This is a genomic window from Bacillus sp. WMMC1349 (genome assembly GCF_013155385.1).
GTDB lineage: Bacteria > Bacillota > Bacilli > Bacillales > Bacillaceae > Bacillus.
Genome location: NZ_JABJUQ010000004.1, coordinates 1 through 55,996, shown reverse-complemented (window position 1 = coordinate 55,996; position 55,996 = coordinate 1). Strand labels below are relative to the sequence as shown.

At 37.7% G+C, this 55,996-nt stretch carries 70 protein-coding genes and 3 pseudogenes; 34 read left to right on the top strand and 39 right to left on the bottom strand.

Going from position 1 to position 55,996, the window contains the following annotated elements; all coding sequences use genetic code 11:
* Window positions 1-139 precede the first annotated feature (139 nt).
* Complete coding sequence (locus HOO54_RS01295) at window positions 140-1,264, bottom strand: response regulator aspartate phosphatase (protein ID WP_253907584.1); 1,125 nt, start codon at window positions 1,262-1,264, stop codon at window positions 140-142.
* Window positions 1,265-1,602: 338 nt separating this feature from the next.
* Between HOO54_RS01295 and HOO54_RS01290 the strand changes: the two genes are divergently transcribed.
* The 9 genes and pseudogenes from HOO54_RS01290 (at window position 1,603) to HOO54_RS01250 (ending at window position 6,174) form a co-directional block, all read left to right on the top strand.
* Complete coding sequence (locus tag HOO54_RS01290; protein WP_172292078.1) at window positions 1,603-2,223, top strand: hypothetical protein; 621 nt, start codon at window positions 1,603-1,605, stop codon at window positions 2,221-2,223.
* A 655-nt stretch (window positions 2,224-2,878) separates the two neighbouring features.
* Window positions 2,879-3,109 carry a hypothetical protein gene (locus tag HOO54_RS01285; RefSeq protein WP_172292168.1) on the top strand — a complete coding sequence of 77 codons (231 nt, stop codon included), beginning with the start codon at window positions 2,879-2,881 and terminating at the stop codon, window positions 3,107-3,109.
* Complete coding sequence (locus tag HOO54_RS01280; protein WP_172292166.1) at window positions 3,106-3,558, top strand: hypothetical protein; 453 nt, start codon at window positions 3,106-3,108, stop codon at window positions 3,556-3,558. Before HOO54_RS01285 ends, HOO54_RS01280 begins: the two co-directional genes overlap by 4 nt.
* A gap of 53 nt (window positions 3,559-3,611) precedes the next feature.
* Entirely contained in the window at window positions 3,612-3,887 is a 276-nt protein-coding gene (locus HOO54_RS01275) for a hypothetical protein (RefSeq protein WP_172292082.1), read from the top strand.
* Window positions 3,880-4,149 carry a hypothetical protein gene (locus HOO54_RS01270; RefSeq protein ID WP_172292084.1) on the top strand — a complete coding sequence of 90 codons (270 nt, stop codon included), beginning with the start codon at window positions 3,880-3,882 and terminating at the stop codon, window positions 4,147-4,149. The genes HOO54_RS01275 and HOO54_RS01270 overlap by 8 nt, the downstream gene beginning before the upstream one ends.
* Window positions 4,150-4,199: 50 nt before the next feature.
* Window positions 4,200-4,526: pseudogene (locus tag HOO54_RS01265) on the top strand (single-stranded DNA-binding protein); the annotation flags it as partial.
* Between the two features lie 134 nt (window positions 4,527-4,660).
* The gene (locus HOO54_RS01260) at window positions 4,661-4,996 is read left to right on the top strand and encodes a hypothetical protein (protein ID WP_172292088.1); all 336 of its coding nucleotides are present in this window, start codon (window positions 4,661-4,663) and stop codon (window positions 4,994-4,996) included.
* A 120-nt stretch (window positions 4,997-5,116) separates the two neighbouring features.
* Window positions 5,117-5,404, top strand: a complete 288-nt coding sequence (locus HOO54_RS01255; RefSeq protein WP_172292090.1) for a hypothetical protein — start codon at window positions 5,117-5,119, stop codon at window positions 5,402-5,404.
* A gap of 239 nt (window positions 5,405-5,643) precedes the next feature.
* Window positions 5,644-6,174, top strand: coding sequence for a thermonuclease family protein (locus HOO54_RS01250; RefSeq protein ID WP_172292092.1), 531 nt, complete (start codon window positions 5,644-5,646; stop codon window positions 6,172-6,174).
* A 285-nt stretch (window positions 6,175-6,459) separates the two neighbouring features.
* Here HOO54_RS01250 and comI (HOO54_RS23975) read toward each other — a convergent pair whose 3' ends face one another.
* From comI (HOO54_RS23975) to HOO54_RS01220, 7 genes are all read right to left on the bottom strand, one after another.
* Window positions 6,460-6,558: a competence inhibitor ComI gene (gene comI / locus HOO54_RS23975; protein ID WP_241657006.1), complete on the bottom strand. Its 99-nt coding sequence runs from the start codon at window positions 6,556-6,558 to the stop codon at window positions 6,460-6,462.
* 317 nt (window positions 6,559-6,875) lie between these two features.
* A complete protein-coding gene (locus HOO54_RS01245) occupies window positions 6,876-7,529 on the bottom strand; it encodes a SprT-like domain-containing protein (protein WP_172292164.1) in 654 nt (217 codons plus the stop codon).
* Between the two features lie 22 nt (window positions 7,530-7,551).
* Window positions 7,552-7,833, bottom strand: a complete 282-nt coding sequence (locus HOO54_RS01240) for a hypothetical protein (RefSeq protein ID WP_172292162.1) — start codon at window positions 7,831-7,833, stop codon at window positions 7,552-7,554.
* A gap of 106 nt (window positions 7,834-7,939) precedes the next feature.
* Window positions 7,940-8,419 (bottom strand): hypothetical protein, encoded by a 480-nt coding sequence (locus tag HOO54_RS01235; RefSeq protein WP_172292098.1) that lies wholly within the window; start codon window positions 8,417-8,419, stop codon window positions 7,940-7,942.
* Between the two features lie 92 nt (window positions 8,420-8,511).
* Window positions 8,512-8,979 (bottom strand): hypothetical protein, encoded by a 468-nt coding sequence (locus tag HOO54_RS01230; protein WP_172292100.1) that lies wholly within the window; start codon window positions 8,977-8,979, stop codon window positions 8,512-8,514.
* 43 nt (window positions 8,980-9,022) lie between these two features.
* Window positions 9,023-9,466 carry a hypothetical protein gene (locus tag HOO54_RS01225; protein WP_172292102.1) on the bottom strand — a complete coding sequence of 148 codons (444 nt, stop codon included), beginning with the start codon at window positions 9,464-9,466 and terminating at the stop codon, window positions 9,023-9,025.
* A gap of 15 nt (window positions 9,467-9,481) precedes the next feature.
* Entirely contained in the window at window positions 9,482-10,639 is a 1,158-nt protein-coding gene (locus HOO54_RS01220; RefSeq protein ID WP_172292160.1) for a ParM/StbA family protein, read from the bottom strand.
* Between the two features lie 1,839 nt (window positions 10,640-12,478).
* On the opposite strand from HOO54_RS01220, the gene HOO54_RS01215 reads away from it, so the two are divergent.
* Genes HOO54_RS01215 through HOO54_RS01175 form a run of 9 tightly spaced genes read left to right on the top strand, consistent with a single transcriptional unit; the run spans window position 12,479 to window position 23,532 of the window.
* The gene (locus HOO54_RS01215; RefSeq protein WP_172292106.1) at window positions 12,479-13,195 is read left to right on the top strand and encodes a replication-relaxation family protein; all 717 of its coding nucleotides are present in this window, start codon (window positions 12,479-12,481) and stop codon (window positions 13,193-13,195) included.
* Window positions 13,196-16,360 (top strand): helicase HerA-like domain-containing protein, encoded by a 3,165-nt coding sequence (locus HOO54_RS01210; protein WP_172292108.1) that lies wholly within the window; start codon window positions 13,196-13,198, stop codon window positions 16,358-16,360. It begins immediately after the preceding gene.
* Between the two features lie 2 nt (window positions 16,361-16,362).
* A complete protein-coding gene (locus HOO54_RS01205) occupies window positions 16,363-16,617 on the top strand; it encodes a TcpD family membrane protein (protein ID WP_172292110.1) in 255 nt (84 codons plus the stop codon).
* A gap of 3 nt (window positions 16,618-16,620) precedes the next feature.
* Window positions 16,621-17,088 carry a TcpE family conjugal transfer membrane protein gene (locus HOO54_RS01200; RefSeq protein ID WP_172292112.1) on the top strand — a complete coding sequence of 156 codons (468 nt, stop codon included), beginning with the start codon at window positions 16,621-16,623 and terminating at the stop codon, window positions 17,086-17,088.
* A complete protein-coding gene (locus HOO54_RS01195) occupies window positions 17,027-19,522 on the top strand; it encodes an ATP-binding protein (protein WP_172292114.1) in 2,496 nt (831 codons plus the stop codon). Before HOO54_RS01200 ends, HOO54_RS01195 begins: the two co-directional genes overlap by 62 nt.
* Window positions 19,519-19,869: a cystatin-like fold lipoprotein gene (locus HOO54_RS01190; protein ID WP_309244851.1), complete on the top strand. Its 351-nt coding sequence runs from the start codon at window positions 19,519-19,521 to the stop codon at window positions 19,867-19,869. Before HOO54_RS01195 ends, HOO54_RS01190 begins: the two co-directional genes overlap by 4 nt.
* A gap of 35 nt (window positions 19,870-19,904) precedes the next feature.
* The gene (locus HOO54_RS01185) at window positions 19,905-22,019 is read left to right on the top strand and encodes a CD3337/EF1877 family mobilome membrane protein (protein WP_172292116.1); all 2,115 of its coding nucleotides are present in this window, start codon (window positions 19,905-19,907) and stop codon (window positions 22,017-22,019) included.
* 3 nt (window positions 22,020-22,022) lie between these two features.
* A complete protein-coding gene (locus HOO54_RS01180; RefSeq protein ID WP_172292118.1) occupies window positions 22,023-22,976 on the top strand; it encodes a bifunctional lytic transglycosylase/C40 family peptidase in 954 nt (317 codons plus the stop codon).
* Window positions 22,977-22,989: 13 nt separating this feature from the next.
* Entirely contained in the window at window positions 22,990-23,532 is a 543-nt protein-coding gene (locus tag HOO54_RS01175) for a hypothetical protein (RefSeq protein WP_172292120.1), read from the top strand.
* Window positions 23,533-24,294: 762 nt separating this feature from the next.
* On the opposite strand, the gene HOO54_RS01170 is transcribed toward HOO54_RS01175, so the two are convergent.
* Entirely contained in the window at window positions 24,295-25,419 is a 1,125-nt protein-coding gene (locus HOO54_RS01170; RefSeq protein ID WP_253907584.1) for a response regulator aspartate phosphatase, read from the bottom strand.
* A gap of 338 nt (window positions 25,420-25,757) precedes the next feature.
* Between HOO54_RS01170 and HOO54_RS01165 the strand changes: the two genes are divergently transcribed.
* The 8 genes and pseudogenes from HOO54_RS01165 (at window position 25,758) to HOO54_RS01130 (ending at window position 30,328) form a co-directional block, all read left to right on the top strand.
* Complete coding sequence (locus HOO54_RS01165; RefSeq protein ID WP_172292078.1) at window positions 25,758-26,378, top strand: hypothetical protein; 621 nt, start codon at window positions 25,758-25,760, stop codon at window positions 26,376-26,378.
* A gap of 655 nt (window positions 26,379-27,033) precedes the next feature.
* Window positions 27,034-27,711: a hypothetical protein gene (locus HOO54_RS01160; protein WP_172292080.1), complete on the top strand. Its 678-nt coding sequence runs from the start codon at window positions 27,034-27,036 to the stop codon at window positions 27,709-27,711.
* A gap of 53 nt (window positions 27,712-27,764) precedes the next feature.
* Window positions 27,765-28,040, top strand: a complete 276-nt coding sequence (locus HOO54_RS01155; RefSeq protein WP_172292082.1) for a hypothetical protein — start codon at window positions 27,765-27,767, stop codon at window positions 28,038-28,040.
* Entirely contained in the window at window positions 28,033-28,302 is a 270-nt protein-coding gene (locus HOO54_RS01150) for a hypothetical protein (RefSeq protein ID WP_172292084.1), read from the top strand. Before HOO54_RS01155 ends, HOO54_RS01150 begins: the two co-directional genes overlap by 8 nt.
* A gap of 51 nt (window positions 28,303-28,353) precedes the next feature.
* Window positions 28,354-28,680: pseudogene (locus HOO54_RS01145) on the top strand (single-stranded DNA-binding protein); the annotation flags it as partial.
* 134 nt (window positions 28,681-28,814) lie between these two features.
* A complete protein-coding gene (locus tag HOO54_RS01140) occupies window positions 28,815-29,150 on the top strand; it encodes a hypothetical protein (protein ID WP_172292088.1) in 336 nt (111 codons plus the stop codon).
* Window positions 29,151-29,270: 120 nt separating this feature from the next.
* Complete coding sequence (locus HOO54_RS01135) at window positions 29,271-29,558, top strand: hypothetical protein (protein ID WP_172292090.1); 288 nt, start codon at window positions 29,271-29,273, stop codon at window positions 29,556-29,558.
* A gap of 239 nt (window positions 29,559-29,797) precedes the next feature.
* Entirely contained in the window at window positions 29,798-30,328 is a 531-nt protein-coding gene (locus HOO54_RS01130) for a thermonuclease family protein (RefSeq protein WP_172292092.1), read from the top strand.
* Window positions 30,329-30,613: 285 nt separating this feature from the next.
* Here the strand turns inward: HOO54_RS01130 and comI (HOO54_RS23970) are convergent, their stop codons facing one another.
* From comI (HOO54_RS23970) to HOO54_RS01100, 7 genes are all read right to left on the bottom strand, one after another.
* Window positions 30,614-30,712: a competence inhibitor ComI gene (gene comI, locus HOO54_RS23970; RefSeq protein WP_241657006.1), complete on the bottom strand. Its 99-nt coding sequence runs from the start codon at window positions 30,710-30,712 to the stop codon at window positions 30,614-30,616.
* Window positions 30,713-31,029: 317 nt separating this feature from the next.
* Window positions 31,030-31,680 (bottom strand): SprT-like domain-containing protein, encoded by a 651-nt coding sequence (locus tag HOO54_RS01125; protein WP_172292094.1) that lies wholly within the window; start codon window positions 31,678-31,680, stop codon window positions 31,030-31,032.
* A gap of 69 nt (window positions 31,681-31,749) precedes the next feature.
* Entirely contained in the window at window positions 31,750-31,986 is a 237-nt protein-coding gene (locus tag HOO54_RS01120; protein ID WP_172292096.1) for a hypothetical protein, read from the bottom strand.
* 106 nt (window positions 31,987-32,092) lie between these two features.
* Complete coding sequence (locus HOO54_RS01115) at window positions 32,093-32,572, bottom strand: hypothetical protein (RefSeq protein ID WP_172292098.1); 480 nt, start codon at window positions 32,570-32,572, stop codon at window positions 32,093-32,095.
* Window positions 32,573-32,664: 92 nt separating this feature from the next.
* A complete protein-coding gene (locus HOO54_RS01110) occupies window positions 32,665-33,132 on the bottom strand; it encodes a hypothetical protein (RefSeq protein WP_172292100.1) in 468 nt (155 codons plus the stop codon).
* A 43-nt stretch (window positions 33,133-33,175) separates the two neighbouring features.
* The gene (locus HOO54_RS01105; RefSeq protein ID WP_172292102.1) at window positions 33,176-33,619 is read right to left on the bottom strand and encodes a hypothetical protein; all 444 of its coding nucleotides are present in this window, start codon (window positions 33,617-33,619) and stop codon (window positions 33,176-33,178) included.
* A gap of 15 nt (window positions 33,620-33,634) precedes the next feature.
* Window positions 33,635-34,789, bottom strand: a complete 1,155-nt coding sequence (locus HOO54_RS01100; RefSeq protein WP_172292104.1) for a ParM/StbA family protein — start codon at window positions 34,787-34,789, stop codon at window positions 33,635-33,637.
* A gap of 2,598 nt (window positions 34,790-37,387) precedes the next feature.
* Between HOO54_RS01100 and HOO54_RS01095 the strand changes: the two genes are divergently transcribed.
* The 7 genes from HOO54_RS01095 (at window position 37,388) to comI (HOO54_RS23965) (ending at window position 41,563) form a co-directional block, all read left to right on the top strand.
* Window positions 37,388-38,542 carry a ParM/StbA family protein gene (locus HOO54_RS01095; RefSeq protein WP_172292104.1) on the top strand — a complete coding sequence of 385 codons (1,155 nt, stop codon included), beginning with the start codon at window positions 37,388-37,390 and terminating at the stop codon, window positions 38,540-38,542.
* 15 nt (window positions 38,543-38,557) lie between these two features.
* Window positions 38,558-39,001 (top strand): hypothetical protein, encoded by a 444-nt coding sequence (locus HOO54_RS01090; RefSeq protein ID WP_172292102.1) that lies wholly within the window; start codon window positions 38,558-38,560, stop codon window positions 38,999-39,001.
* A 43-nt stretch (window positions 39,002-39,044) separates the two neighbouring features.
* Window positions 39,045-39,512 (top strand): hypothetical protein, encoded by a 468-nt coding sequence (locus tag HOO54_RS01085; protein ID WP_172292100.1) that lies wholly within the window; start codon window positions 39,045-39,047, stop codon window positions 39,510-39,512.
* A 92-nt stretch (window positions 39,513-39,604) separates the two neighbouring features.
* Window positions 39,605-40,084, top strand: coding sequence for a hypothetical protein (locus HOO54_RS01080; RefSeq protein WP_172292098.1), 480 nt, complete (start codon window positions 39,605-39,607; stop codon window positions 40,082-40,084).
* Window positions 40,085-40,190: 106 nt separating this feature from the next.
* Window positions 40,191-40,427, top strand: a complete 237-nt coding sequence (locus HOO54_RS01075; protein ID WP_172292096.1) for a hypothetical protein — start codon at window positions 40,191-40,193, stop codon at window positions 40,425-40,427.
* A 69-nt stretch (window positions 40,428-40,496) separates the two neighbouring features.
* Window positions 40,497-41,147 carry a SprT-like domain-containing protein gene (locus HOO54_RS01070; RefSeq protein WP_172292094.1) on the top strand — a complete coding sequence of 217 codons (651 nt, stop codon included), beginning with the start codon at window positions 40,497-40,499 and terminating at the stop codon, window positions 41,145-41,147.
* A gap of 317 nt (window positions 41,148-41,464) precedes the next feature.
* On the top strand, window positions 41,465-41,563 hold the full coding sequence (comI, locus tag HOO54_RS23965; protein WP_241657006.1) for a competence inhibitor ComI: 99 nt from the start codon (window positions 41,465-41,467) through the stop codon (window positions 41,561-41,563).
* A 285-nt stretch (window positions 41,564-41,848) separates the two neighbouring features.
* On the opposite strand, the gene HOO54_RS01065 is transcribed toward comI (HOO54_RS23965), so the two are convergent.
* The 8 genes and pseudogenes from HOO54_RS01065 to HOO54_RS01030 all read right to left on the bottom strand — a co-directional run bounded on the left by HOO54_RS01065 (window position 41,849) and on the right by HOO54_RS01030 (window position 46,419).
* Window positions 41,849-42,379, bottom strand: coding sequence for a thermonuclease family protein (locus tag HOO54_RS01065; RefSeq protein WP_172292092.1), 531 nt, complete (start codon window positions 42,377-42,379; stop codon window positions 41,849-41,851).
* A 239-nt stretch (window positions 42,380-42,618) separates the two neighbouring features.
* Window positions 42,619-42,906 carry a hypothetical protein gene (locus HOO54_RS01060; protein WP_172292090.1) on the bottom strand — a complete coding sequence of 96 codons (288 nt, stop codon included), beginning with the start codon at window positions 42,904-42,906 and terminating at the stop codon, window positions 42,619-42,621.
* A gap of 120 nt (window positions 42,907-43,026) precedes the next feature.
* Window positions 43,027-43,362 (bottom strand): hypothetical protein, encoded by a 336-nt coding sequence (locus tag HOO54_RS01055; RefSeq protein ID WP_172292088.1) that lies wholly within the window; start codon window positions 43,360-43,362, stop codon window positions 43,027-43,029.
* A 134-nt stretch (window positions 43,363-43,496) separates the two neighbouring features.
* Window positions 43,497-43,823: pseudogene (locus HOO54_RS01050) on the bottom strand (single-stranded DNA-binding protein); the annotation flags it as partial.
* A gap of 51 nt (window positions 43,824-43,874) precedes the next feature.
* The gene (locus HOO54_RS01045; RefSeq protein WP_172292084.1) at window positions 43,875-44,144 is read right to left on the bottom strand and encodes a hypothetical protein; all 270 of its coding nucleotides are present in this window, start codon (window positions 44,142-44,144) and stop codon (window positions 43,875-43,877) included.
* Window positions 44,137-44,412, bottom strand: coding sequence for a hypothetical protein (locus HOO54_RS01040; RefSeq protein ID WP_172292082.1), 276 nt, complete (start codon window positions 44,410-44,412; stop codon window positions 44,137-44,139). The genes HOO54_RS01045 and HOO54_RS01040 overlap by 8 nt, the downstream gene beginning before the upstream one ends.
* Window positions 44,413-44,465: 53 nt before the next feature.
* Window positions 44,466-45,143 (bottom strand): hypothetical protein, encoded by a 678-nt coding sequence (locus HOO54_RS01035; RefSeq protein ID WP_172292080.1) that lies wholly within the window; start codon window positions 45,141-45,143, stop codon window positions 44,466-44,468.
* A 655-nt stretch (window positions 45,144-45,798) separates the two neighbouring features.
* Complete coding sequence (locus tag HOO54_RS01030) at window positions 45,799-46,419, bottom strand: hypothetical protein (protein WP_172292078.1); 621 nt, start codon at window positions 46,417-46,419, stop codon at window positions 45,799-45,801.
* Window positions 46,420-46,757: 338 nt separating this feature from the next.
* Here HOO54_RS01030 and HOO54_RS01025 point away from each other — a divergent pair, with 338 nt between their 5' ends.
* On the top strand, window positions 46,758-47,882 hold the full coding sequence (locus HOO54_RS01025; protein WP_253907584.1) for a response regulator aspartate phosphatase: 1,125 nt from the start codon (window positions 46,758-46,760) through the stop codon (window positions 47,880-47,882).
* A gap of 761 nt (window positions 47,883-48,643) precedes the next feature.
* Here HOO54_RS01025 and HOO54_RS01020 read toward each other — a convergent pair.
* The 15 genes from HOO54_RS01020 to HOO54_RS24630 all read right to left on the bottom strand — a co-directional run bounded on the left by HOO54_RS01020 (window position 48,644) and on the right by HOO54_RS24630 (window position 55,798).
* Window positions 48,644-48,793 carry a hypothetical protein gene (locus HOO54_RS01020; protein WP_172292158.1) on the bottom strand — a complete coding sequence of 50 codons (150 nt, stop codon included), beginning with the start codon at window positions 48,791-48,793 and terminating at the stop codon, window positions 48,644-48,646.
* The gene (locus HOO54_RS01015; RefSeq protein ID WP_172292156.1) at window positions 48,790-49,185 is read right to left on the bottom strand and encodes a hypothetical protein; all 396 of its coding nucleotides are present in this window, start codon (window positions 49,183-49,185) and stop codon (window positions 48,790-48,792) included. Before HOO54_RS01015 ends, HOO54_RS01020 begins: the two co-directional genes overlap by 4 nt.
* Window positions 49,186-49,198: 13 nt before the next feature.
* A complete protein-coding gene (locus HOO54_RS01010) occupies window positions 49,199-50,152 on the bottom strand; it encodes a bifunctional lytic transglycosylase/C40 family peptidase (protein WP_172292118.1) in 954 nt (317 codons plus the stop codon).
* A gap of 3 nt (window positions 50,153-50,155) precedes the next feature.
* Window positions 50,156-51,415, bottom strand: coding sequence for a hypothetical protein (locus tag HOO54_RS01005; RefSeq protein WP_172292154.1), 1,260 nt, complete (start codon window positions 51,413-51,415; stop codon window positions 50,156-50,158).
* The gene (locus HOO54_RS01000) at window positions 51,415-52,041 is read right to left on the bottom strand and encodes a CD3337/EF1877 family mobilome membrane protein (protein WP_172292152.1); all 627 of its coding nucleotides are present in this window, start codon (window positions 52,039-52,041) and stop codon (window positions 51,415-51,417) included. The genes HOO54_RS01005 and HOO54_RS01000 overlap by 1 nt, the downstream gene beginning before the upstream one ends.
* Window positions 52,038-52,268, bottom strand: coding sequence for a hypothetical protein (locus tag HOO54_RS00995; RefSeq protein WP_172292150.1), 231 nt, complete (start codon window positions 52,266-52,268; stop codon window positions 52,038-52,040). The genes HOO54_RS01000 and HOO54_RS00995 overlap by 4 nt, the downstream gene beginning before the upstream one ends.
* A 70-nt stretch (window positions 52,269-52,338) precedes the next feature.
* Window positions 52,339-52,653, bottom strand: coding sequence for a cystatin-like fold lipoprotein (locus HOO54_RS00990; RefSeq protein WP_309244852.1), 315 nt, complete (start codon window positions 52,651-52,653; stop codon window positions 52,339-52,341).
* Window positions 52,650-53,498 (bottom strand): ATP-binding protein, encoded by an 849-nt coding sequence (locus HOO54_RS00985; protein WP_172292148.1) that lies wholly within the window; start codon window positions 53,496-53,498, stop codon window positions 52,650-52,652. The genes HOO54_RS00990 and HOO54_RS00985 overlap by 4 nt, the downstream gene beginning before the upstream one ends.
* Window positions 53,499-53,512: 14 nt before the next feature.
* Window positions 53,513-53,821: an ATP-binding protein gene (locus tag HOO54_RS00980; RefSeq protein ID WP_172292146.1), complete on the bottom strand. Its 309-nt coding sequence runs from the start codon at window positions 53,819-53,821 to the stop codon at window positions 53,513-53,515.
* Between the two features lie 53 nt (window positions 53,822-53,874).
* Window positions 53,875-54,237, bottom strand: coding sequence for a hypothetical protein (locus tag HOO54_RS00975; protein WP_172292144.1), 363 nt, complete (start codon window positions 54,235-54,237; stop codon window positions 53,875-53,877).
* A 171-nt stretch (window positions 54,238-54,408) separates the two neighbouring features.
* Entirely contained in the window at window positions 54,409-54,675 is a 267-nt protein-coding gene (locus HOO54_RS00970; protein WP_172292142.1) for a hypothetical protein, read from the bottom strand.
* Between the two features lie 103 nt (window positions 54,676-54,778).
* Window positions 54,779-55,183 (bottom strand): hypothetical protein, encoded by a 405-nt coding sequence (locus HOO54_RS00965; protein ID WP_172292140.1) that lies wholly within the window; start codon window positions 55,181-55,183, stop codon window positions 54,779-54,781.
* A complete protein-coding gene (locus HOO54_RS25030; protein ID WP_172292138.1) occupies window positions 55,180-55,353 on the bottom strand; it encodes a hypothetical protein in 174 nt (57 codons plus the stop codon). The genes HOO54_RS00965 and HOO54_RS25030 overlap by 4 nt, the downstream gene beginning before the upstream one ends.
* A 183-nt stretch (window positions 55,354-55,536) precedes the next feature.
* Window positions 55,537-55,650, bottom strand: coding sequence for a TcpD family membrane protein (locus HOO54_RS25025; protein WP_375335795.1), 114 nt, complete (start codon window positions 55,648-55,650; stop codon window positions 55,537-55,539).
* A 16-nt stretch (window positions 55,651-55,666) separates the two neighbouring features.
* Entirely contained in the window at window positions 55,667-55,798 is a 132-nt protein-coding gene (locus HOO54_RS24630; protein WP_301539263.1) for a hypothetical protein, read from the bottom strand.
* Window positions 55,799-55,996 lie beyond the last annotated feature (198 nt).

Below are 55,996 nucleotides of genomic sequence, written 5' to 3'. Positions count from 1 at the left end.
AAATGGTTTGACTACACTTTCTTCAATCAAGTTGCGTATCTTTCTGAAACTTGGTAAGGCGTGCTATCTTGGGTATAGGTTGAACTTACCACCCCTGTTACACCTAACAATAAAACAATACATATTAAAGCTTTAGTTTTCATCCTGCCAACACACTCCTTTTGATTAAGCATCTTGCTTCAAATGCAGTACGGTAACATTCAATAGCATCATGCAGTTTCTCTGTTTTCTCTAACACTTTTGCTGCATCTAGTCCGTAATCTTCCATTTCAGCGTACATACCTTTCTCCTTGAAGAACTTAAATGATTCCCTCATCAAATCCATGTCATAGTCTAAGTGAAGCCCTTTAAGTAACTGCAACTTTGCAAGGTCATCTAAAGTCTGGTGTTTTTCAGCCAATTCTTTACCCTCAAAATATAAGTCATTTGCTGTCATTATGTTACCTTTCCTTGCTTCAACATATGCAAGATTAAAAGCAGCCTTAGACGAATAGATGCTGCTATCTTCCCTGTAAATTTCAAGGGATTTCTGTAGATGATTGGACGATCTCTCAAGTTCTTCAAGTTCATTATAGCATAAGCCAATGTTTAAATGAGAAGCCCCGATCAAAAACCCCTCTTCCATTTTCTCAGATTCAGCTAAAGCTTTTTGTAAATTATTCAAAGCCATTTCATGATGCAGTTGATCTGAATAATTACCTGCAATAATGAAATTGGTGCGAATGCATTTATCACCATAAGTGTCATATTGTTTGAAGATGTTGTATGCCTGATTAGCATAATCCATCGAAAACAAAGTTTGTTTCATATTGTAATAAAGTTCTGAAATTTTAAAATAAAACTCAGCTTTCTCTAACTCATCGCAGTTGAAGACTTCAAGTTTAATTTCTGCATTTCTATAATACCTTAAAGCATGTAACAATTCTTTTTGTCTAAAATGATACATCCCCGAAAAGAATTGATAATAGTACTCAAGCATACCTTCTAGTTTATTTCTTTCTCTAATTCTTTTAAACTCTTTAAATCGTTCTTCAAGATCACTACCTGAATCAGCATACAAATAGTCGAGTTGTAACTTGTGCCTAAACTCAAGTAATGAATAATAAACAAGAACGTCCTGGTTTTCTTCCATATTCTCGAGAAGTTCCCTGACTTCTTCTTTTGTTTCCTCAGCTTTATGTATCCAGTTATTCTTAAGTGAGTTGTACCAAAAATTCATCTTCGTAGCAACAAGATCATAAGGAATTGTCTCTTCTTTACTCAAACTTAATGATCCCCTTCCCATTTTTTAAATATTGTACCACAAATAGGTTAATGCAATATTGATTTTTTCCCTATCGTCCTTAGTCTGTTTTAATGATTCGAAATACAATAGCGAGAATTAAAATTCCAATTATCCCTATCACGTTGACAATTGTCTGGGCAGTTTCTTCTAAAAAAAAGTTAGATACAAAAGATCCTATAACAATAACAAAGAGTAAAGTAACCATAAAATTTTTCATGAAATATTCACCTTTCTAGAAAATTAACTATCCACTTAAATACTTATATAGTATATAATTACATGGAATGTTTGTAAATTACTTTAATAGGAGGGTTTTTATGGTTTCTAATTTTAAAACTTTTAAGTACATAATTATTTTTATGTGTACATGCTTATTATTTTCCACGGCGGTCTCTCTTCCAATGGCAAAAGCAGAAAGTCTTTCAAACGAAATTAATGCTGAGGCTGAACAACTCGAAAATGTTTTTGGTCCTTTTGCTAAATTAATTGATGAAATGCCTACGGATGTTGCGGAACGAGGGATTGAAGCAGGGGTTAAATGGCTAAATGAAAATAAAGGGTCTGACTTCAAGGATTTCAATTTTATTGCTACTGAAGAAGGCTTAAAAACTATTGAAATAAATAACAATCATACATTTAAAACACAGAGCTTTTTATCTTGGCCATGTCTTTCAAGTATAGGAAAGGCTCTTATTTCTAATGCTATACCATGGGCTAAGCTTTTAAAAGTGAAAAAAGCCGCAAAATTAATGGGTGGAATAAATACAATGGTTAAGACAGTTGTTAGAGCTTATAAACACCAAAGAAACTTAGGGCGTTCCCGAATGGGAGCACTTAAAAAGGCAATTCGAATCTCCACAAAAGCATTTCCTGGAGAAACACAAAAAGCATTATTGGAATTCTTTAATATAGGAGATGTCTTTTACCGTTGCTTTTAGAAATTTCATATAAATGAAGGCTGCTGTCGAGAAAATCACAGTAGCCTCCTTTTTCATTTAACGGGCTTAAGCCCGTTTTTCTTTGCTTAAGCAAAGAATGTATTAAGAATTGTTCATCTTGGTTTTCATATTTTTTAAGCGTATCCTTCCAATACCTCTTAGTTCCCTGCATAATGCCTCCTTTTTTTTGACGACTTCTAACATACATTTATAAACTTCCGGATTTACTTGCAGCGGATGCAGAAGCTACAGCTGCTATGTTCCTGTCCATTTTTTAACGAGTGAACAAAGATGAAAAAACCAAATACAAAACAACGCCAGGCGGAAAGGAGACATACGTCTCCTTTCGGCTTTTTCCCTTTTTGACCTCCGAAGCGTAAATGTCCCCAAGGCTTGTAGGGCCGGGGTCGGGCGAGCCTCGTTACTCTTCCCGACTCCGGCCCAACAAGCCGAGCTGACTCATCAAGGGGCGAAAAACTTTTTATCGAAACCCCGCTGCAAGCTGCAGCGGTGATAAAAACTTTTCCGGCTGAAACCCTTGACGAGTCAGCTATGGGGCATTTTCGCTCTACGTGTCAAAAAGGGAAAAAATAATCCCCCTTTGGGGAACTAATTCCCTTCGGAGTTCAAAAATGAAAAAAGGAGAGGAAACCAAATGAGCATTGAAATCTTTAAAGACCTAAAAGAATTGGAGAAAGCCTATACAGGATTTAATAAGACAAAAATCTATTTCAACGGGACCGTTTATGTTGAGTCAGAACAGCTTGCAGTCACTCTCTACGAAAATACGCTTATCGTCCGTACCCTTGATAATGCTTTAAAGCGCGGAAAAACAGTCATCAAACATACGGTATATTTTCAGAAAGGCTCTTTTGATGGCCAATGAGAAATCATGAAGAGTATATGTTCTTTCTGAAAATCAATTTTGCTGAATTGATTGAAAGAGCTATCGTAAACGATCTTCCGGACATTGATGACGGGAGCGTGAAAAACTTTCATGATAAGGAAAAGGCGGTGCGCGTCTTCAGCCCATTTGCAAAACCGAAAAGGGTTAATCCTCATTCAAAATGGACGATTGACAAGATCGCTAAAGCGATCTTGTCGGGGCAGGTAATACAAGGCGTTCAAGACATGGCGCTTACTGATGATTACGCTTATGACGCGGCGGTGAATTTCAGAAAAGGCGAGCTGTTGGACCTTTTGGACTTTGCCAAAGAGCTGACAGAGTCGCCTAGCGGATGGTGGCTACGGGTCGATGAGACAGAGGACAACAAAATCAAATTACGCGTTGCTTGCCATCACTTTGATTATCGAACTTTGTATGTCGCTGTTTAGGGGCGGAGACACCGCCCTTCCCCTAAAAAAATTTACTTAATGGAGGGTACAACATGATTGATACGACAACATGGCTAGGCAGGTTTATAGATGAGAAGGGTTTGAAGGATCAAGTTTATCGGGTGGATGTTGGCGGGCTAACGCACTTTATCGAAGCTGAGATTTTATATGAAGTCATTCTGTCAGCATCTAAAAGAGAGCAGGAGGTGGTCAAATACTCCCTCATGTGTATTGATTTCAGCAATGGCGACGTAAATCGTTATTTTTTTCAGCACCTAGCAAAAAAGTATATCGAAACAAATTTTCGAGGAGGTTTTTATGATGAATAATTCAATTTTGTTGTGGACGCACGGGCCTTATGATGATTTCGCGGAGGATGGAGAGCAGGGTATTTGCTTTAAGGTTAGAAAAAGTTGGCTATTTCATCTATTACCGCAGTATGGATATGCTGATTTATTAGACTTCTTGAAAAATTACAGTTGGGATGAGGCTGAGGAAATCATGTTACTGGCCGAAGGAGAAAATGAGATTTTGTATAAGAAGTGTTGGTTTTCGGGTGATGTCATTTCAAATCTGCTCATTGAAGCCTAATTTTTTAAAAAAGTATTGAATAGTACTATTCAAAAAAGGAGAGATCATAAATGAATAATGTTTCACTTATTGGCAGACTTACAAGAGATCCGGAACTTAAATATACACCGAGCGGGAATCCCGTCGTTAACTTTACAGTGGCTGTAAATCGGACTTTTACCAACCAGCAAGGCGAGCGACAAGCCGACTTTATCAACTGTCAGGCATGGAAAAAGCTTGCCGAGAACATCGCAAATTTTCAGCGAAAAGGGTCTTTGATCGGAGTATCCGGACGCTTGCAAACAAGCTCATATGAGAAGGACGGCACTAGAGTTTATAAAATAGAGGTTGTCGTTGAAACAGCTGAGTTTTTAGAACCAAAGAAAAAACAATCAGGCAGCTCACAGTCAGCTGACAGAGACTTCCGGGAACCAATGGGGTTTGTTCCAGGCGCTGATGATGACGAAATTCCGTATTAAGCTAAGGCACGCCCCTTTTGGGGCGTACCAATTCTATATAAGGAGAGAACAAAATGTGTGAATATATCGAATTGCAACGGAATGAAAGAGAGTATATGCTTTTAAAAGAACTGAAAAAGTATTGTCGTGATACATTAGGCATTTCATATGAATGGTTTTTACAGGGCTATACGTTTGACGACGTGGCGTTTATAGAGAATTATTTTTCAGACCTAAACCATTCACAGCCCTGCCCGGATTGCAAGCATGGAAGGCTTTACCGTCAGGCGATCAAAGAAGTCAAAATTTATATTTGTGATACCTGTCCAGCTGTAGAGTTAGGATTTCGGCGGGATTACGACAAGGAAAAGGCAATAAAAAAAGCTTTTGATTTTTTCATGAACTTGTAGCAATCGGGGGCTTTTACCCCTCACCTATAAATTTTTTGAGCCCCGAGAGAAAATCAATGAATGAAACCTTTGTTCTTTTTTTAACGTAAAAATAGAACCTGAAGGACAGGAGGATTAATTGTGGCTATTAAACTTATGAAGTTGATTTCGGTCGTATATTGGCTTGTTACGTCAATTGATTTTTATAGACAATCGACCGCAGATTCCTTCTCAAATCATAATCTTACGTTTGCACATGCTATTTGTTGCGTAATGGGGATACTATCCCTCTTTATAAGTACAGACGGCTATCAGGGGCTAAAACAAATCACTCACTGGATCATTTTTAATTTAATTGGAGTTATTGCAGTGTTTATTGTCTCTCATTATGACATTATCCAAATCATTAATAATTTTTTTGTATTTTGAAATGCTGGCTCCGTTTATTCTTGGCTATGACGTTCCCCTTCCGGTGCCGGGCGACAGCTGAAGGAGGAAAACAAGGTGCGAAAAATTCATTATCACGATTGGGGCCAATGTTATTATTATTTAGTTAACCTTCTAAAAAAGCGTGGCGAAGCCATCCCCGACGACTTAAAGGAATGGCCAACGAGAGAGATAGTTAAGGAGATCGAGAAACGCAGTCTAGTAATGGAGGGGAAAGGCTTATGAAGAAAATAGCAGGATACAGTTTGTCACTTGTGTTGCTTCTGGGCGTCTTGGTGAGCTGCAATAAAGCAGCAGACACACCGCCGACAGACGTGACAACGGTAGCCGAACAGCAGCAGGAACAGCGTTTAATTTCCGCTGAGGTCGTAAATGTTGTAGATGGAGACACCATAGACATAAGGATGAAGAGTGGAAAGAAAGAGCGCGTCCGTTTTATTTTGGTTGATACCCCTGAGACTGTTCATCCTAAAAAGGGAGAAGAGCCATTCGGATGTGAGGTGTCAAACTTCACTAAAAAGACACTCAGCGGCCAGAAAGTTGATCTAAGGCTTGGAGTTCAGGAAAGGGATAGATACGGACGGCTCTTGGCTTATGTCTATCTGAAGGACGGGACAATGATAAATGAATTGTTGCTACAGAAGGGGCTTGCGCGTGTCGCCGTATTCCCTCCAAATACTGAATTTATCGATCAGTTCCGAGACATCGAGAACAAAGCTAAAAAAGAACATAAAGGAATATGGAGTCAGTAAAAATAGACCACGTCTTGTGTGAGGCGGGGTTCTCGTCTGACTTATTACAAATAGAAACTTATAATCTGGACATGCTGTGATTTTGTTGATACAATCGAGGTGTAAATGAATACAATGTATGTAAATGAGTATAATGTATAAAAAAGAGACTATAATAAAGAAAAAGATCGAAGATGCTGGTAACATCTCCGATCGGCGATAGGAGGCTCCTGTAAGGGAGTTCGGCCTTGATCCAAAATTTAATTTTTTAAAGTAAGAACGTCAAGATTGGTAGTCGGGGCGTTCTTACTTTTTTTTGTTCGAGAAACTATGGGCAAGCGTCAATATCCCAACAATCAGGATTCCAAATTGAAACATCAATCCAAGTGCGCTTTCTACAGCCATATTCTCACCTCCCCTCTTTCTGGAGGTGAGCCGAACGCCCCTACAAAGCCGAATCTATCGCTAATTTTTACTTTATAGGAATTTTCTGAAAAACACAAGACTTCCATCCCTTTTTGAGAAAGTTCAAACTTTCTGTTCCCACCGATATATATCAGTAGAGTGTGACATTTTAAAATGAAGACCAGATCCCTTTTTAAGGATCTTTGTATTTGGAATATTGCCTGTGGTATATCATTCACGAAAACATTTAAAACTCTCTCAGAAAACAAAAGAAGGAAAAACAACATGACCCACGGCTTTCACCGTAGGTCTGTCAATTAAGATTCATTGATTAAGATTTCATCGCATTCTACGCATTTTACCGCGATTTCCTTTTTAGAAGATAACACGCGCAGGCTGCACCTAGGGCAGATCCATTTAAACTTTCTAGGCTTTTTTTCTTCCTGCTGTTCTCCGGATTCATTGTCGCCAGCCCCGCCGTGAAATCCTTTTCGTGCAATACTGAAGGATTTAGGGTTAATCTTTAATGATTCAATCTTTTTCTTTGTGACCTCTGTCAGCTTTGGAAAAGCCCATCCATATTTTTTATCTGGTTTGTCGTCAGGGAAGTAAAAGCCGCGCCTCTCGCATTCAGTTTTAAATCTTTTGTTATGATAGGTGCCGTTGCGGGAGCAGTCTTGTATGTTGTGAATTCCATTGTAGAGGTGAACCATTTCGTGAAGCATCATAGTGTCCATAGTTTCCATGAACTCAATATCGAGGTATTCGGCTGCGATGTTCAATTCATACCGTCGGTTTTTCCCTTCCTTGTCGCGCCAGACTTCTTTTGTCGTACACCATCCCATAGATTTACGGTTTCCACTTGTTTGAATGGTGATTGCTGGTTCAGGCAGTTCACCATTGAAAAAGGCATCATTTAACTTCTTGAAAGCGACATGCAGTTCATTGATGGCTGCTTGAATATTAGTCATGAGGAGCGCCTCCAATCTTCATTTACATTAGTAGGGTTGAACCTATCGAAAAACCCCATTTATACATGTTTTCTCTTTCATTGATTGATTTACTTACAGAAATAGAATTTAATAGGTTGATAACCAATCCCCAAACCTCACTAGATGCCTTTATTTCATACTCATTCATCAAAGGAATATAAGCTTCAAGACCTTCTTTTAAACCTTCTTCAGTGGCAAAATAACTCTTCACGGCATGGTCAAACTCATTTACATGCTCGATGACAAATTCCCAATCTTCCTTGTAAATTTCTAATTTTCGCATGTACTGTCCTCCTATTGATCAAAGTGTTTGGATACACTTCTGTTTTCTTGTCATCTAAATCAATCTCGATAAGTGCCAAAAAACTATACCCTCACAAATCTCTTCTTTACGAATGACTTTTCATCAGCATGATCTTACCTTGTTTTTGCTCTATTTTATTGACGTATGCAGATAAAAATTTGTCATTAATTTGTTCCGGTATGTAACCGATCCGGTCAGCAATAATGTTTTCGATCACCCATACCTTGCGAGTGGCTTTTTCGTACTCCTTGTAGCTTTCTTGATGGAACTGATTAAGCTGTTTATCGCTTTGTCCGGCCTGTTCAGCTCGATGAATGTTAAGGCGACTATTATATACATTTGAACGGTACTTACGGGCGTATCTTAATAGATAGATGAGTTCAATTGTTTTGGATTTTAATAATTCAAGAGTCGATTTAAAAATGTCAGCCGGATCAGGTTCATAGGAGAGCGAATGTTTTTTTCGTTGACCGTTTTCCGAGATGTCGTCAAGCTTGAGGGCCATTTCACAGTATGAGCAGTAATTTGAAGCAAGTTCTGTACCACAGTAGGTGCATGTTTTCAATTAAGCTCACTCCTTAATTAAATCTTTTGAATAGCCTTCTAATGTTTTTAGTAATTTCTATTAAAATTCAATTGCTTCCTTTTAACTGGTATTCAAAAAAATAATTCAAAAATCGGTATATTTAAAAATGATATAAAAATTAGACATCCTATGCCAGATATCGCTAATATACTTCCTATACAAGATAATAAGAAGTTTAATCCTATTAATATAATAGAGATATAACGCTTTGTAGATTCATGCCACTGTTTACTGAATTCAGCTATAGGTGAAATAATTATATTTAAAGTAAGAATCCACCCTGATAATTTAGTAAGGTTTAAAAAAACAACAAGGACATCCTTATCTAACCTATTAAAAGGTATAGTGATCCAGTCGTCACTAAACAAAAAACGAAGCCCTCTAAAATTCGTTTCCGGATAAAAGTCTTGAGGTATCTTTATTTCTAATAAAAAAATGATTATAACTATAATCGAAAACCAAGGAAAGATGCTATAAATCAACTTTTTTGTTAACCCCTTTGATCCTTGACTCTCACAGAAATAGTTGTTTTCTTTCATGTTTTCTCCTCTCTAAAAAAACTAAATCCACTCAGCTATTGCTTTAATCATCCTCATCGTCAAAATCCAAGAAGTTATCCTGTGCAAACTGTAAAACTTTCTTATTCTGTATGAACGGTGCTGTCTCTGTCTCCTCGTTGTCGCCGATCTTTTTGGCCTCATCTTCTTGAGAAGATAGGCGAACAGCTTTAGCTGGTTCCCTTAGAAGTTGTATAGCTATTTGTCCGATAAGGTGCCGGACTTCCTCACTCTCAAGTTTCTTTTTTTCTCTATAAGTTAAATCATTAGGAAGAGGAACGACAATACTGTTCCTCTTCTTATTGGTGAGCGCTTCTGTTTCTATGATATTGATTAGCCGATCAGCAATTTCGCTTCCAAACTTTCGGCCATGTTGCTTTTTTAATTTGTTGATCTTTTTGATAACGACCTCTGGCGTATCAACAGGCAATCTGAATTGAATTAAGTCCTTTGGTTTGATTTCTTTCATTGTTTATCATCACCTTTATTGGGCAGTTACGGGATTTTCAGACTTTGGTAACTTTATTTCCTTGCTTTGGCAGTAGATTGTTAGGATTTTGTAGTAGGCCCGTGCAATCATCCAAATGCTGTTATCGACTTTAGGAAATTCAAAAGGGAATTTTGCATCTTCTTTATTAAGTTCTATTAAATAATTTTTTAGAACAACCGAGCCGCCACCAATATTGTATGCTTTACGGATATCGGGAACATTTCTCCAAATGCTTTTAATTAGCTTATATTCTTCGTTGGCAAGTGTAGATAATTCCTCATCTACAATGTCTTTAATGCTTACAGCTTGACCTGCGACATAGATTGTATTTTTTTCCTCAACGTCAGCATTTGTGATTATTTCAACTAGGTCTCTACGGCTTTTAATGTTGTAACGGTGCTGAGTATACACTTTTTTAATAATGTTATCTAAAGCTCCAGAAACGCCTTTTTTGATACCATCACTAAATTCGTTATCAACTTGAGCTTCTTTTGTTATGATCGCACTATCAGTTGAAAGGCCACCAATGTCATTGATTAAAATTGTTTTACCAATGATGCTTTCATCTTTTGTAGATCCATCATTATTAGTTGTAAGATCAATATAAGCTGCAAAGCCTTCAGTGTTAACCAAGACATTTTCAAAAGAAATTTCAACAGTTATTCCTTCATAAATAGGAGTGTTTAAAAACGTCACCTTATGATTTCCAGTTCTTATTTTCTTTCGAAATGCTTTATTTAATCCCCTTTTCGTTTCATCCATTGGAAGACCTGTAGAGAGTAAATACTTAGCTTTTATGACTTTGTCTTCATCAACTTTAAGATTTTTAGCAGCATCGAGGGCCAAATATGTAGTAAGCAACATAATTATTGCTTGATCGTTTTCTGATTTGTCAGTGTCTGGTGTTAATTCTTCATTTACTGTTTGTTTGCTTGCTAGCTTTCCGACTGCTACTTTTTGAACATCCTTTTTTAATGAGGTGCTTTTTATTTCAACATGAATAGCGTCTAAAGGGTTTTTTTCCATTTCTACAATAGAACGGCTTTCTAACTTTGCAACTACATTAGGTATGTAGAGCTGATCTTCGTCTTTAAGGCCTCCTAAATATGCTTTAACTGCATCATTACCAATGTCTACACTTGCTAATCTCATGAATGATTCCTCCTCTTATATTCTTAACTTAATTGTAAACAAAATGTATACATTAGTCAAGTGTTAATGTAAACAAAATGTATACATTTTCAAAACAATAAAAAACCCCTATCAATAGGGGTTTACGAATCTATTAAAAAGGTGTATATTAGTTTTAAAACTTCATACATTACTAGATTTCAAGAAAAATCTTTTACATAAGAAATGATTTTCATAGAAAGAGAATAATAGAAAGAGCTTGGATAGGTCATAGAAGACACACACGATAACAACGCTACCCAAGCACAAACCCTAAAGAAACTGATGTTTTGATAAAGAATATCTGTCCCTATAATAGCAATAAACCCGCTTAAAAACAAGCTTTTTGTACATATTTTGGACAGTTATTTTTCATCAAAACACGACACTTTTTCCAGTTAAGATGGATGTTGGAACCGCTTGGGCTATGCTCAGGCGGTTTTTCTATTTGTCTAGTACGGAGAGCAATGATCTTATCCTCTACGATAAAAAAAAGGTGTCAGGGGGTTAGCTGGAGCCAATTTCAAAAAGTCTAGCGTGTCGGGCGATCTTGCTTCATGGATTGTCAGGCAGGGACGGTATGTTTTGTTCCTTTTCGCCATTGGGGAAAAAAGCGTGTACAAGCCATTGTATGCGTGATAAAAGCTATAAAGTAAAAGGAGGGTTGGACACCATGTCTGTTCGTTCTTTGGACGTACAGAGGGGCTGTGAGATGATCTAGAGATGTTTCTAGTGAAGCTAAGGGAATGGTGCAGTTAATAAGCTCACAGGCGAAAGCAAAACGATGAAGCGCTATACATACGGATACCAAACGGATACCTGAACTCGGTATACCGAGTTTGTCAAAGTGCAGTTTTCTCCCATCGATCAAGGGGGAAAACTGCAACCAGCCGTTTCCAGCCGTTGTCCTAGCCTGGAATCCGAGTTTGCCAAAACCTTAAATCAAAAACAAGGAAAAACCAATTATTTTCGTTGATTTTTTCTTAAATTGACATTGTTTTATAAACTTAAATATTAAAAGGTATGGAGTACTCTTAATTTTATTCGGCCTTAGATCTCCTCAATTTTAAATGATTGGCTTTCAGCTTTTTAGGTAAAAAGGCATAGGATCTCCTTGCAAAATTAGGCCCTGAATAGGTCTTGATTTCATAAGTTGAGGTGATATAATCGTGGTAATAAGGTGGTAATTTAAAGGTATCAAAACCACCAGATCTATGTAGTGTGGAAGGTGGCACATCAATATTTCTCTAAGGACTCGCTCGTGACTTCCCTCTTATACGTGATAAAGAGGGAAGTCACGAGCGAAACAAGAAATATTGATGTGCAGAGAGAGGATAGAATGGTGGTGGTTTTGGTGCAGTTAGTAAGAGGTGGGGTGGTGAATGAGAGATAAGTTCAAGAGATAAAGTTCAAGTACAGGGGATGAAGAGAGGAGGTTGGGAGTTTTGAGGTGGTCGGAGGGGTGTAGTGGATACGGTTCATTTTGTGTAGAGAATACCGTGTATGAGAGGTTGGGGTGGATAAGATAGTTTATTTGTGGTCTTTTCCGGGGTACTGAATTCGTTGTGAAGTACAGTCGTCCTAAGGAAAGGTTTTCCCATATATTTTGGATACGAAGTGAAGAATTACAAATACCACAGCCGTCCATTAGAATAGTTGTTTAAATGTTTTTGGATACGCTAGGATTCTCGATATAGTGAATGGGCCCCTAAAGTGAATAGTACTATTCAAAAACAAAACAATGGATACATTTTATCGTGGTATATTTATGGTATGAAATCGGTATGTATTTTTGAAATTATGCTTGCTAAACTAAGGAGGTTGAATATTTTAGAAGTTCGGGGGTCTGTGGAAATGGATTATATTTTAAGTGAAAAAAGAAGAAGGGTGGTTGAAGCTATTGATTGTTTCGGTGTTATCACTAGTGTTCAACTAGAGCGTTATTTGAAGGATTTAGGAGTTATGACAATTTATCGCGCTCGTGCACAAGCCGAAGAACTGGGTTTTGTGGAAACAAAAGTATTTGGTCGGAGAAAGGTTCTTTGTATTACAAAAAAGGGTTCTGGTTTTATTGGTCGCATTGGTAATGCTGCTAGTAAAGGTTATTCTACATTACAACATGATCTTACAGTGAATGATGTGATTTTTAGCCTTCTGGATCGGTATGCAGCTCAAGGCAAAAATTTTGGATTTAAAACTGAAAGAGAATTAATACAAGAGTTGTTTCTTTCGATGAGTGTTGAGCAAACCCAAAAACCTAATGCTTTACGGCATATAGCTCAGGAGGTACCAGATTTTGTTTTAGTCAATAGTGAACGTCGTTTTGCTTTTGAAGTTGAATTGAGTCGAAAAACAAGTACAAGAATTAAAAAGAAAATGTATCAATATAAAAAATCGCTTGAAAACGGCTTGTATGATCGTATTTTTTATATTTGTAAGGAAGATGCAATTAGAAATCATATTCAGGCTATTGCTTCATCAGTAGGGGTCAAGGTTTCTTTTATAATGCTAGATGATCTTTTAACTGGGGAGGATTAAATGGACTTAAATTTTTCGAGGGACAAAAATGGAAAGCCAAGTAATGATAATAAAGTTGATTTCACTTCTCTACTTGGTTATGGTGCAATTATTATTGCTACGTTATCTGTAGGTTTAGCGTTTCTTCCGTCACTTGTGTTAGGGCTTTTAATATTTGGTGTAGCTTATTCTCTAAAACAGGTGGGTAAATTAAAATTGCTATTTTGGCCGTCTGTTGCGGTTTTAGGTGGAATGCTCTATTTTGCAGGTTGGAAGCATTTATTTCAGTTCATACCGGTTTCATTAAAATTAGCCGGTATGAATAGCCGGTTAGATTATTTTGAACAGCTAATTAATAATGGTCAGACATTTCATCCAAGTTCTCAAACTTATATTTCGACTATTGCTCTTTCGATTATCATTGCACGAATCAGTATTGCTGTGTATGAATTTTTCAAGGGCAAGATTGTTAAACCGAAAGAAGATGTAATCGAGGAATACAGAAAAAGCGGTGATTACGAAAAAATATATCAGAATCGAGTGAAAATTAATGATAAAGTTCAAGAAAAGTGGCGACAAAATGTATCTAGATCAATAGGAAAGTCTTTGCCAGTCGAAAATATTCTACTTGGTATTGATGAAAAGAAAAGGCAAGCTGAAATGGCCCTTGAGGAAACAACTAAACACGTTTTGTTTCAGGGAACAACCGGAAGCGGAAAAACAATGGCTATTTTAACTGTGGCTGAAAGCGCACTTGCTAATTCTCAATCTGTGTTTTTTGTTGATGGGAAAGGTGATCCAAAAACAATTAATCAGTTTAAGAAATTAACAGACATGTATGGCCGCAAGCTTCATGTTTTTTCGGAAAAAACGCCGCTAAAGTACAACCCAATCCGTCATGGTAACAGGACGAGTATTACTGACCGTATTATGGCGATATTCGACTGGGAAAACGCCTTTTATAAAAATGAAGCGGAAAACTTTTTGCAAAAAGTAATTCATATGCTGCACGATTTTGATTTAAAGACTGACTTACCGATGATCGCCAGACATATGTCTCTCCGATCTGTATATCAGACGTTGATGTCTGATGTTATAGAAGAAGAAGAGATTATTCGGGATAAGATCCCTGTTAAGAAGAAAAGTAATCCTTCGGATGACATTCTAGGTCTAGATGAATCGGAGGAAGAGATTGAAGATTATGAGGTTCATGAGCGTACTGTGATACGTAAAGTACTTAGTCCAAGGTCTGCTCTTCACATGGAACGTTTTTTTGGCAAAAGAGAACTCTCTGAGGAAGAAATAGAGGCTTTGACTGACGAAAGCAAGGGTGATCCCGTTCAAGAACTTGTGCGAAGCATGAAAACACAACTTGAAAAATTGATCTATTCTGAACTTGGTGGGCTGTTAGAAGATGATCCAGAGGGTCTTGATCTTCTTGAGATTTTGGAAAGAGGAGAATCGGTCATCTTCTCGTTTAACAGCAACATATATTCCGAGTTTATCAAGCGGTTTGCTAGGTTTGTCATTGCGGATTTAGCCTATAGTGTCACAACTCGATATGCTCAGGATGTCCAGAAAGGCGCTCTTGGTATTTTTGATGAGTTTGGAGCCTATGGGTCTGAAACGATTGTTCACATCCTAGCACGGGCGCGTAGTGCTGAATTTGGGGCAGCTATCGGTATTCAATCATTAGGTGATTTGTTCATTAACGGACAGGACATTTCAAAACAGGTAATTGATAACTGTAACACATTCTTTTTTGGCCGCAGTAATGAAGCTGCTTCTGCGGAAGCCGTCGCTTCCATTATTGGAACTTATAGCGACGTTGACCTGACAACTCAGACTGAAAACGTTGGTGGTCCACTAAAAAGAATCGAATTCAAATCAGAAAAAGGTACAACTCGGAAAGTTAAAAAATTCTATGTTCATCCAGACGAAATTAAAGACTTGGAAACAGGAGTGTTTGTAGTCGTTAGAAAGGCAGCGAAGGGATTGACGTCTGAAGAGAGACGTAAAATCACTTATTTCCGGAATCCGATGAATGGACTGAATCAGAAGAAAGATCCAATTTCGGAGCAAGCCGATCATACTCAAAAGGCAACCCAATTTGAAAGGAGGAGAATAATGGCATTAGGCGCTTTGAAAGAAAGAGTGTCAAGCATTTTTTCAGACAATAAAATTAAGCGTAGCAAAAAAGAAAGCCGGAAATTGCCGAAGATCCGAAATAGCAAAGGAGCTGTTGTTCTTGTATGGGCGTTGATCGTTGTTCTTGGAATGTCTGGAATCCTAGCTTTTGGTCGTGCTCAAAATGCCTTGGAAAAATCGAAGGCAACGGAAAGCGCACTTGCTGCTGTTACTGCAAATCAGGATGAAAACGGGTATGATGCATATCGAAGTCCAAAAATAGAGATTTTTGGAGATCAAGTCGTTGATGAATATATGAATATTCCGCGTGACAGCGAACAAAGGAAAGCACGCGAAAAAGCCTTACAAAGCTTTTATGCAGAAGGTTTAACTGTTGATACGATGGGAGACGTTGGTGGGTATCGACAATTGAATCATAAGACATTGTATGATGTTCATTTTGACAATGACAAAGCTGTTTTGCAGTATCGAGTAGATTATGACAATGTTGCTATCCAGCAAAAAGAGCGGGAGGTTGAGAAGAAGAAAGGAAAGAAAAAGAAAAAAGTCAAAGAAAAATACGAGGAAAAGAAACAGACCAGTCGTACTATGCTGCTTAATGTGCCGATAAGGGCATCAAAAAACGGTTATGCAGTCGTTTCTAACTTATATTTTACTCCGGTTCCGGATGTGAAGACAAAAGGTATTCAAAGTGAAACAAACCCATTGACCGAGCAATCCGAGGCTCCAATGGAGCAAAAACAGGAAATTGAGAACTGGCTTAAAGATTTCTTCAAAAAATACGCAGATGGGACAATAGATGATCTTAATTATATGATGGAAAAGCCACAGGCTCTAAACGGTCAGCGTTCATTTGTTGGATTGGAAAATACTAAAGTATACCCTTCGGGTAAAAATGAATTTGTCATAAAAACAAATGTTAAATTTCAGGAAAAAGATATTTCTATTGAAAATACAGAAAGCTTCACAATTTATTTAGAGAAACGTGATGGGAAGTATTTCGTAAAAAAGATGGAAAACACATTAGGAGGTAAATAATTATGATGAACTTTTATTATGTTTTAGGTGCAAGTCTTCCATCATTAGGAGACCTTAAAACTTGGGTTACAACCGAAGGCGGTAACGCCGTAGCGATTGTTTTAGTATTGTTTGGAGTCTATTACCTATTTAAACAGGACATTGGTAGATTGATTGGCTTTTTCGTTGCAGGAGCTTTTGTCTTTTTTGCAGTAGGAAATCCGGAACGACTTTTAGGTCAGTTGGCTGAAATTGCTTCAAAAGTTTTTGGGGGGTAATAAATGAGAGCGTACAATTACAAAAAAACGATGAACCATCCTATTACTCTATATAAGATTTGGAAATTGAATATACCTGGCGGGTTAAGTTTGGTGCGAGGAACATTGTTTACAGCGATATTCCTCGCGATGATCGCTTTTCGTGACTTCTTTAATAATATCGGATCAATTATCCCGGGTTTAACACTTGTAATGTATATAGGAATCCCTTATTTATTAAGCGGATTCCTGATCAAACAAAAATACAACGGTAAGAAGATCCATCTTTTTCTCTTTGATTTTGCCAATTATTTTTTAAGTATATATATGCCAAAACGAAAGTTTGCTAACGATCAAGAGGTTTTATATACGAATGTGGAACAAGTGACCTTTGAAGAAACAATTATAAAGAGAAAGGACGGGTATGACGATGAAGTTAAAAACACCGATCAAAAGCTTACACAACAATCTTATGCTGACAAAGTCGGGTGAAATTTATGCTTACTATCGCATTAGCCCCGTTGTTGTGCCTCAGAGCAATAAAGAAAAAATAGAGGATCACAAAGCGGAGTTCCGGATTCTGTTTAAGGAGTTAGAAAAATATAAAGATATCCACTTAGAAATGTATCCGCAATATCTTGATTTAGAACAGCGGTTTGGGTCTTTAGAAAAAGACTTTCATCCAAGTACTTTAGAGATTGGCCGTTATTACAATTCCGAAGCGATAAAGCTTTTAAATCAAGAGCTTGGTCGTGTTACTCAACCGGATTTTATTCTTGGGGTTCGCTTAAAAGGAAACTTACTTGAAGGATCAGAAGACATCAAAGGAGTTATAAAAAACGCTTTTACGTCTGTCTCAGACGTTTTAGTAAATCTTTTGGGGATGGAAAGGGAAATGACCGCAGAATTTTTTCAACGGTTTACTGAGCTTGAAAAAGACCTTTTTCAACTGGTAGCAAGTGTTGGTGGAAGGCGGCTTACAGAAGATCAATTGATATATATAAATCGTTACAACTTTTTGAGAGACATAGATCATAGTGTTGTTGAAGAGCAAAAGAAACGTGGCCAAACAAATATTACTGATGCCATTATTGATCCGACAGAGCCAGGATTCTTAAATCTCCAAACGACGGAAGGTAAATGTTATATCAGCTTTATTGTAGTCGATGATTTCCCTGAAAACATGGAATACTCACACATTTTTCAACGGGCACAAAATTTAAATTTCCCTGTAGAGCTGCATATAAAAGCTCAATATCAATCAAAAGAATCAACGCTTCGAAAAGTGGCTATCACGAAACGGCGCTTTAGTGAAACCCAAAAGGATATGAATGAGGTGGATGAAACTGACAACAGACTTTATTCCGGACGTGAGTTGCTTGGCAAGTTGACCAACAAAATAAAGAATGACAATTTTCCATTTATGAAATGGGTAGCAGCATTTGTTGTTAGTGGGAAAAATAAAGAACAATGTAAACGCAGGGCAAGTGAAGTTATCCGGATTATGAAGCATTCGCATATTTATTGTGTTCGGCCAATTGCTGATCAATTGCAGCTCTTCTACAAATTTTTGCATGGTGCCCCGTTACAGTTTGAAAAAAATTGGGTTCAGCAAACCACACATGAAGGTTTTGCAGAGAATCTTTTCAGTCTATCGAACCGGCTCGGTTCGAATGTCGGCTTTTATTTTGGAAGAGTAGACAAATTCACTGATAAAGTCCCTCTTGATCAATCTATAGCCAGTAGTCGGGATGTGGTACTGTTTCACCCATTTATCGCGAATGAAGGAATACCGGGGGCCATCACTGACAGTCCACATGTGAATATCACTGGAGCAACCGGGAAAGGTAAATCATTCTTAGTTAAAATGATCTTGCTATATTTATCGTTCTTGGATTGTCAGGTTTTAATGACTGATCCGAAAGTAGAAATCCGTAAATGGTTTAATAAAGCTATTAGTGACCCTAATATCCGGGCTAAGTATCCGATGTTTATAGAGCTAATTCGATCATTTCATTATGTCACGCTTGATGTTTCTAACAAAAATAATTTCGGAGTTTTAGATCCTATTGTTTTCTTGCAAGGTTATGAAGCGAAAGAAACAGCTCAGGACATCATTGAGCAAATTTATGATCTTCATGGAAAAGATGATGTGAAAACGGAGATATTGAAATCTTTAGATATCGTTATTGAACAGAGGGCGAAAGGTGAGACCGTTGGTCTTATGAATGTTGTTGATCGTTTAATTCATAATGAAGAAAATCCTACAATTCGGAGTGCCGGGGAGCTGTTGGTTCAAATGGTTCAAAATAGCATTCTTCAATTGGTTTTCAGTTATGGGGACGCAGATGCTATTAATTTGAACAGTAAAGTCACTATCTTAGAGATCGCAGGGTTGGATTTACCGAATGAAGATGATGATCCACGATACTACAGTGACAGTGATAGAAAGAGTCTCAGTATTATGATTGGTCTCGCGAAATTCTGTGAGAAATTTGGCCGCCGGAGCCACGAAGATCCAACAGCCATTATTTTTGATGAAGCATGGACGCTGACTAAAGCTCGTGGTGGTAAGAGATTGATTAAGGATATGAAGCGTGTTGGGCGGTCTTTTAAGAATCAATTATATCTTGTTTCACAAAATATGGCTGACTCTGAAACCGATGATGATAAAGGGAATTTTGGGGCACGATTCGCTTTTGATAATGATGTCGATCGTCCTGCAATTTTAAAAACAATGAATCTTCCACAAACGAAAAAGAACGAAGAAATGGTTGCAAATATGGTCAAAGGGCAAGCGCTTTTTATGGATTTTTACGGTCGTGTCGGCAAGCTCTCAATAGATTGTTTATTTGAAGAATGGGTAATTGCATTTAAGACAGTTGAAAAGTCGCATTCTGCAAGGGCAGAGGAGGAACTTGCGTGATAAAAAAACTTATTGGATCTTTCGTTCTCATTGCTGTCATTGCTGGTATTACCGGCTGTGGAGGGGACAAAGAGAAATATGATGAAGAAATTAATCAAGTCATTAGCCTGCAAAATGAAAGATTACAGAAGCCAGGAGTTGTTAAAGATATCGACAGACTGAAGCGTGAAAATACAGAAATTCGTGTGTATCAAGATGGGAAGTATATTTCATTGTATTTTGAAATCAGAAAAGGCGATCCAATTAAAATGACTTATAAAAAACAAAAAAGTGGTGAATATGACCTCTATCCCAATGGGGATGACGATTTAGGAGAGCCGGTGTACACAGAAAATATAGAAGGATAAATGTCTACAACGATGTGTAGACGAGGGAGGGAACCATGAAAAAAACCTCAAAGATAATTCTGTTTACTCTATCCATCATTTTTATCTCCTTTATTGGTTCTGCGGCTTTTGCTGATGATACCGCAAGCAAGGTGCAACCCAAAGATGTAAAACAGGGTGGAATTACCCTTGAAAGTAAGCGATACAGCTATGACCAATATGATGCTGTTACTGATGTAGAATCTAGCTGGAATCCTTTTTCTGAAGAATCATTAAACAAAAATATGAACAGTCTTGCAAGTATCACTTTTGGACTAACTAAGATGGTTTCCGGTTTAGTCGATACTGGTCTTAACTGGTTATATAATATAGAAGTCGTTAATAAATTTGCTGATCGGATCGGGGAAATATCGACTCATATATGGGAGAACCTTTATGGAACGTTCGGTGTTCTGTTGTTTGTGATTGCTGTGTTGTATATTTTCTTTCAATACGTTGGTCAGAAAAACAGTATGAATGCAGGCAAGACAACATTTAGGTTAATTGCAGTCGTTGTTGTTGCTTTTGTTTGGTTTACAAATGTCGGCTGGTTTTTAAAAGTGATGAATAATTGGAGTGCTGAAGCACAAGGACTTGTTATGAAAGCGGGTACTACTATCACCAACGACCAAGAGATTCCTAAAGGCCAAGAATTAGAGGGATCTATTGCTCTTCTCCGTAATCAATACTTTGATATTTCAGTTTACAAACCATATTTAACTATGAACTATGGCACGACAGATGAATCTAAACTTACAAAAGACGATAAAGATAGAATTACAAATTTACTAGAATATAAGCTTAACAAAGAGGGATACGAGGAACGAAAAAAGGTTGCTACAACAGAGGCTAATGAGCTTGGGAATACGATGATGGGGCAAGCAGGAATTCCAAACAAAGTTGGTATTGCCATTTTTTCGTTAGTCTTTGCTCTAATATTAGGAATTCCTTTACTGTTAGTGGCATTTGCTAATTTCGTTGTTCAAATTCTTGTCTTGGCAATAAGTGTAATACTGCCACTCAGTTGTATTATCTCTTTTTTACCGAACTTTGCAAATAGCGCTTGGTATGCGTTTGGCAGATTGGTTGGTACCTTTTTAATGAAAGCCTTTATTGGAATGATTCTCCTATTTACATTTTTGATTATTAGCATTACAGGAGACTTAATTCCAATGGATACACCTGATCAATATATGTTAAATGCTTTTGTAACAGGTCTTGCCATTATTCTAATGATTAAATATAGGGATAAGATCGTTGAATTTATCACAGCCGGCAGGGTAGTTTCAGTGGATGCTGGAATGGCAAAGCGTGCATATGAAAAAGGAATTCGCCAACCAGCAGAAAGAGCTACTAATATTGCTAGAACTGCGGCCTCTGCATATCTTTCTGGTACGGCAGCATCCGAGGCAGCACAGAATGCTCAAGAACGAAATGAAAACCGTGAGACAGGAGAAGATGAGAACAGCAGTGTATCTGCTAATGCAGTTACAAGTAATATGGACGATTCAGCAGATCGTTCAGAACTTCGTTCTTCACAAGAAGATTCTGCTGGTAAAGTCGTTAATATGAGTGACTATAAGGACAGTCGTCAGGATAGAACGGCCCAAAGCAGTTTGGAGAAAGATTCACATGAACAACAGGAGCTGGAAAGAACACAAGAAGGTTCCTCTGGTCATCGTCATGTAGGTAAAGCAGAATTAAATCGTGATGAACAACATCGAGAACCACAGAAAATAGATCAACCCGCACCAAAAGCAGAGACATTGAACCGTGAGCAATATCGTACTTCTCAAGCTCGTACTTCTCAAGATTCACGGGAGAGAAACCCAGAAGATATGTGGAGAGACTCATCTCAGCCTCGAGTTACATCATGGGATGAAAATATTCGACATGAGAGAAGTCCTCAATCCCAATCAGCCAGTCAAAGCAATTCGAATGATAGTGATCTTTCTAGTCTTGCAGCAATGGAGCCGCCAATGGATGAATATGAGACACAAATGTCTCAAAACTCAAAGTCAAATCAAATTCAGCCAACCGGTACAGAGGATAGACGTAGTGAACGGCGACAAGTGCAAGAACGGTCTGAAAATCACCTTCCTGAGAGTCCTAATCGGGCACGGGGTGAGTAAAGTATGAAGAAAATTCTTGTCATTGGCATCATTCTTTTTATAGTAGGATATACAGTTTTAGCGGGATTTATCCTACTGTTTGGAGCCGGAGATGATGAAGAAAAGGTCGGCTTTGACGAAAATATTTCAGGTACAGCGAAAATTAGTAAAGAAGTAGAACGTTATCGCCCTCTTTTTGAAAAGTACGCTGAAAAATATGGTCTTACAAAGCATATTGACATCATTATGGCCCTCGTCATGCAAGAGAGTGGAGGTCGTCATTTAGACGTTATGCAGTCATCAGAATCAATAGGGTTGCCCCCTAATTCTATTACAGATCCGGAATTGAGCATTGATGTTGGGATGAAGCATTTTAAAAGCGTTCTGAAAAAAGCCGGTGGTGATATTAAATTGACCCTTCAAGCCTATAACTATGGTAGCGGGTTCATTGACTATGTTAAAAAATACGGAGGGAAGTATACAAAGAAGCTTGCTTCTAGATTCAGTAAAGAACAGGCCACAAAGCTAGGATGGCCCAGTTATGGCGATCCCCTATATGTTGACCATGTTATGAGGTACTTAGATACAAACGACGGTGGCGGGAAACAAAAATTTGATTATGCCCAAGTTCACAACATTATGAAACAGTTTTTAGGTGATCCTTATGTGTGGGGAGGACGGACACCAGCGGCAGGCGGATTTGATTGTAGTGGTCTTATGGAATATGCTTTTGGTCAAATTGGTGTTGATCTTAATGGAAATGCAGCTACACAATATGAGAAGACCAAGCCAGTTCCCGATGATAAAGTACAACCCGGCGATCTAGTCTTTTTCAGCACATATGCGTCTGGTCCGACTCATGTTGGTATGTATGTTGGAGGGGGAAAATTTATCAATGCAAATGATAACGGAATTGAATATTCGAGCGTAGCTACTTGGAAAAAGCTTTACCCATACTTGGGATTCAGAAGAATATAGAAAGGGTGAGATTGTGGAAGAACAGCGGAAAAAGCATGGAATACGGCTTGTCGTTATCATTGCGGCCATTGCCGTGGCTTTAATGCTAATATACACCCAATCTTTAAAAAAGGATTTAGCAGCTGCAACAGAGCAAAAAAAGAACTATGCTGACCAGATCGACCGACTGAAAAAATTAGATCAATCAAAGGCAGCAGAGCTGAACCATGAGTTTATCAATAGATTTTTCACTTACAAAAACACGAAACAGCGATATGAAGACATCAAGCCACTAATGACAGAAAAAGGTTATCAGTCCACTTATCCGAGTGGCAGTAGTATTCCAAAAAAAGGTTCTGATGTATCCTCTTCCATTTCTGGTTTACGTAGTTATGAATATCAATCGGATAAGCAGGAAGCTTCTTTTATGAACGAGTTTACTGTCCGTACCAGTTACAATGGTACAGCCAGCGAGCAGAAGATCGTCATAAAAACAAATTTGATTACTTTAGAAAATGGAGATTGGAAAGTAGATAATGTTGAATTTATGGCCAATGTAGGAGGACAGCAACCGTAAGACTAAACACGTTCAGGAATTACAGCAAAACGATGTTGTATATGAGCATTCTAACGCAATTAAATTGATTTTAATGAACAATCACCCATTAATTGCGTCAGAATCATCCTGAAAATTTTAGGGTACTGATATATTTATACTTCGTTCGTGAATAAGTGAGGATCTGAAAGTTGGCCATCTTTTTTCATTCGTGTTTTAGCTCCTTTTGGATCTTCCAGGACAGCTGCATTGTTCGGAATTCAAGCTTAAAAAAATTCCATAGCAACACTACAAAGAGTTTTTGCGGACACTATAAAACAATATATGATAGACCAACTAATAACAAATCGCAATAAGCCGATGAATGCGAAAATAAGAGCTATATGGAGGAAAGAAAAGATCGCCCCTTAGAAACAAAAGGGCGATTTTTTGATTATTTCCCAGATGCAAAATTGCTTCTCACGGCTGAAAATGATCGATTTTGAGGATTGGCTAAAAAATCAACTTCTCATAGTGGTTATTATGTAAACTAGAGATTTAAATGTTTAGATTTTGTATACATATTTTCTATGCCAAATAAAAAAATGCACTCTTATTTCGGGTGCATTTTTTGCGATCATATAGTAATAGTTGTCTTGAGACAAAAATGGTTTGACTACACTTTCTTCAATCAAGTTGCGTATCTTTCTGAAACTTGGTAAGGCGTGCTATCTTGGGTATAGGTTGAACTTACCACCCCTGTTACACCTAACAATAAAACAATACATATTAAAGCTTTAGTTTTCATCCTGCCAACACACTCCTTTTGATTAAGCATCTTGCTTCAAATGCAGTACGGTAACATTCAATAGCATCATGCAGTTTCTCTGTTTTCTCTAACACTTTTGCTGCATCTAGTCCGTAATCTTCCATTTCAGCGTACATACCTTTCTCCTTGAAGAACTTAAATGATTCCCTCATCAAATCCATGTCATAGTCTAAGTGAAGCCCTTTAAGTAACTGCAACTTTGCAAGGTCATCTAAAGTCTGGTGTTTTTCAGCCAATTCTTTACCCTCAAAATATAAGTCATTTGCTGTCATTATGTTACCTTTCCTTGCTTCAACATATGCAAGATTAAAAGCAGCCTTAGACGAATAGATGCTGCTATCTTCCCTGTAAATTTCAAGGGATTTCTGTAGATGATTGGACGATCTCTCAAGTTCTTCAAGTTCATTATAGCATAAGCCAATGTTTAAATGAGAAGCCCCGATCAAAAACCCCTCTTCCATTTTCTCAGATTCAGCTAAAGCTTTTTGTAAATTATTCAAAGCCATTTCATGATGCAGTTGATCTGAATAATTACCTGCAATAATGAAATTGGTGCGAATGCATTTATCACCATAAGTGTCATATTGTTTGAAGATGTTGTATGCCTGATTAGCATAATCCATCGAAAACAAAGTTTGTTTCATATTGTAATAAAGTTCTGAAATTTTAAAATAAAACTCAGCTTTCTCTAACTCATCGCAGTTGAAGACTTCAAGTTTAATTTCTGCATTTCTATAATACCTTAAAGCATGTAACAATTCTTTTTGTCTAAAATGATACATCCCCGAAAAGAATTGATAATAGTACTCAAGCATACCTTCTAGTTTATTTCTTTCTCTAATTCTTTTAAACTCTTTAAATCGTTCTTCAAGATCACTACCTGAATCAGCATACAAATAGTCGAGTTGTAACTTGTGCCTAAACTCAAGTAATGAATAATAAACAAGAACGTCCTGGTTTTCTTCCATATTCTCGAGAAGTTCCCTGACTTCTTCTTTTGTTTCCTCAGCTTTATGTATCCAGTTATTCTTAAGTGAGTTGTACCAAAAATTCATCTTCGTAGCAACAAGATCATAAGGAATTGTCTCTTCTTTACTCAAACTTAATGATCCCCTTCCCATTTTTTAAATATTGTACCACAAATAGGTTAATGCAATATTGATTTTTTCCCTATCGTCCTTAGTCTGTTTTAATGATTCGAAATACAATAGCGAGAATTAAAATTCCAATTATCCCTATCACGTTGACAATTGTCTGGGCAGTTTCTTCTAAAAAAAAGTTAGATACAAAAGATCCTATAACAATAACAAAGAGTAAAGTAACCATAAAATTTTTCATGAAATATTCACCTTTCTAGAAAATTAACTATCCACTTAAATACTTATATAGTATATAATTACATGGAATGTTTGTAAATTACTTTAATAGGAGGGTTTTTATGGTTTCTAATTTTAAAACTTTTAAGTACATAATTATTTTTATGTGTACATGCTTATTATTTTCCACGGCGGTCTCTCTTCCAATGGCAAAAGCAGAAAGTCTTTCAAACGAAATTAATGCTGAGGCTGAACAACTCGAAAATGTTTTTGGTCCTTTTGCTAAATTAATTGATGAAATGCCTACGGATGTTGCGGAACGAGGGATTGAAGCAGGGGTTAAATGGCTAAATGAAAATAAAGGGTCTGACTTCAAGGATTTCAATTTTATTGCTACTGAAGAAGGCTTAAAAACTATTGAAATAAATAACAATCATACATTTAAAACACAGAGCTTTTTATCTTGGCCATGTCTTTCAAGTATAGGAAAGGCTCTTATTTCTAATGCTATACCATGGGCTAAGCTTTTAAAAGTGAAAAAAGCCGCAAAATTAATGGGTGGAATAAATACAATGGTTAAGACAGTTGTTAGAGCTTATAAACACCAAAGAAACTTAGGGCGTTCCCGAATGGGAGCACTTAAAAAGGCAATTCGAATCTCCACAAAAGCATTTCCTGGAGAAACACAAAAAGCATTATTGGAATTCTTTAATATAGGAGATGTCTTTTACCGTTGCTTTTAGAAATTTCATATAAATGAAGGCTGCTGTCGAGAAAATCACAGTAGCCTCCTTTTTCATTTAACGGGCTTAAGCCCGTTTTTCTTTGCTTAAGCAAAGAATGTATTAAGAATTGTTCATCTTGGTTTTCATATTTTTTAAGCGTATCCTTCCAATACCTCTTAGTTCCCTGCATAATGCCTCCTTTTTTTTGACGACTTCTAACATACATTTATAAACTTCCGGATTTACTTGCAGCGGATGCAGAAGCTACAGCTGCTATGTTCCTGTCCATTTTTTAACGAGTGAACAAAGATGAAAAAACCAAATACAAAACAACGCCAGGCGGAAAGGAGACATACGTCTCCTTTCGGCTTTTTCCCTTTTTGACCTCCGAAGCGTAAATGTCCCCAAGGCTTGTAGGGCCGGGGTCGGGCGAGCCTCGTTACTCTTCCCGACTCCGGCCCAACAAGCCGAGCTGACTCATCAAGGGGCGAAAAACTTTTTATCGAAACCCCGCTGCAAGCTGCAGCGGTGATAAAAACTTTTCCGGCTGAAACCCTTGACGAGTCAGCTATGGGGCATTTTCGCTCTACGTGTCAAAAAGGGAAAAAATAATCCCCCTTTGGGGAACTAATTCCCTTCGGAGTTCAAAAATGAAAAAAGGAGAGGAAACCAAATGAGCATTGAAATCTTTAAAGACCTAAAAGAATTGGAGAAAGCCTATACAGGATTTAATAAGACAAAAATCTATTTCAACGGGACCGTTTATGTTGAGTCAGAACAGCTTGCAGTCACTCTCTACGAAAATACGCTTATCGTCCGTACCCTTGATAATGCTTTAAAGCGCGGAAAAACAGTCATCAAACATACGGTATATTTTCAGAAAGGCTCTTTTGATGGCCAAGAAATCATGAATGAGTATATGTTCTTTCTGAAAATCAATTTTGCTGAATTGATTGAAAGAGCTATCGTAAACGATCTTCCGGACATTGATGACGGGAGCGTGAAAAACTTTCATGATAAGGAAAAGGCGGTGCGCGTCTTCAGCCCATTTGCAAAACCGAAAAGGGTTAATCCTCATTCAAAATGGACGATTGACAAGATCGCTAAAGCGATCTTGTCGGGGCAGGTAATACAAGGCGTTCAAGACATGGCGCTTACTGATGATTACGCTTATGACGCGGCGGTGAATTTCAGAAAAGGCGAGCTGTTGGACCTTTTGGACTTTGCCAAAGAGCTGACAGAGTCGCCTAGCGGATGGTGGCTACGGGTCGATGAGACAGAGGACAACAAAATCAAATTACGCGTTGCTTGCCATCACTTTGATTATCGAACTTTGTATGTCGCTGTTTAGGGGCGGAGACACCGCCCTTCCCCTAAAAAAATTTACTTAATGGAGGGTACAACATGATTGATACGACAACATGGCTAGGCAGGTTTATAGATGAGAAGGGTTTGAAGGATCAAGTTTATCGGGTGGATGTTGGCGGGCTAACGCACTTTATCGAAGCTGAGATTTTATATGAAGTCATTCTGTCAGCATCTAAAAGAGAGCAGGAGGTGGTCAAATACTCCCTCATGTGTATTGATTTCAGCAATGGCGACGTAAATCGTTATTTTTTTCAGCACCTAGCAAAAAAGTATATCGAAACAAATTTTCGAGGAGGTTTTTATGATGAATAATTCAATTTTGTTGTGGACGCACGGGCCTTATGATGATTTCGCGGAGGATGGAGAGCAGGGTATTTGCTTTAAGGTTAGAAAAAGTTGGCTATTTCATCTATTACCGCAGTATGGATATGCTGATTTATTAGACTTCTTGAAAAATTACAGTTGGGATGAGGCTGAGGAAATCATGTTACTGGCCGAAGGAGAAAATGAGATTTTGTATAAGAAGTGTTGGTTTTCGGGTGATGTCATTTCAAATCTGCTCATTGAAGCCTAATTTTTTTAAAAAAGTATTGAATAGTACTATTCAAAAAAGGAGAGATCATAAATGAATAATGTTTCACTTATTGGCAGACTTACAAGAGATCCGGAACTTAAATATACACCGAGCGGGAATCCCGTCGTTAACTTTACAGTGGCTGTAAATCGGACTTTTACCAACCAGCAAGGCGAGCGACAAGCCGACTTTATCAACTGTCAGGCATGGAAAAAGCTTGCCGAGAACATCGCAAATTTTCAGCGAAAAGGGTCTTTGATCGGAGTATCCGGACGCTTGCAAACAAGCTCATATGAGAAGGACGGCACTAGAGTTTATAAAATAGAGGTTGTCGTTGAAACAGCTGAGTTTTTAGAACCAAAGAAAAAACAATCAGGCAGCTCACAGTCAGCTGACAGAGACTTCCGGGAACCAATGGGGTTTGTTCCAGGCGCTGATGATGACGAAATTCCGTATTAAGCTAAGGCACGCCCCTTTTGGGGCGTACCAATTCTATATAAGGAGAGAACAAAATGTGTGAATATATCGAATTGCAACGGAATGAAAGAGAGTATATGCTTTTAAAAGAACTGAAAAAGTATTGTCGTGATACATTAGGCATTTCATATGAATGGTTTTTACAGGGCTATACGTTTGACGACGTGGCGTTTATAGAGAATTATTTTTCAGACCTAAACCATTCACAGCCCTGCCCGGATTGCAAGCATGGAAGGCTTTACCGTCAGGCGATCAAAGAAGTCAAAATTTATATTTGTGATACCTGTCCAGCTGTAGAGTTAGGATTTCGGCGGGATTACGACAAGGAAAAGGCAATAAAAAAAGCTTTTGATTTTTTCATGAACTTGTAGCAATCGGGGGCTTTTACCCCTCACCTATAAATTTTTTGAGCCCCGAGAGAAAATCAATGAATGAAACCTTTGTTCTTTTTTTAACGTAAAAATAGAACCTGAAGGACAGGAGGATTAATTGTGGCTATTAAACTTATGAAGTTGATTTCGGTCGTATATTGGCTTGTTACGTCAATTGATTTTTATAGACAATCGACCGCAGATTCCTTCTCAAATCATAATCTTACGTTTGCACATGCTATTTGTTGCGTAATGGGGATACTATCCCTCTTTATAAGTACAGACGGCTATCAGGGGCTAAAACAAATCACTCACTGGATCATTTTTAATTTAATTGGAGTTATTGCAGTGTTTATTGTCTCTCATTATGACATTATCCAAATCATTAATAATTTTTTTGTATTTTGAAATGCTGGCTCCGTTTATTCTTGGCTATGACGTTCCCCTTCCGGTGCCGGGCGACAGCTGAAGGAGGAAAACAAGGTGCGAAAAATTCATTATCACGATTGGGGCCAATGTTATTATTATTTAGTTAACCTTCTAAAAAAGCGTGGCGAAGCCATCCCCGACGACTTAAAGGAATGGCCAACGAGAGAGATAGTTAAGGAGATCGAGAAACGCAGTCTAGTAATGGAGGGGAAAGGCTTATGAAGAAAATAGCAGGATACAGTTTGTCACTTGTGTTGCTTCTGGGCGTCTTGGTGAGCTGCAATAAAGCAGCAGACACACCGCCGACAGACGTGACAACGGTAGCCGAACAGCAGCAGGAACAGCGTTTAATTTCCGCTGAGGTCGTAAATGTTGTAGATGGAGACACCATAGACATAAGGATGAAGAGTGGAAAGAAAGAGCGCGTCCGTTTTATTTTGGTTGATACCCCTGAGACTGTTCATCCTAAAAAGGGAGAAGAGCCATTCGGATGTGAGGTGTCAAACTTCACTAAAAAGACACTCAGCGGCCAGAAAGTTGATCTAAGGCTTGGAGTTCAGGAAAGGGATAGATACGGACGGCTCTTGGCTTATGTCTATCTGAAGGACGGGACAATGATAAATGAATTGTTGCTACAGAAGGGGCTTGCGCGTGTCGCCGTATTCCCTCCAAATACTGAATTTATCGATCAGTTCCGAGACATCGAGAACAAAGCTAAAAAAGAACATAAAGGAATATGGAGTCAGTAAAAATAGACCACGTCTTGTGTGAGGCGGGGTTCTCGTCTGACTTATTACAAATAGAAACTTATAATCTGGACATGCTGTGATTTTGTTGATACAATCGAGGTGTAAATGAATACAATGTATGTAAATGAGTATAATGTATAAAAAAGAGACTATAATAAAGAAAAAGATCGAAGATGCTGGTAACATCTCCGATCGGCGATAGGAGGCTCCTGTAAGGGAGTTCGGCCTTGATCCAAAATTTAATTTTTTAAAGTAAGAACGTCAAGATTGGTAGTCGGGGCGTTCTTACTTTTTTTTGTTCGAGAAACTATGGGCAAGCGTCAATATCCCAACAATCAGGATTCCAAATTGAAACATCAATCCAAGTGCGCTTTCTACAGCCATATTCTCACCTCCCCTCTTTCTGGAGGTGAGCCGAACGCCCCTACAAAGCCGAATCTATCGCTAATTTTTACTTTATAGGAATTTTCTGAAAAACACAAGACTTCCATCCCTTTTTGAGAAAGTTCAAACTTTCTGTTCCCACCGATATATATCAGTAGAGTGTGACATTTTAAAATGAAGACCAGATCCCTTTTTAAGGATCTTTGTATTTGGAATATTGCCTGTGGTATATCATTCACGAAAACATTTAAAACTCTCTCAGAAAACAAAAGAAGGAAAAACAACATGACCCACGGCTTTCACCGTAGGTCTGTCAATTAAGATTCATTGATTAAGATTTCATCGCATTCTACGCATTTTACCGCGATTTCCTTTTTAGAAGATAACACGCGCAGGCTGCACCTAGGGCAGATCCATTTAAACTTTCTAGGCTTTTTTTCTTCCTGCTGTTCTCCGGATTCATTGTCGCCAGCCCCGCCGTGAAATCCTTTTCGTGCAATACTGAAGGATTTAGGGTTAATCTTTAATGATTCAATCTTTTTCTTTGTGACCTCTGTCAGCTTTGGAAAAGCCCATCCATATTTTTTATCTGGTTTGTCGTCAGGGAAGTAAAAGCCGCGCCTCTCGCATTCAGTTTTAAATCTTTTGTTATGATAGGTGCCGTTGCGGGAGCAGTCTTGTATGTTGTGAATTCCATTGTAGAGGTGAACCATTTCGTGAAGCATCGTGTCCATAGTTTCCATGAACTCAATATCGAGGTATTCGGCTGCGATGTTCAATTCATACCGTCGGTTTTTCCCTTCCTTGTCGCGCCAGACTTCTTTTGTCGTACACCATCCCATAGATTTACGGTTTCCACTTGTTTGAATGGTGATTGCTGGTTCAGGCAGTTCACCATTGAAAAAGGCATCATTTAACTTCTTGAAAGCGACATGCAGTTCATTGATGGCTGCTTGAATATTAGTCATGAGGAGCGCCTCCAATCTTCATTTACATTAGTAGGGTTGAACCTATCGAAAAACCCCATTTATACATGTTTATTCTCTTTCATTGATTGATTTACTTACAGAAATAGAATTTAATAGGTTGATAACCAATCCCCAAACCTCACTAGATGCCTTTATTTCATACTCATTCATCAAAGGAATATAAGCTTCAAGACCTTCTTTTAAACCTTCTTCAGTGGCAAAATAACTCTTCACGGCATGGTCAAACTCATTTACATGCTCGATGACAAATTCCCAATCTTCCTTGTAAATTTCTAATTTTCGCATGTACTGTCCTCCTATTGATCAAAGTGTTTGGATACACTTCTGTTTTCTTGTCATCTAAATCAATCTCGATAAGTGCCAAAAAACTATACCCTCACAAATCTCTTCTTTACGAATGACTTTTCATCAGCATGATCTTACCTTGTTTTTGCTCTATTTTATTGACGTATGCAGATAAAAATTTGTCATTAATTTGTTCCGGTATGTAACCGATCCGGTCAGCAATAATGTTTTCGATCACCCATACCTTGCGAGTGGCTTTTTCGTACTCCTTGTAGCTTTCTTGATGGAACTGATTAAGCTGTTTATCGCTTTGTCCGGCCTGTTCAGCTCGATGAATGTTAAGGCGACTATTATATACATTTGAACGGTACTTACGGGCGTATCTTAATAGATAGATGAGTTCAATTGTTTTGGATTTTAATAATTCAAGAGTCGATTTAAAAATGTCAGCCGGATCAGGTTCATAGGAGAGCGAATGTTTTTTTCGTTGACCGTTTTCCGAGATGTCGTCAAGCTTGAGGGCCATTTCACAGTATGAGCAGTAATTTGAAGCAAGTTCTGTACCACAGTAGGTGCATGTTTTCAATTAAGCTCACTCCTTAATTAAATCTTTTGAATAGCCTTCTAATGTTTTTAGTAATTTCTATTAAAATTCAATTGCTTCCTTTTAACTGGTATTCAAAAAAATAATTCAAAAATCGGTATATTTAAAAATGATATAAAAATTAGACATCCTATGCCAGATATCGCTAATATACTTCCTATACAAGATAATAAGAAGTTTAATCCTATTAATATAATAGAGATATAACGCTTTGTAGATTCATGCCACTGTTTACTGAATTCAGCTATAGGTGAAATAATTATATTTAAAGTAAGAATCCACCCTGATAATTTAGTAAGGTTTAAAAAAACAACAAGGACATCCTTATCTAACCTATTAAAAGGTATAGTGATCCAGTCGTCACTAAACAAAAAACGAAGCCCTCTAAAATTCGTTTCCGGATAAAAGTCTTGAGGTATCTTTATTTCTAATAAAAAAATGATTATAACTATAATCGAAAACCAAGGAAAGATGCTATAAATCAACTTTTTTGTTAACCCCTTTGATCCTTGACTCTCACAGAAATAGTTGTTTTCTTTCATGTTTTCTCCTCTCTAAAAAAACTAAATCCACTCAGCTATTGCTTTAATCATCCTCATCGTCAAAATCCAAGAAGTTATCCTGTGCAAACTGTAAAACTTTCTTATTCTGTATGAACGGTGCTGTCTCTGTCTCCTCGTTGTCGCCGATCTTTTTGGCCTCATCTTCTTGAGAAGATAGGCGAACAGCTTTAGCTGGTTCCCTTAGAAGTTGTATAGCTATTTGTCCGATAAGGTGCCGGACTTCCTCACTCTCAAGTTTCTTTTTTTCTCTATAAGTTAAATCATTAGGAAGAGGAACGACAATACTGTTCCTCTTCTTATTGGTGAGCGCTTCTGTTTCTATGATATTGATTAGCCGATCAGCAATTTCGCTTCCAAACTTTCGGCCATGTTGCTTTTTTAATTTGTTGATCTTTTTGATAACGACCTCTGGCGTATCAACAGGCAATCTGAATTGAATTAAGTCCTTTGGTTTGATTTCTTTCATTGTTTATCATCACCTTTATTGGGCAGTTACGGGATTTTCAGACTTTGGTAACTTTATTTCCTTGCTTTGGCAGTAGATTGTTAGGATTTTGTAGTAGGCCCGTGCAATCATCCAAATGCTGTTATCGACTTTAGGAAATTCAAAAGGGAATTTTGCATCTTCTTTATTAAGTTCTATTAAATAATTTTTTAGAACAACCGAGCCGCCACCAATATTGTATGCTTTACGGATATCGGGAACATTTCTCCAAATGCTTTTAATTAGCTTATATTCTTCGTTGGCAAGTGTAGATAATTCCTCATCTACAATGTCTTTAATGCTTACAGCTTGACCTGCGACATAGATTGTATTTTTTTCCTCAACGTCAGCATTTGTGATTATTTCAACTAGGTCTCTACGGCTTTTAATGTTGTAACGGTGCTGAGTATACACTTTTTTAATAATGTTATCTAAAGCTCCAGAAACGCCTTTTTTGATACCATCACTAAATTCGTTATCAACTTGAGCTTCTTTTGTTATGATCGCACTATCAGTTGAAAGGCCACCAATGTCATTGATTAAAATTGTTTTACCAATGATGCTTTCATCTTTTGTAGATCCATCATTATTAGTTGTAAGATCAATATAAGCTGCAAAGCCTTCAGTGTTAACCAAGACATTTTCAAAAGAAATTTCAACAGTTATTCCTTCATAAATAGGAGTGTTTAAAAACGTCACCTTATGATTTCCAGTTCTTATTTTCTTTCGAAATGCTTTATTTAATCCCCTTTTCGTTTCATCCATTGGAAGACCTGTAGAGAGTAAATACTTAGCTTTTATGACTTTGTCTTCATCAACTTTAAGATTTTTAGCAGCATCGAGGGCCAATGTAGTAAGCAACATAATTATTGCTTGATCGTTTTCTGATTTGTCAGTGTCTGGTGTTAATTCTTCATTTACTGTTTGTTTGCTTGCTAGCTTTCCGACTGCTACTTTTTGAACATCCTTTTTTAATGAGGTGCTTTTTATTTCAACATGAATAGCGTCTAAAGGGTTTTTTTCCATTTCTACAATAGAACGGCTTTCTAACTTTGCAACTACATTAGGTATGTAGAGCTGATCTTCGTCTTTAAGGCCTCCTAAATATGCTTTAACTGCATCATTACCAATGTCTACACTTGCTAATCTCATGAATGATTCCTCCTCTTATATTCTTAACTTAATTGTAAACAAAATGTATACATTAGTCAAGTGTTAATGTAAACAAAATGTATACATTTTCAAAACAATAAAAAACCCCTATCAATAGGGGTTTACGAATCTATTAAAAAGGTGTATATTAGTTTTAAAACTTCATACATTTACTAGATTTCAAGAAAAATCGTTTTACATAAAAGAAAGAGCGTTGCGCCAACAACACTCTTTCAGATCAGCTAGCCCTTCGAGTTCCCCAACTCGCTAGCTTAATTGGATAGGTCATAGAAGACCTGTATTCATGTTTTGATAAAGAATATCTGTCCCTATAATAGCAATAAACCCGCTTAAAAACAAGCTTTTTGTACATATTTTGGACAGTTATTTTTCATCAAAACACGACACTTTTTCCAGTTAAGATGGATGTTGGAACCGCTTGGGCTATGCTCAGGCGGTTTTTCTATTTGTCTAGTACGGAGAGCAATGATCTTATCCTCTACGATAAAAAAAAGGTGTCAGGGGGTTAGCTGGAGCCAATTTCAAAAAGTCTAGCGTGTCGGGCGATCTTGCTTCATGGATTGTCAGGCAGGGACGGTATGTTTTGTTCCTTTTCGCCATTGGGGAAAAAAGCGTGTACAAGCCATTGTATGCGTGATAAAAGCTATAAAGTAAAAGGAGGGTTGGACACCATGTCTGTTCGTTCTTTGGACGTACAGAGGGGCTGTGAGATGATCTAGAGATGTTTCTAGTGAAGCTAAGGGAATGGTGCAGTTAATAAGCTCACAGGCGAAAGCAAAACGATGAAGCGCTATACATACGGATACCAAACGGATACCTGAACTCGGTATACCGAGTTTGTCAAAGTGCAGTTTTCTCCCATCGATCAAGGGGGAAAACTGCAACCAGCCGTTTCCAGCCGTTGTCCTAGCCTGGAATCCGAGTTTGCCAAAACCTTAAATCAAAAACAAGGAAAAACCAATTATTTTCGTTGATTTTTTCTTAAATTGACATTGTTTTATAAACTTAAATATTAAAAGGTATGGAGTACTCTTAATTTTATTCGGCCTTAGATCTCCTCAATTTTAAATGATTGGCTTTCAGCTTTTTAGGTAAAAAGGCATAGGATCTCCTTGCAAAATTAGGCCCTGAATAGGTCTTGATTTCATAAGTTGAGGTGATATAATCGTGGTAATAAGGTGGTAATTTAAAGGTATCAAAACCACCAGATCTATGTAGTGTGGAAGGTGGCACATCAATATTTCTCTAAGGACTCGCTCGTGACTTCCCTCTTACTACGTGATAAAGAGGGAAGTCACGAGCGAGTCCTTAGAGAAATATTGATGTGCCACCTTCCACACTACATAGATCTGGTGGTTTTGATACCTTTAAATTACCACCTTATTACCACGATTATATCACCTCAACTTATGAAATCAAGACCTATTCAGGGCCTAATTTTGCAAGGAGATCCTATGCCTTTTTACCTAAAAAGCTGAAAGCCAATCATTTAAAATTGAGGAGATCTAAGGCCGAATAAAATTAAGAGTACTCCATACCTTTTAATATTTAAGTTTATAAAACAATGTCAATTTAAGAAAAAATCAACGAAAATAATTGGTTTTTCCTTGTTTTTGATTTAAGGTTTTGGCAAACTCGGATTCCAGGCTAGGACAACGGCTGGAAACGGCTGGTTGCAGTTTTCCCCTTGATCGATGGGAGAAAACTGCACTTTGACAAACTCGGTATACCGAGTTCAGGTATCCGTTTGGTATCCGTATGTATAGCGCTTCATCGTTTTGCTTTCGCCTGTGAGCTTATTAACTGCACCATTCCCTTAGCTTCACTAGAAACATCTCTAGATCATCTCACAGCCCCTCTGTACGTCCAAAGAACGAACAGACATGGTGTCCAACCCTCCTTTTACTTTATAGCTTTTATCACGCATACAATGGCTTGTACACGCTTTTTTCCCCAATGGCGAAAAGGAACAAAACATACCGTCCCTGCCTGACAATCCATGAAGCAAGATCGCCCGACACGCTAGACTTTTTGAAATTGGCTCCAGCTAACCCCCTGACACCTTTTTTTTATCGTAGAGGATAAGATCATTGCTCTCCGTACTAGACAAATAGAAAAACCGCCTGAGCATAGCCCAAGCGGTTCCAACATCCATCTTAACTGGAAAAAGTGTCGTGTTTTGATGAAAAATAACTGTCCAAAATATGTACAAAAAGCTTGTTTTTAAGCGGGTTTATTGCTATTATAGGGACAGATATTCTTTATCAAAACATGAATACAGGTCTTCTATGACCTATCCAATTAAGCTAGCGAGTTGGGGAACTCGAAGGGCTAGCTGATCTGAAAGAGTGTTGTTGGCGCAACGCTCTTTCTTTTATGTAAAACGATTTTTCTTGAAATCTAGTAAATGTATGAAGTTTTAAAACTAATATACACCTTTTTAATAGATTCGTAAACCCCTATTGATAGGGGTTTTTTATTGTTTTGAAAATGTATACATTTTGTTTACATTAACACTTGACTAATGTATACATTTTGTTTACAATTAAGTTAAGAATATAAGAGGAGGAATCATTCATGAGATTAGCAAGTGTAGACATTGGTAATGATGCAGTTAAAGCATATTTAGGAGGCCTTAAAGACGAAGATCAGCTCTACATACCTAATGTAGTTGCAAAGTTAGAAAGCCGTTCTATTGTAGAAATGGAAAAAAACCCTTTAGACGCTATTCATGTTGAAATAAAAAGCACCTCATTAAAAAAGGATGTTCAAAAAGTAGCAGTCGGAAAGCTAGCAAGCAAACAAACAGTAAATGAAGAATTAACACCAGACACTGACAAATCAGAAAACGATCAAGCAATAATTATGTTGCTTACTACATTGGCCCTCGATGCTGCTAAAAATCTTAAAGTTGATGAAGACAAAGTCATAAAAGCTAAGTATTTACTCTCTACAGGTCTTCCAATGGATGAAACGAAAAGGGGATTAAATAAAGCATTTCGAAAGAAAATAAGAACTGGAAATCATAAGGTGACGTTTTTAAACACTCCTATTTATGAAGGAATAACTGTTGAAATTTCTTTTGAAAATGTCTTGGTTAACACTGAAGGCTTTGCAGCTTATATTGATCTTACAACTAATAATGATGGATCTACAAAAGATGAAAGCATCATTGGTAAAACAATTTTAATCAATGACATTGGTGGCCTTTCAACTGATAGTGCGATCATAACAAAAGAAGCTCAAGTTGATAACGAATTTAGTGATGGTATCAAAAAAGGCGTTTCTGGAGCTTTAGATAACATTATTAAAAAAGTGTATACTCAGCACCGTTACAACATTAAAAGCCGTAGAGACCTAGTTGAAATAATCACAAATGCTGACGTTGAGGAAAAAAATACAATCTATGTCGCAGGTCAAGCTGTAAGCATTAAAGACATTGTAGATGAGGAATTATCTACACTTGCCAACGAAGAATATAAGCTAATTAAAAGCATTTGGAGAAATGTTCCCGATATCCGTAAAGCATACAATATTGGTGGCGGCTCGGTTGTTCTAAAAAATTATTTAATAGAACTTAATAAAGAAGATGCAAAATTCCCTTTTGAATTTCCTAAAGTCGATAACAGCATTTGGATGATTGCACGGGCCTACTACAAAATCCTAACAATCTACTGCCAAAGCAAGGAAATAAAGTTACCAAAGTCTGAAAATCCCGTAACTGCCCAATAAAGGTGATGATAAACAATGAAAGAAATCAAACCAAAGGACTTAATTCAATTCAGATTGCCTGTTGATACGCCAGAGGTCGTTATCAAAAAGATCAACAAATTAAAAAAGCAACATGGCCGAAAGTTTGGAAGCGAAATTGCTGATCGGCTAATCAATATCATAGAAACAGAAGCGCTCACCAATAAGAAGAGGAACAGTATTGTCGTTCCTCTTCCTAATGATTTAACTTATAGAGAAAAAAAGAAACTTGAGAGTGAGGAAGTCCGGCACCTTATCGGACAAATAGCTATACAACTTCTAAGGGAACCAGCTAAAGCTGTTCGCCTATCTTCTCAAGAAGATGAGGCCAAAAAGATCGGCGACAACGAGGAGACAGAGACAGCACCGTTCATACAGAATAAGAAAGTTTTACAGTTTGCACAGGATAACTTCTTGGATTTTGACGATGAGGATGATTAAAGCAATAGCTGAGTGGATTTAGTTTTTTTAGAGAGGAGAAAACATGAAAGAAAACAACTATTTCTGTGAGAGTCAAGGATCAAAGGGGTTAACAAAAAAGTTGATTTATAGCATCTTTCCTTGGTTTTCGATTATAGTTATAATCATTTTTTTATTAGAAATAAAGATACCTCAAGACTTTTATCCGGAAACGAATTTTAGAGGGCTTCGTTTTTTGTTTAGTGACGACTGGATCACTATACCTTTTAATAGGTTAGATAAGGATGTCCTTGTTGTTTTTTTAAACCTTACTAAATTATCAGGGTGGATTCTTACTTTAAATATAATTATTTCACCTATAGCTGAATTCAGTAAACAGTGGCATGAATCTACAAAGCGTTATATCTCTATTATATTAATAGGATTAAACTTCTTATTATCTTGTATAGGAAGTATATTAGCGATATCTGGCATAGGATGTCTAATTTTTATATCATTTTTAAATATACCGATTTTTGAATTATTTTTTTGAATACCAGTTAAAAGGAAGCAATTGAATTTTAATAGAAATTACTAAAAACATTAGAAGGCTATTCAAAAGATTTAATTAAGGAGTGAGCTTAATTGAAAACATGCACCTACTGTGGTACAGAACTTGCTTCAAATTACTGCTCATACTGTGAAATGGCCCTCAAGCTTGACGACATCTCGGAAAACGGTCAACGAAAAAAACATTCGCTCTCCTATGAACCTGATCCGGCTGACATTTTTAAATCGACTCTTGAATTATTAAAATCCAAAACAATTGAACTCATCTATCTATTAAGATACGCCCGTAAGTACCGTTCAAATGTATATAATAGTCGCCTTAACATTCATCGAGCTGAACAGGCCGGACAAAGCGATAAACAGCTTAATCAGTTCCATCAAGAAAGCTACAAGGAGTACGAAAAAGCCACTCGCAAGGTATGGGTGATCGAAAACATTATTGCTGACCGGATCGGTTACATACCGGAACAAATTAATGACAAATTTTTATCTGCATACGTCAATAAAATAGAGCAAAAACAAGGTAAGATCATGCTGATGAAAAGTCATTCGTAAAGAAGAGATTTGTGAGGGTATAGTTTTTTGGCACTTATCGAGATTGATTTAGATGACAAGAAAACAGAAGTGTATCCAAACACTTTGATCAATAGGAGGACAGTACATGCGAAAATTAGAAATTTACAAGGAAGATTGGGAATTTGTCATCGAGCATGTAAATGAGTTTGACCATGCCGTGAAGAGTTATTTTGCCACTGAAGAAGGTTTAAAAGAAGGTCTTGAAGCTTATATTCCTTTGATGAATGAGTATGAAATAAAGGCATCTAGTGAGGTTTGGGGATTGGTTATCAACCTATTAAATTCTATTTCTGTAAGTAAATCAATCAATGAAAGAGAATAAACATGTATAAATGGGGTTTTTCGATAGGTTCAACCCTACTAATGTAAATGAAGATTGGAGGCGCTCCTCATGACTAATATTCAAGCAGCCATCAATGAACTGCATGTCGCTTTCAAGAAGTTAAATGATGCCTTTTTCAATGGTGAACTGCCTGAACCAGCAATCACCATTCAAACAAGTGGAAACCGTAAATCTATGGGATGGTGTACGACAAAAGAAGTCTGGCGCGACAAGGAAGGGAAAAACCGACGGTATGAATTGAACATCGCAGCCGAATACCTCGATATTGAGTTCATGGAAACTATGGACACGATGCTTCACGAAATGGTTCACCTCTACAATGGAATTCACAACATACAAGACTGCTCCCGCAACGGCACCTATCATAACAAAAGATTTAAAACTGAATGCGAGAGGCGCGGCTTTTACTTCCCTGACGACAAACCAGATAAAAAATATGGATGGGCTTTTCCAAAGCTGACAGAGGTCACAAAGAAAAAGATTGAATCATTAAAGATTAACCCTAAATCCTTCAGTATTGCACGAAAAGGATTTCACGGCGGGGCTGGCGACAATGAATCCGGAGAACAGCAGGAAGAAAAAAAGCCTAGAAAGTTTAAATGGATCTGCCCTAGGTGCAGCCTGCGCGTGTTATCTTCTAAAAAGGAAATCGCGGTAAAATGCGTAGAATGCGATGAAATCTTAATCAATGAATCTTAATTGACAGACCTACGGTGAAAGCCGTGGGTCATGTTGTTTTTCCTTCTTTTGTTTTCTGAGAGAGTTTTAAATGTTTTCGTGAATGATATACCACAGGCAATATTCCAAATACAAAGATCCTTAAAAAGGGATCTGGTCTTCATTTTAAAATGTCACACTCTACTGATATATATCGGTGGGAACAGAAAGTTTGAACTTTCTCAAAAAGGGATGGAAGTCTTGTGTTTTTCAGAAAATTCCTATAAAGTAAAAATTAGCGATAGATTCGGCTTTGTAGGGGCGTTCGGCTCACCTCCAGAAAGAGGGGAGGTGAGAATATGGCTGTAGAAAGCGCACTTGGATTGATGTTTCAATTTGGAATCCTGATTGTTGGGATATTGACGCTTGCCCATAGTTTCTCGAACAAAAAAAAGTAAGAACGCCCCGACTACCAATCTTGACGTTCTTACTTTAAAAAATTAAATTTTGGATCAAGGCCGAACTCCCTTACAGGAGCCTCCTATCGCCGATCGGAGATGTTACCAGCATCTTCGATCTTTTTCTTTATTATAGTCTCTTTTTTATACATTATACTCATTTACATACATTGTATTCATTTACACCTCGATTGTATCAACAAAATCACAGCATGTCCAGATTATAAGTTTCTATTTGTAATAAGTCAGACGAGAACCCCGCCTCACACAAGACGTGGTCTATTTTTACTGACTCCATATTCCTTTATGTTCTTTTTTAGCTTTGTTCTCGATGTCTCGGAACTGATCGATAAATTCAGTATTTGGAGGGAATACGGCGACACGCGCAAGCCCCTTCTGTAGCAACAATTCATTTATCATTGTCCCGTCCTTCAGATAGACATAAGCCAAGAGCCGTCCGTATCTATCCCTTTCCTGAACTCCAAGCCTTAGATCAACTTTCTGGCCGCTGAGTGTCTTTTTAGTGAAGTTTGACACCTCACATCCGAATGGCTCTTCTCCCTTTTTAGGATGAACAGTCTCAGGGGTATCAACCAAAATAAAACGGACGCGCTCTTTCTTTCCACTCTTCATCCTTATGTCTATGGTGTCTCCATCTACAACATTTACGACCTCAGCGGAAATTAAACGCTGTTCCTGCTGCTGTTCGGCTACCGTTGTCACGTCTGTCGGCGGTGTGTCTGCTGCTTTATTGCAGCTCACCAAGACGCCCAGAAGCAACACAAGTGACAAACTGTATCCTGCTATTTTCTTCATAAGCCTTTCCCCTCCATTACTAGACTGCGTTTCTCGATCTCCTTAACTATCTCTCTCGTTGGCCATTCCTTTAAGTCGTCGGGGATGGCTTCGCCACGCTTTTTTAGAAGGTTAACTAAATAATAATAACATTGGCCCCAATCGTGATAATGAATTTTTCGCACCTTGTTTTCCTCCTTCAGCTGTCGCCCGGCACCGGAAGGGGAACGTCATAGCCAAGAATAAACGGAGCCAGCATTTCAAAATACAAAAAAATTATTAATGATTTGGATAATGTCATAATGAGAGACAATAAACACTGCAATAACTCCAATTAAATTAAAAATGATCCAGTGAGTGATTTGTTTTAGCCCCTGATAGCCGTCTGTACTTATAAAGAGGGATAGTATCCCCATTACGCAACAAATAGCATGTGCAAACGTAAGATTATGATTTGAGAAGGAATCTGCGGTCGATTGTCTATAAAAATCAATTGACGTAACAAGCCAATATACGACCGAAATCAACTTCATAAGTTTAATAGCCACAATTAATCCTCCTGTCCTTCAGGTTCTATTTTTACGTTAAAAAAAGAACAAAGGTTTCATTCATTGATTTTCTCTCGGGGCTCAAAAAATTTATAGGTGAGGGGTAAAAGCCCCCGATTGCTACAAGTTCATGAAAAAATCAAAAGCTTTTTTTATTGCCTTTTCCTTGTCGTAATCCCGCCGAAATCCTAACTCTACAGCTGGACAGGTATCACAAATATAAATTTTGACTTCTTTGATCGCCTGACGGTAAAGCCTTCCATGCTTGCAATCCGGGCAGGGCTGTGAATGGTTTAGGTCTGAAAAATAATTCTCTATAAACGCCACGTCGTCAAACGTATAGCCCTGTAAAAACCATTCATATGAAATGCCTAATGTATCACGACAATACTTTTTCAGTTCTTTTAAAAGCATATACTCTCTTTCATTCCGTTGCAATTCGATATATTCACACATTTTGTTCTCTCCTTATATAGAATTGGTACGCCCCAAAAGGGGCGTGCCTTAGCTTAATACGGAATTTCGTCATCATCAGCGCCTGGAACAAACCCCATTGGTTCCCGGAAGTCTCTGTCAGCTGACTGTGAGCTGCCTGATTGTTTTTTCTTTGGTTCTAAAAACTCAGCTGTTTCAACGACAACCTCTATTTTATAAACTCTAGTGCCGTCCTTCTCATATGAGCTTGTTTGCAAGCGTCCGGATACTCCGATCAAAGACCCTTTTCGCTGAAAATTTGCGATGTTCTCGGCAAGCTTTTTCCATGCCTGACAGTTGATAAAGTCGGCTTGTCGCTCGCCTTGCTGGTTGGTAAAAGTCCGATTTACAGCCACTGTAAAGTTAACGACGGGATTCCCGCTCGGTGTATATTTAAGTTCCGGATCTCTTGTAAGTCTGCCAATAAGTGAAACATTATTCATTTATGATCTCTCCTTTTTTGAATAGTACTATTCAATACTTTTTTAAAAAAATTAGGCTTCAATGAGCAGATTTGAAATGACATCACCCGAAAACCAACACTTCTTATACAAAATCTCATTTTCTCCTTCGGCCAGTAACATGATTTCCTCAGCCTCATCCCAACTGTAATTTTTCAAGAAGTCTAATAAATCAGCATATCCATACTGCGGTAATAGATGAAATAGCCAACTTTTTCTAACCTTAAAGCAAATACCCTGCTCTCCATCCTCCGCGAAATCATCATAAGGCCCGTGCGTCCACAACAAAATTGAATTATTCATCATAAAAACCTCCTCGAAAATTTGTTTCGATATACTTTTTTGCTAGGTGCTGAAAAAAATAACGATTTACGTCGCCATTGCTGAAATCAATACACATGAGGGAGTATTTGACCACCTCCTGCTCTCTTTTAGATGCTGACAGAATGACTTCATATAAAATCTCAGCTTCGATAAAGTGCGTTAGCCCGCCAACATCCACCCGATAAACTTGATCCTTCAAACCCTTCTCATCTATAAACCTGCCTAGCCATGTTGTCGTATCAATCATGTTGTACCCTCCATTAAGTAAATTTTTTTAGGGGAAGGGCGGTGTCTCCGCCCCTAAACAGCGACATACAAAGTTCGATAATCAAAGTGATGGCAAGCAACGCGTAATTTGATTTTGTTGTCCTCTGTCTCATCGACCCGTAGCCACCATCCGCTAGGCGACTCTGTCAGCTCTTTGGCAAAGTCCAAAAGGTCCAACAGCTCGCCTTTTCTGAAATTCACCGCCGCGTCATAAGCGTAATCATCAGTAAGCGCCATGTCTTGAACGCCTTGTATTACCTGCCCCGACAAGATCGCTTTAGCGATCTTGTCAATCGTCCATTTTGAATGAGGATTAACCCTTTTCGGTTTTGCAAATGGGCTGAAGACGCGCACCGCCTTTTCCTTATCATGAAAGTTTTTCACGCTCCCGTCATCAATGTCCGGAAGATCGTTTACGATAGCTCTTTCAATCAATTCAGCAAAATTGATTTTCAGAAAGAACATATACTCATTCATGATTTCTTGGCCATCAAAAGAGCCTTTCTGAAAATATACCGTATGTTTGATGACTGTTTTTCCGCGCTTTAAAGCATTATCAAGGGTACGGACGATAAGCGTATTTTCGTAGAGAGTGACTGCAAGCTGTTCTGACTCAACATAAACGGTCCCGTTGAAATAGATTTTTGTCTTATTAAATCCTGTATAGGCTTTCTCCAATTCTTTTAGGTCTTTAAAGATTTCAATGCTCATTTGGTTTCCTCTCCTTTTTTCATTTTTGAACTCCGAAGGGAATTAGTTCCCCAAAGGGGGATTATTTTTTCCCTTTTTGACACGTAGAGCGAAAATGCCCCATAGCTGACTCGTCAAGGGTTTCAGCCGGAAAAGTTTTTATCACCGCTGCAGCTTGCAGCGGGGTTTCGATAAAAAGTTTTTCGCCCCTTGATGAGTCAGCTCGGCTTGTTGGGCCGGAGTCGGGAAGAGTAACGAGGCTCGCCCGACCCCGGCCCTACAAGCCTTGGGGACATTTACGCTTCGGAGGTCAAAAAGGGAAAAAGCCGAAAGGAGACGTATGTCTCCTTTCCGCCTGGCGTTGTTTTGTATTTGGTTTTTTCATCTTTGTTCACTCGTTAAAAAATGGACAGGAACATAGCAGCTGTAGCTTCTGCATCCGCTGCAAGTAAATCCGGAAGTTTATAAATGTATGTTAGAAGTCGTCAAAAAAAAGGAGGCATTATGCAGGGAACTAAGAGGTATTGGAAGGATACGCTTAAAAAATATGAAAACCAAGATGAACAATTCTTAATACATTCTTTGCTTAAGCAAAGAAAAACGGGCTTAAGCCCGTTAAATGAAAAAGGAGGCTACTGTGATTTTCTCGACAGCAGCCTTCATTTATATGAAATTTCTAAAAGCAACGGTAAAAGACATCTCCTATATTAAAGAATTCCAATAATGCTTTTTGTGTTTCTCCAGGAAATGCTTTTGTGGAGATTCGAATTGCCTTTTTAAGTGCTCCCATTCGGGAACGCCCTAAGTTTCTTTGGTGTTTATAAGCTCTAACAACTGTCTTAACCATTGTATTTATTCCACCCATTAATTTTGCGGCTTTTTTCACTTTTAAAAGCTTAGCCCATGGTATAGCATTAGAAATAAGAGCCTTTCCTATACTTGAAAGACATGGCCAAGATAAAAAGCTCTGTGTTTTAAATGTATGATTGTTATTTATTTCAATAGTTTTTAAGCCTTCTTCAGTAGCAATAAAATTGAAATCCTTGAAGTCAGACCCTTTATTTTCATTTAGCCATTTAACCCCTGCTTCAATCCCTCGTTCCGCAACATCCGTAGGCATTTCATCAATTAATTTAGCAAAAGGACCAAAAACATTTTCGAGTTGTTCAGCCTCAGCATTAATTTCGTTTGAAAGACTTTCTGCTTTTGCCATTGGAAGAGAGACCGCCGTGGAAAATAATAAGCATGTACACATAAAAATAATTATGTACTTAAAAGTTTTAAAATTAGAAACCATAAAAACCCTCCTATTAAAGTAATTTACAAACATTCCATGTAATTATATACTATATAAGTATTTAAGTGGATAGTTAATTTTCTAGAAAGGTGAATATTTCATGAAAAATTTTATGGTTACTTTACTCTTTGTTATTGTTATAGGATCTTTTGTATCTAACTTTTTTTTAGAAGAAACTGCCCAGACAATTGTCAACGTGATAGGGATAATTGGAATTTTAATTCTCGCTATTGTATTTCGAATCATTAAAACAGACTAAGGACGATAGGGAAAAAATCAATATTGCATTAACCTATTTGTGGTACAATATTTAAAAAATGGGAAGGGGATCATTAAGTTTGAGTAAAGAAGAGACAATTCCTTATGATCTTGTTGCTACGAAGATGAATTTTTGGTACAACTCACTTAAGAATAACTGGATACATAAAGCTGAGGAAACAAAAGAAGAAGTCAGGGAACTTCTCGAGAATATGGAAGAAAACCAGGACGTTCTTGTTTATTATTCATTACTTGAGTTTAGGCACAAGTTACAACTCGACTATTTGTATGCTGATTCAGGTAGTGATCTTGAAGAACGATTTAAAGAGTTTAAAAGAATTAGAGAAAGAAATAAACTAGAAGGTATGCTTGAGTACTATTATCAATTCTTTTCGGGGATGTATCATTTTAGACAAAAAGAATTGTTACATGCTTTAAGGTATTATAGAAATGCAGAAATTAAACTTGAAGTCTTCAACTGCGATGAGTTAGAGAAAGCTGAGTTTTATTTTAAAATTTCAGAACTTTATTACAATATGAAACAAACTTTGTTTTCGATGGATTATGCTAATCAGGCATACAACATCTTCAAACAATATGACACTTATGGTGATAAATGCATTCGCACCAATTTCATTATTGCAGGTAATTATTCAGATCAACTGCATCATGAAATGGCTTTGAATAATTTACAAAAAGCTTTAGCTGAATCTGAGAAAATGGAAGAGGGGTTTTTGATCGGGGCTTCTCATTTAAACATTGGCTTATGCTATAATGAACTTGAAGAACTTGAGAGATCGTCCAATCATCTACAGAAATCCCTTGAAATTTACAGGGAAGATAGCAGCATCTATTCGTCTAAGGCTGCTTTTAATCTTGCATATGTTGAAGCAAGGAAAGGTAACATAATGACAGCAAATGACTTATATTTTGAGGGTAAAGAATTGGCTGAAAAACACCAGACTTTAGATGACCTTGCAAAGTTGCAGTTACTTAAAGGGCTTCACTTAGACTATGACATGGATTTGATGAGGGAATCATTTAAGTTCTTCAAGGAGAAAGGTATGTACGCTGAAATGGAAGATTACGGACTAGATGCAGCAAAAGTGTTAGAGAAAACAGAGAAACTGCATGATGCTATTGAATGTTACCGTACTGCATTTGAAGCAAGATGCTTAATCAAAAGGAGTGTGTTGGCAGGATGAAAACTAAAGCTTTAATATGTATTGTTTTATTGTTAGGTGTAACAGGGGTGGTAAGTTCAACCTATACCAAGATAGCACGCCTTACCAAGTTTCAGAAAGATACGCAACTTGATTGAAGAAAGTGTAGTCAAACCATTTTTGTCTCAAGACAACTATTACTATATGATCGCAAAAAATGCACCCGAAATAAGAGTGCATTTTTTTATTTGGCATAGAAAATATGTATACAAAATCTAAACATTTAAATCTCTAGTTTACATAATAACCACTATGAGAAGTTGATTTTTTAGCCAATCCTCAAAATCGATCATTTTCAGCCGTGAGAAGCAATTTTGCATCTGGGAAATAATCAAAAAATCGCCCTTTTGTTTCTAAGGGGCGATCTTTTCTTTCCTCCATATAGCTCTTATTTTCGCATTCATCGGCTTATTGCGATTTGTTATTAGTTGGTCTATCATATATTGTTTTATAGTGTCCGCAAAAACTCTTTGTAGTGTTGCTATGGAATTTTTTTAAGCTTGAATTCCGAACAATGCAGCTGTCCTGGAAGATCCAAAAGGAGCTAAAACACGAATGAAAAAAGATGGCCAACTTTCAGATCCTCACTTATTCACGAACGAAGTATAAATATATCAGTACCCTAAAATTTTCAGGATGATTCTGACGCAATTAATGGGTGATTGTTCATTAAAATCAATTTAATTGCGTTAGAATGCTCATATACAACATCGTTTTGCTGTAATTCCTGAACGTGTTTAGTCTTACGGTTGCTGTCCTCCTACATTGGCCATAAATTCAACATTATCTACTTTCCAATCTCCATTTTCTAAAGTAATCAAATTTGTTTTTATGACGATCTTCTGCTCGCTGGCTGTACCATTGTAACTGGTACGGACAGTAAACTCGTTCATAAAAGAAGCTTCCTGCTTATCCGATTGATATTCATAACTACGTAAACCAGAAATGGAAGAGGATACATCAGAACCTTTTTTGGAATACTACTGCCACTCGGATAAGTGGACTGATAACCTTTTTCTGTCATTAGTGGCTTGATGTCTTCATATCGCTGTTTCGTGTTTTTGTAAGTGAAAAATCTATTGATAAACTCATGGTTCAGCTCTGCTGCCTTTGATTGATCTAATTTTTTCAGTCGGTCGATCTGGTCAGCATAGTTCTTTTTTTGCTCTGTTGCAGCTGCTAAATCCTTTTTTAAAGATTGGGTGTATATTAGCATTAAAGCCACGGCAATGGCCGCAATGATAACGACAAGCCGTATTCCATGCTTTTTCCGCTGTTCTTCCACAATCTCACCCTTTCTATATTCTTCTGAATCCCAAGTATGGGTAAAGCTTTTTCCAAGTAGCTACGCTCGAATATTCAATTCCGTTATCATTTGCATTGATAAATTTTCCCCCTCCAACATACATACCAACATGAGTCGGACCAGACGCATATGTGCTGAAAAAGACTAGATCGCCGGGTTGTACTTTATCATCGGGAACTGGCTTGGTCTTCTCATATTGTGTAGCTGCATTTCCATTAAGATCAACACCAATTTGACCAAAAGCATATTCCATAAGACCACTACAATCAAATCCGCCTGCCGCTGGTGTCCGTCCTCCCCACACATAAGGATCACCTAAAAACTGTTTCATAATGTTGTGAACTTGGGCATAATCAAATTTTTGTTTCCCGCCACCGTCGTTTGTATCTAAGTACCTCATAACATGGTCAACATATAGGGGATCGCCATAACTGGGCCATCCTAGCTTTGTGGCCTGTTCTTTACTGAATCTAGAAGCAAGCTTCTTTGTATACTTCCCTCCGTATTTTTTAACATAGTCAATGAACCCGCTACCATAGTTATAGGCTTGAAGGGTCAATTTAATATCACCACCGGCTTTTTTCAGAACGCTTTTAAAATGCTTCATCCCAACATCAATGCTCAATTCCGGATCTGTAATAGAATTAGGGGGCAACCCTATTGATTCTGATGACTGCATAACGTCTAAATGACGACCTCCACTCTCTTGCATGACGAGGGCCATAATGATGTCAATATGCTTTGTAAGACCATATTTTTCAGCGTACTTTTCAAAAAGAGGGCGATAACGTTCTACTTCTTTACTAATTTTCGCTGTACCTGAAATATTTTCGTCAAAGCCGACCTTTTCTTCATCATCTCCGGCTCCAAACAGTAGGATAAATCCCGCTAAAACTGTATATCCTACTATAAAAAGAATGATGCCAATGACAAGAATTTTCTTCATACTTTACTCACCCCGTGCCCGATTAGGACTCTCAGGAAGGTGATTTTCAGACCGTTCTTGCACTTGTCGCCGTTCACTACGTCTATCCTCTGTACCGGTTGGCTGAATTTGATTTGACTTTGAGTTTTGAGACATTTGTGTCTCATATTCATCCATTGGCGGCTCCATTGCTGCAAGACTAGAAAGATCACTATCATTCGAATTGCTTTGACTGGCTGATTGGGATTGAGGACTTCTCTCATGTCGAATATTTTCATCCCATGATGTAACTCGAGGCTGAGATGAGTCTCTCCACATATCTTCTGGGTTTCTCTCCCGTGAATCTTGAGAAGTACGAGCTTGAGAAGTACGATATTGCTCACGGTTCAATGTCTCTGCTTTTGGTGCGGGTTGATCTATTTTCTGTGGTTCTCGATGTTGTTCATCACGATTTAATTCTGCTTTACCTACATGACGATGACCAGAGGAACCTTCTTGTGTTCTTTCCAGCTCCTGTTGTTCATGTGAATCTTTCTCCAAACTGCTTTGGGCCGTTCTATCCTGACGACTGTCCTTATAGTCACTCATATTAACGACTTTACCAGCAGAATCTTCTTGTGAAGAACGAAGTTCTGAACGATCTGCTGAATCGTCCATATTACTTGTAACTGCATTAGCAGATACACTGCTGTTCTCATCTTCTCCTGTCTCACGGTTTTCATTTCGTTCTTGAGCATTCTGTGCTGCCTCGGATGCTGCCGTACCAGAAAGATATGCAGAGGCCGCAGTTCTAGCAATATTAGTAGCTCTTTCTGCTGGTTGGCGAATTCCTTTTTCATATGCACGCTTTGCCATTCCAGCATCCACTGAAACTACCCTGCCGGCTGTGATAAATTCAACGATCTTATCCCTATATTTAATCATTAGAATAATGGCAAGACCTGTTACAAAAGCATTTAACATATATTGATCAGGTGTATCCATTGGAATTAAGTCTCCTGTAATGCTAATAATCAAAAATGTAAATAGGAGAATCATTCCAATAAAGGCTTTCATTAAAAAGGTACCAACCAATCTGCCAAACGCATACCAAGCGCTATTTGCAAAGTTCGGTAAAAAAGAGATAATACAACTGAGTGGCAGTATTACACTTATTGCCAAGACAAGAATTTGAACAACGAAATTAGCAAATGCCACTAACAGTAAAGGAATTCCTAATATTAGAGCAAAGACTAACGAAAAAATGGCAATACCAACTTTGTTTGGAATTCCTGCTTGCCCCATCATCGTATTCCCAAGCTCATTAGCCTCTGTTGTAGCAACCTTTTTCGTTCCTCGTATCCCTCTTTGTTAAGCTTATATTCTAGTAAATTTGTAATTCTATCTTTATCGTCTTTTGTAAGTTTAGATTCATCTGTCGTGCCATAGTTCATAGTTAAATATGGTTTGTAAACTGAAATATCAAAGTATTGATTACGGAGAAGAGCAATAGATCCCTCTAATTCTTGGCCTTTAGGAATCTCTTGGTCGTTGGTGATAGTAGTACCCGCTTTCATAACAAGTCCTTGTGCTTCAGCACTCCAATTATTCATCACTTTTAAAAACCAGCCGACATTTGTAAACCAAACAAAAGCAACAACAACGACTGCAATTAACCTAAATGTTGTCTTGCCTGCATTCATACTGTTTTTCTGACCAACGTATTGAAAGAAAATATACAACACAGCAATCACAAACAACAGAACACCGAACGTTCCATAAAGGTTCTCCCATATATGAGTCGATATTTCCCCGATCCGATCAGCAAATTTATTAACGACTTCTATATTATATAACCAGTTAAGACCAGTATCGACTAAACCGGAAACCATCTTAGTTAGTCCAAAAGTGATACTTGCAAGACTGTTCATATTTTGTTTAATGATTCTTCAGAAAAAGGATTCCAGCTAGATTCTACATCAGTAACAGCATCATATTGGTCATAGCTGTATCGCTTACTTTCAAGGGTAATTCCACCCTGTTTTACATCTTTGGGTTGCACCTTGCTTGCGGTATCATCAGCAAAAGCCGCAGAACCAATAAAGGAGATAAAAATGATGGATAGAGTAAACAGAATTATCTTTGAGGTTTTTTTCATGGTTCCCTCCCTCGTCTACACATCGTTGTAGACATTTATCCTTCTATATTTTCTGTGTACACCGGCTCTCCTAAATCGTCATCCCCATTGGGATAGAGGTCATATTCACCACTTTTTGTTTTTTATAAGTCATTTTAATTGGATCGCCTTTTCTGATTTCAAAATACAATGAAATATACTTCCCATCTTGATACACACGAATTTCTGTATTTTCACGCTTCAGTCTGTCGATATCTTTAACAACTCCTGGCTTCTGTAATCTTTCATTTTGCAGGCTAATGACTTGATTAATTTCTTCATCATATTTCTCTTTGTCCCCTCCACAGCCGGTAATACCAGCAATGACAGCAATGAGAACGAAAGATCCAATAAGTTTTTTTATCACGCAAGTTCCTCCTCTGCCCTTGCAGAATGCGACTTTTCAACTGTCTTAAATGCAATTACCCATTCTTCAAATAAACAATCTATTGAGAGCTTGCCGACACGACCGTAAAAATCCATAAAAAGCGCTTGCCCTTTGACCATATTTGCAACCATTTCTTCGTTCTTTTTCGTTTGTGGAAGATTCATTGTTTTTAAAATTGCAGGACGATCGACATCATTATCAAAAGCGAATCGTGCCCCAAAATTCCCTTTATCATCATCGGTTTCAGAGTCAGCCATATTTTGTGAAACAAGATATAATTGATTCTTAAAAGACCGCCCAACACGCTTCATATCCTTAATCAATCTCTTACCACCACGAGCTTTAGTCAGCGTCCATGCTTCATCAAAAATAATGGCTGTTGGATCTTCGTGGCTCCGGCGGCCAAATTTCTCACAGAATTTCGCGAGACCAATCATAATACTGAGACTCTTTCTATCACTGTCACTGTAGTATCGTGGATCATCATCTTCATTCGGTAAATCCAACCCTGCGATCTCTAAGATAGTGACTTTACTGTTCAAATTAATAGCATCTGCGTCCCCATAACTGAAAACCAATTGAAGAATGCTATTTTGAACCATTTGAACCAACAGCTCCCCGGCACTCCGAATTGTAGGATTTTCTTCATTATGAATTAAACGATCAACAACATTCATAAGACCAACGGTCTCACCTTTCGCCCTCTGTTCAATAACGATATCTAAAGATTTCAATATCTCCGTTTTCACATCATCTTTTCCATGAAGATCATAAATTTGCTCAATGATGTCCTGAGCTGTTTCTTTCGCTTCATAACCTTGCAAGAAAACAATAGGATCTAAAACTCCGAAATTATTTTGTTAGAAACATCAAGCGTGACATAATGAAATGATCGAATTAGCTCTATAAACATCGGATACTTAGCCCGGATATTAGGGTCACTAATAGCTTTATTAAACCATTTACGGATTTCTACTTTCGGATCAGTCATTAAAACCTGACAATCCAAGAACGATAAATATAGCAAGATCATTTTAACTAAGAATGATTTACCTTTCCCGGTTGCTCCAGTGATATTCACATGTGGACTGTCAGTGATGGCCCCCGGTATTCCTTCATTCGCGATAAATGGGTGAAACAGTACCACATCCCGACTACTGGCTATAGATTGATCAAGAGGGACTTTATCAGTGAATTTGTCTACTCTTCCAAAATAAAAGCCGACATTCGAACCGAGCCGGTTCGATAGACTGAAAAGATTCTCTGCAAAACCTTCATGTGTGGTTTGCTGAACCCAATTTTTTCAAACTGTAACGGGGCACCATGCAAAAATTTGTAGAAGAGCTGCAATTGATCAGCAATTGGCCGAACACAATAAATATGCGAATGCTTCATAATCCGGATAACTTCACTTGCCCTGCGTTTACATTGTTCTTTATTTTTCCCACTAACAACAAATGCTGCTACCCATTTCATAAATGGAAAATTGTCATTCTTTATTTTGTTGGTCAACTTGCCAAGCAACTCACGTCCGGAATAAAGTCTGTTGTCAGTTTCATCCACCTCATTCATATCCTTTGGGTTTCACTAAAGCGCCGTTTCGTGATAGCCACTTTTCGAAGCGTTGATTCTTTTGATTGATATTGAGCTTTTATATGCAGCTCTACAGGGAAATTTAAATTTGTGCCCGTTGAAAAATGTGTGAGTATTCCATGTTTTCAGGGAAATCATCGACTACAATAAAGCTGATAAACATTTACCTTCCGTCGTTTGGAGATTTAAGAATCCTGGCTCTGTCGGATCAATAATGGCATCAGTAATATTTGTTTGGCCACGTTTCTTTTGCTCTTCAACAACACTATGATCTATGTCTCTCAAAAAGTTGTAACGATTTATATATATCAATTGATCTTCTGTAAGCCGCCTTCCACCAACACTTGCTACCAGTTGAAAAAGGTCTTTTTCAAGCTCAGTAAACCGTTGAAAAAATTCTGCGGTCATTTCCCTTTCCATCCCCAAAAGATTTACTAAAACGTCTGAGACAGACGTAAAAGCGTTTTTATAACTCCTTTGATGTCTTCTGATCCTTCAAGTAAGTTTCCTTTTAAGCGAACCCCAAGAATAAAATCGGTTGAGTAACACGACCAAGCTCTTGATTTAAAAGCTTTATCGCTTCGGAATTGTAATAACGGCCAATCTCTAAAGTACTTGGATGAAAGTCTTTTTCTAAAGACCCAAACCGCTGTTCTAAATCAAGATATTGCGGATACATTTCTAAGTGGATATCTTTATATTTTTCTAACTCCTTAAACAGAATCCGGAACTCCGCTTTGTGATCCTCTATTTTTTCTTTATTGCTCTGAGGCACAACAACGGGGCTAATGCGATAGTAAGCATAAATTTCACCGACTTTGTCAGCATAAGATTGTTGTGTAAGCTTTTGATCGGTGTTTTTAACTTCATCGTCATACCCGTCCTTTCTCTTTATAATTGTTTCTTCAAAGGTCACTTGTTCCACATTCGTATATAAAACCTCTTGATCGTTAGCAAACTTTCGTTTGGCATATATATACTTAAAAAATAATTGGCAAAATCAAAGAGAAAAAGATGGATCTTCTTACCGTTGTATTTTTGTTTGATCAGGAATCCGCTTAATAAATAAGGGATTCCTATATACATTACAAGTGTTAAACCGGGATAATTGATCCGATATTATTAAAGAAGTCACGAAAAGCGATCATCGCGAGGAATATCGCTGTAACAATGTTCCTCGCACCAAACTTAACCCGCCAGGTATATTCAATTTCCAAATTCTTATATAGAGTAATAGGATGGTTCATCGTTTTTTGTAATTGTACGCTCTCATTTATTACCCCCAAAAACTTTTGAAGCAATTTCAGCCAACTGACCTAAAAGTCGTTCCGGATTTCCTACTGCAAAAAAGACAAAAGCTCCTGCAACGAAAAAGCCAATCAATCTACCAATGTCCTGTTTAAATAGGTAATAGACTCCAAACAATACTAAAAACAATCGCTACGGCGTTACCGCCTTCGGTTGTAACCCAAGTTTTAAGGTCTCCTAATGATGGAAGACTTGCACCTAAAACATAATAAAAGTTCATCATAATTATTTACCTCCTAATGTGTTTTCCATCTTTTTTACGAAATACTTCCCATCACGTTTCTCTAAATAAATTGTGAAGCTTTCTGTATTTTCAATAGAATAGAACTTTTATGACAAAATTCATTTTTACCCGAAGGGTATACTTTAGTATTTCCAATCCAACAAATGAACGCTGACCGTTTAGAGCCTGTGGCTTTTC

What these genes read in the sequence shown, in the direction of transcription:
- HOO54_RS01030 (WP_172292078.1), bottom strand. Translation starts at nt 46,419, where the DNA reads ATGGTTTCTAATTTTAAAACTTTTAAGTACATAATTATTTTTATGTGT.
- HOO54_RS01130 (WP_172292092.1), top strand. Translation starts at nt 29,798, where the DNA reads ATGAAGAAAATAGCAGGATACAGTTTGTCACTTGTGTTGCTTCTGGGC.
- HOO54_RS01085 (WP_172292100.1), top strand. Translation starts at nt 39,045, where the DNA reads ATGAAAGAAAACAACTATTTCTGTGAGAGTCAAGGATCAAAGGGGTTA.
- HOO54_RS01220 (WP_172292160.1), bottom strand. Translation starts at nt 10,639, where the DNA reads ATGAGATTAGCAAGTGTAGACATTGGTAATGATGCAGTTAAAGCATAT.
- HOO54_RS01070 (WP_172292094.1), top strand. Translation starts at nt 40,497, where the DNA reads ATGACTAATATTCAAGCAGCCATCAATGAACTGCATGTCGCTTTCAAG.
- HOO54_RS01090 (WP_172292102.1), top strand. Translation starts at nt 38,558, where the DNA reads ATGAAAGAAATCAAACCAAAGGACTTAATTCAATTCAGATTGCCTGTT.
- HOO54_RS00995 (WP_172292150.1), bottom strand. Translation starts at nt 52,268, where the DNA reads ATGAAAAAAACCTCAAAGATAATTCTGTTTACTCTATCCATCATTTTT.
- HOO54_RS24630 (WP_301539263.1), bottom strand. Translation starts at nt 55,798, where the DNA reads ATGATGAACTTTTATTATGTTTTAGGTGCAAGTCTTCCATCATTAGGA.
- HOO54_RS01110 (WP_172292100.1), bottom strand. Translation starts at nt 33,132, where the DNA reads ATGAAAGAAAACAACTATTTCTGTGAGAGTCAAGGATCAAAGGGGTTA.
- HOO54_RS01210 (WP_172292108.1), top strand. Translation starts at nt 13,196, where the DNA reads ATGGACTTAAATTTTTCGAGGGACAAAAATGGAAAGCCAAGTAATGAT.
- HOO54_RS01230 (WP_172292100.1), bottom strand. Translation starts at nt 8,979, where the DNA reads ATGAAAGAAAACAACTATTTCTGTGAGAGTCAAGGATCAAAGGGGTTA.
- HOO54_RS01160 (WP_172292080.1), top strand. Translation starts at nt 27,034, where the DNA reads ATGAGCATTGAAATCTTTAAAGACCTAAAAGAATTGGAGAAAGCCTAT.
- HOO54_RS01205 (WP_172292110.1), top strand. Translation starts at nt 16,363, where the DNA reads ATGATGAACTTTTATTATGTTTTAGGTGCAAGTCTTCCATCATTAGGA.
- HOO54_RS01245 (WP_172292164.1), bottom strand. Translation starts at nt 7,529, where the DNA reads ATGACTAATATTCAAGCAGCCATCAATGAACTGCATGTCGCTTTCAAG.
- HOO54_RS01105 (WP_172292102.1), bottom strand. Translation starts at nt 33,619, where the DNA reads ATGAAAGAAATCAAACCAAAGGACTTAATTCAATTCAGATTGCCTGTT.
- HOO54_RS25030 (WP_172292138.1), bottom strand. Translation starts at nt 55,353, where the DNA reads ATGTATATAGGAATCCCTTATTTATTAAGCGGATTCCTGATCAAACAA.
- HOO54_RS01290 (WP_172292078.1), top strand. Translation starts at nt 1,603, where the DNA reads ATGGTTTCTAATTTTAAAACTTTTAAGTACATAATTATTTTTATGTGT.
- HOO54_RS01005 (WP_172292154.1), bottom strand. Translation starts at nt 51,415, where the DNA reads ATGGGGCAAGCAGGAATTCCAAACAAAGTTGGTATTGCCATTTTTTCG.
- HOO54_RS01260 (WP_172292088.1), top strand. Translation starts at nt 4,661, where the DNA reads ATGTGTGAATATATCGAATTGCAACGGAATGAAAGAGAGTATATGCTT.
- comI (WP_241657006.1), bottom strand. Translation starts at nt 6,558, where the DNA reads ATGGCTGTAGAAAGCGCACTTGGATTGATGTTTCAATTTGGAATCCTG.
- HOO54_RS01280 (WP_172292166.1), top strand. Translation starts at nt 3,106, where the DNA reads ATGAGAAATCATGAAGAGTATATGTTCTTTCTGAAAATCAATTTTGCT.
- HOO54_RS01200 (WP_172292112.1), top strand. Translation starts at nt 16,621, where the DNA reads ATGAGAGCGTACAATTACAAAAAAACGATGAACCATCCTATTACTCTA.
- HOO54_RS01150 (WP_172292084.1), top strand. Translation starts at nt 28,033, where the DNA reads ATGAATAATTCAATTTTGTTGTGGACGCACGGGCCTTATGATGATTTC.
- HOO54_RS01010 (WP_172292118.1), bottom strand. Translation starts at nt 50,152, where the DNA reads ATGAAGAAAATTCTTGTCATTGGCATCATTCTTTTTATAGTAGGATAT.
- HOO54_RS01100 (WP_172292104.1), bottom strand. Translation starts at nt 34,789, where the DNA reads ATGAGATTAGCAAGTGTAGACATTGGTAATGATGCAGTTAAAGCATAT.
- HOO54_RS01055 (WP_172292088.1), bottom strand. Translation starts at nt 43,362, where the DNA reads ATGTGTGAATATATCGAATTGCAACGGAATGAAAGAGAGTATATGCTT.
- HOO54_RS01075 (WP_172292096.1), top strand. Translation starts at nt 40,191, where the DNA reads ATGCGAAAATTAGAAATTTACAAGGAAGATTGGGAATTTGTCATCGAG.
- HOO54_RS01155 (WP_172292082.1), top strand. Translation starts at nt 27,765, where the DNA reads ATGATTGATACGACAACATGGCTAGGCAGGTTTATAGATGAGAAGGGT.
- HOO54_RS01165 (WP_172292078.1), top strand. Translation starts at nt 25,758, where the DNA reads ATGGTTTCTAATTTTAAAACTTTTAAGTACATAATTATTTTTATGTGT.
- HOO54_RS01125 (WP_172292094.1), bottom strand. Translation starts at nt 31,680, where the DNA reads ATGACTAATATTCAAGCAGCCATCAATGAACTGCATGTCGCTTTCAAG.
- HOO54_RS01180 (WP_172292118.1), top strand. Translation starts at nt 22,023, where the DNA reads ATGAAGAAAATTCTTGTCATTGGCATCATTCTTTTTATAGTAGGATAT.
- HOO54_RS00970 (WP_172292142.1), bottom strand. Translation starts at nt 54,675, where the DNA reads ATGACCGCAGAATTTTTTCAACGGTTTACTGAGCTTGAAAAAGACCTT.
- HOO54_RS01270 (WP_172292084.1), top strand. Translation starts at nt 3,880, where the DNA reads ATGAATAATTCAATTTTGTTGTGGACGCACGGGCCTTATGATGATTTC.
- HOO54_RS01095 (WP_172292104.1), top strand. Translation starts at nt 37,388, where the DNA reads ATGAGATTAGCAAGTGTAGACATTGGTAATGATGCAGTTAAAGCATAT.
- HOO54_RS01120 (WP_172292096.1), bottom strand. Translation starts at nt 31,986, where the DNA reads ATGCGAAAATTAGAAATTTACAAGGAAGATTGGGAATTTGTCATCGAG.
- HOO54_RS01195 (WP_172292114.1), top strand. Translation starts at nt 17,027, where the DNA reads ATGAAGTTAAAAACACCGATCAAAAGCTTACACAACAATCTTATGCTG.
- HOO54_RS01065 (WP_172292092.1), bottom strand. Translation starts at nt 42,379, where the DNA reads ATGAAGAAAATAGCAGGATACAGTTTGTCACTTGTGTTGCTTCTGGGC.
- HOO54_RS01045 (WP_172292084.1), bottom strand. Translation starts at nt 44,144, where the DNA reads ATGAATAATTCAATTTTGTTGTGGACGCACGGGCCTTATGATGATTTC.
- HOO54_RS01185 (WP_172292116.1), top strand. Translation starts at nt 19,905, where the DNA reads ATGAAAAAAACCTCAAAGATAATTCTGTTTACTCTATCCATCATTTTT.
- HOO54_RS01225 (WP_172292102.1), bottom strand. Translation starts at nt 9,466, where the DNA reads ATGAAAGAAATCAAACCAAAGGACTTAATTCAATTCAGATTGCCTGTT.
- HOO54_RS01000 (WP_172292152.1), bottom strand. Translation starts at nt 52,041, where the DNA reads ATGAACAGTCTTGCAAGTATCACTTTTGGACTAACTAAGATGGTTTCC.
- comI (WP_241657006.1), top strand. Translation starts at nt 41,465, where the DNA reads ATGGCTGTAGAAAGCGCACTTGGATTGATGTTTCAATTTGGAATCCTG.
- HOO54_RS01250 (WP_172292092.1), top strand. Translation starts at nt 5,644, where the DNA reads ATGAAGAAAATAGCAGGATACAGTTTGTCACTTGTGTTGCTTCTGGGC.
- HOO54_RS01020 (WP_172292158.1), bottom strand. Translation starts at nt 48,793, where the DNA reads ATGAACGAGTTTACTGTCCGTACCAGTTACAATGGTACAGCCAGCGAG.
- HOO54_RS01140 (WP_172292088.1), top strand. Translation starts at nt 28,815, where the DNA reads ATGTGTGAATATATCGAATTGCAACGGAATGAAAGAGAGTATATGCTT.
- comI (WP_241657006.1), bottom strand. Translation starts at nt 30,712, where the DNA reads ATGGCTGTAGAAAGCGCACTTGGATTGATGTTTCAATTTGGAATCCTG.
- HOO54_RS01285 (WP_172292168.1), top strand. Translation starts at nt 2,879, where the DNA reads ATGAGCATTGAAATCTTTAAAGACCTAAAAGAATTGGAGAAAGCCTAT.
- HOO54_RS01040 (WP_172292082.1), bottom strand. Translation starts at nt 44,412, where the DNA reads ATGATTGATACGACAACATGGCTAGGCAGGTTTATAGATGAGAAGGGT.
- HOO54_RS01275 (WP_172292082.1), top strand. Translation starts at nt 3,612, where the DNA reads ATGATTGATACGACAACATGGCTAGGCAGGTTTATAGATGAGAAGGGT.
- HOO54_RS01240 (WP_172292162.1), bottom strand. Translation starts at nt 7,833, where the DNA reads ATGCGAAAATTAGAAATTTACAAGGAAGATTGGGAATTTGTCATCGAG.
- HOO54_RS01035 (WP_172292080.1), bottom strand. Translation starts at nt 45,143, where the DNA reads ATGAGCATTGAAATCTTTAAAGACCTAAAAGAATTGGAGAAAGCCTAT.